Genomic DNA, 57,671 nt, shown 5'->3' with positions numbered 1-57,671 from the left:
GTATGTTTCATCATGATATGGGCCTGCCGTATCATAGACAGTCAATGGTGCATTATGAAACGTTTCCTGTTCAGTTACTGTGTCTGAAAGTGTGATTTGACGAAATGGCACTTGAATATCAGCATCTACACCCTGTTTGTAAATACGTTGACTTGCTGGAAAGTTCTTCTTCAATTCAATATTTGCTTGTTCCATAATTCAATCCTCCTAAAATTTGACTAAGAGGCTTCACTGAAACTGAATAACGGATAGTAGCCCAAATAAAAAACGCATTCAGAAATAGACTGAATACGCATGAAAACAACGATAGTTTTATGTAGAAATAAACGTATATTGACAGAGTGCCACTACACGTTATAAATATAAATGTCGGTCGTCGTTTGCTTCCCTACGCTAGTATTATCTAGATCAGGTACAAAGGGTTGAGGCCAAGACCTCTTTCAGCTCAATAAAGCACCCCTAGCAAGTCATATTATTTTATTGTTGCAACATCATCATAACATTAAAAATAAGAACTGCCAAATGCACGTAAATTAAAAACTATAGTAAACAATTGGCAGACTGTGCTAAGTATTTTTGTTGGAATCCATCACTGTTTGAATATGTGGTTTAAGTGCTTCTGGTGCAACATCTTCTAACTGATTGCATAAGATATGCATTCACTTTGTCTATCGAGCGCATTAAATGCAGTTGCAATATTTAGATACCACACGATCTCATCATTGTATATGAAATGATAATAAAAATAAAACTAGGTACTTTTAATAATCTATCCACCATAAAAGATGGACAGCCAAAAAAACCAAGACGTATCGTTCACGCCTTGGTCTGTTATCTATTATTGAATGTTTGTAATTTTAACGTTCATTTCGCCGCCGTTTGGTAGTGGTACGCGCACTTCATCATCCAAGTGCTTACCGATAAGCGCTTGTGCCATTGGTGATTCGTTTGAAATTTTACCGTTAAACGCATCAGATTCTGCTGAACCTACGATTTGATAGCTTTCTTCGTCGTCACCTGGAAGTTCTACAAATGTTACAGTTTTACCAATTTGTACGACGTTGTTATCGCCTGTGTCTTCGATGATTAACGCATGACGTAACATTGTTTCGATACGTTGAATGTCTTGTTCGATAAAACCTTGCTCATCTTTCGCAGCATCATACTCAGAGTTCTCAGATAAGTCCCCAAAGCTACGCGCAACCTTAATTTTTTCTACTACTTCAGGTCGCTTAACGGTTTTTAACTCTTCTAATTCTTTTTCAAGTTTTTCAAATCCTTCTTGTGTCATTGGATATTGCTTTTGATTTTCCATATGTTCATCTTCCTTTTACTGTTTTAATCTTTTTTCTGAACGAGTGCTTGAATTTTCGTCGTCATAATGTCGATTGCCACTTTATTGCTACCACCTTCTGGAATGATGATGTCGGCAAATTTTTTCGTTGGCTCAATAAATTGGTTGTGCATTGGACGTACGACGCTTAAATATTGATCAATGACAGAATCCATCGTACGGCCACGTTCTCGCGTATCTCTTAATAAACGACGAAGGATGCGCAAGTCTGCATCTGTATCGACATATATTTTAACATCCATCATATTGCGGAGTTCTTCGTTTTCAAGCGCAAATATACCTTCTACGATAATAACATCTTTAGGTTGAAATGCAATGGTTTTCTCACTACGCGTGTGGTTTGTGTAGTCATACGTCGGCACTTCGACTTCTTGACCTGCACACAAATCTCGCAAATTTTGAATTAATAGATCGTTATCAAATGCAAATGGGTGATCATAATTCGTTTTAAGTCTTTCTTCAAATGTCAGATGCGATTGATCTTTGTAATAGTAATCTTGCTCAATCAGTGCCACACTATGGCCTTCTAAATTATTCATAATCTTATTCGTGACTGAAGTTTTACCTGACCCTGAGCCACCAGCTATACCAATAATTGTTGTAGGCGCCATAGCGTTATACCTCTTTTCTCATCATATTATTTACGTAAATAGGACGGTCAACTTTAATTTGGACAATTTGTAATGGATGACGTGCGGCATCTAATTCGTTGCCTTCTTCATCATAAATTGCTTCAACTACTTGCGTGAACGTTTCAATTTCCGGACCAAAAAATTCAACTTCTTGCCCTGGCTTGAAGTGGTTACGTTGTTGAATTGTCGCAATTTGTGTTTCTTCATCATATGCTAACACAAGACCGATAAAGTCATACGGTGATTTCTTCGCTGATTCGTTACCGAACATTTGCTCTTCGTAACCCGGTGTCCCTTTGAAGAATGCAGGCGCTGTATCACGATTTGCACATTTATCAAGTTCGATTAACCATTCAGGTTTGATTTTGAAGTTTTCAGGATCAGCTGCATACGCATCAATGACTTTTCGATACACGGATACGACTGTCGCAATATAATGAATTGACTTCATACGACCTTCAATTTTTAAAGAATCAATGCCTAAATCCATCATATTTGGAATGGATTCGATTAATTTCAAATCACGTGGACTCATCGCAAATGGAACGGCTTGACCGTCTTCATAATAAACGTCTAATTCGCCGTCTTCATCAACTGTTAGTAAGTCGTAATCCCAACGACAACTTTGACAGCATCCCCCACGGTTTGAGTCACGTGCCGTCATATGGTTACTAAGTGTACAGCGTCCAGAGTATGCGATACACATTGCACCATGAATAAACGCTTCAATCTCAATATCGACTTTGTCTTTCATTTCTTTCATTTCCATTGCGCCTGTTTCACGGGCTAAAACAACACGGTCTAAACCTTCTTCTTTCCAATACTCGACCGCTTTGTAATTACTTAGCGATTGTTGCGTTGATAAATGAATTTCAAGTTTTGGTGCGACACGTTTACATGTTTCAATAATTAACGGGTCAGCAACGATAATACCCGTTGCCCCTGTACTTTCTAGCTGCATTAAGTACGCGTCTAAGCCATCTATATTTTCATCATGTGCAATAATATTCGTTGTAATATACACCTTTGCACCGTAACGATTCGCAAATTCAACCCCTTCACGAATTTCCTCAATCGTAAAGTTGTCGGCATTTGAACGTAAACCGTACTCTTGTCCACCGATAAACACAGCATCTGCACCATAATGGATGGCGATTTTTAATTTTTCAAGATTCCCCGCTGGTGCAAGCAATTCTGGTTTTTTCACTTTTGGTTTTGTGTCAGCTTTTACTGCTTCTAGTACCGTCATATGCGATCTCTCCTTCCATTAATATACCGTTTGTTTATAGTAGAAGCCTTCATCAAATGGACGATGTTCCGGTTGAATCGCTTCAATTGGATCTACTAACATAAATTTCTCATCTTCATAAATGTCAGGATCTTCATGATACAAATCAATCGCCTCACGATATTGTTGCGTTACGGTATTAATATATTCTTCACTATGCAATAGACCATCAATTTTAAAGCTATCAATACCCGCCTCAAATAATGGCGCTAATTCTTCAATTAAGCAAATATCATTCGGCGACATAATATGCGTACCATTGTAATCTTCATACACTGGATATTTATTATCACGTTCTTCGTCGTATAATAATAATTGCGTTGTATCGTCCACGTCTTCACGTTTAATTTTCATTTGGCGTTCTTGGAATGTGTAATAATTGCCAAGTAGCATACGTTTTGATTGGAACATACATGTCATACCGTGCACTTGAACTTCAATTTCTACATCGGCATTTGCTTTAATATTTAAAATTTCGTCTAAGCTTAACTCACGTGCTAGAACTGCACGACTTGCGCCACGTTGCCCCCAGTAGTTACATTGGAAGTAGTTCGTTACAAGTGTTTCCGCATTCCAATGAAGTGGAATTGGATTTTCTTGTTGTTTCACAATCATTACCACTGCTGGATCGCCAAAAATAATGCGATCGACACGTATCTCATGTAAAAAGTTAATGTAATCTTCAACAGCCGGTATATGATAGTTATGAAAAATACCATTGACTGCTGCGTATGCTTTTTTCCCCGCAGCGTGTATCATTGTTACAGCTTCTTTCATCTGCTCTCTATTAAATTCGCCCGCTAAACGTAAGCCAAATTTTTCCTCACCAATTACAAAGGCATCTGCACCTTTTTCGTTTAACGTTTCAATATGGCTGAGAGATTTCGGGGTCACTAATAATTCAGTCATTTTTGCGCTCCTTTATAGAAATAGCTAAACCATCATCCATATTTATAAAATTCGTTTTAAAATCAGATTGTTCACTTAGCCATTGATTAAATTTCTGTACTTTGCGTACCATTTGTTTCACATTACGACTACGTACAATATCAATATTTGCAACAAAGCCATGATAAAGTAAATTATCTGTAATAATCACACCACCGTCTTTTAATAACGGACTATATAACTCAAAAAACTTTCGTGATTGGGCTTTTGCTGCATCGATAAAAATCATATCATATGTGCGGTCATTTACCTTTGAAAATGCTTGTGCTGCGTCTGCTTCAATCAATCTAATTTGATTTGTATATTGAAACTGTTCGAAATGTTTTTTAGCATGGGCAATCATATCTTCGTTACGTTCAATTGTCGTGACATGAATATCAGAAGATACTGATGCAAATTGCATGCTGCTATAGCCAATCGCTGTGCCAAGTTCTAAAATTTCTGTCGGCTGATGTATGCGTATGATTTGTTTAATTAAATCGAGTGACAGTTGATCAACAATCGGTACTTGATGTGTCTCAGCAAATGCTCTCAATTGATCTAGTTCACTATCATACGATTGCAAACTTAAAAAATAAGATTGATTTAAATTTTCCATCTTTCAAACTTCCTTTAGTCAAATTTCGATAATTTTTATCAAAAAATAGGGAGTGGGATAGAAATCATGATTGTCGTGATTTCGTTATCCCACCCCGGCAAAACTGAAGTCATGCAGCAAGTAGCTTACGTATTTCAGTCCATATTTGCCATGTTTCATATTTATAGACACTTGAGCGATACGCTTTGCACACGTAGCTATTGGTTTCTTTCGTTCGAGGTTGGGACACCGATTATCGGTTTTCCATAGTTGCTTTAAGTCCCAGCCCCTTCATAACAGTCAAAAAGCATCTCAGTAAAATTACTTCATATTATTTTATCATAAATTGTACGGAAAAATAACCGTATGATACAGAAATATGTTGATTTATTGATTCTATGTTAATTGAACGTATAAATAAGAAAAGAAGGCTACCAAAGTCATACTCTGGAAACCTTCTTACTCTAACTTAGTACAGTGCATAAGTTATTTCATATTTTTAATCTCTTTTAGCCTCTTGGTTTTGCTGAAATTTTCCCCATAAATTCACCAGTTTTGGCATCGATAAACGTTGTGACGTTACCCTCTTCAATTTTAAGTAAAGATGGATTACCTTCCACCGGTACGGCATTTGCCGGAATGTTATATGCAGCCGTAGTCGTTGCTTCTGCAGCATGTACGTTATGTGCAGGACCAAATAAAACGGCAGGCGACACGATTGCTAAACCGATGCCTAATACTACTTTACTTAATTTTGAACGCAACTTCATTTTCTTACACTTTCCTTTCAATTGTTGATGTGATGACCATCATTTAGAATTGCATAACTCTATTAAAGCGCATCGACACGCATATATGTATAACATTTTTATAATTTAAATATTGTATTTAATAATTGGAAGTAATTTGATAACAATATTCCCGAATATAATCTCGTTTATCGCTAAAAATATCAAAAAACTGATGAGTCGCATATGTACTCACCAGTTTGTATCGATTATTTATTCTTCTGTTTCATTGAAGTTCGTGTTAACGACTTCTTCAATCATATCCCACTCTTCTTCAGTTTCGATGCCGATAAAACGACCGCCTTCACCGTTCTCGTCAGGTTCATTAATCATTGGAATTAACTCAATTAAATCATCATCGTCAGCTTGTGCACCTTCTTCTGCAAGAATCACATAGTCTTTATCGAATCCTGGATGATAGAATTCTAGCATTTTACGATATAACACTTCATTACCTTCTTCATCAAAAAGTGTTAATAACGCTTCATCGTCGTTAATTTCTAGTGCTTTAATATTATGGTTTTCGTTTGTCATATTTGCTCTCTCCTTAATTTAGTGAATCTAAATAGCCTTGTAAAATAAATACTGCCGCCATTTTATCTATTACTTTTTTGCGTTTTGATCTTGATACGTCCGCTTCGAGTAATGAACGTTCTGCTGCCATCGTGCTCATACGTTCATCCCACATAACAATCTCTAATTGGGGCATACGTTCAGCAAGTGCTTCTTTGTAATGTAATGATGCCTCTCCACGAAATCCTATCGAATTGTTCATATTTTTTGGCAACCCAATAACGACTGTACCTACTCGCTCTCGGTTAATAATGTCAATTAAGGTCTCTAATCCGAGCTCATTTTCTGCTTCGTTGATACGGAGTGTGTCTAACCCTTGTGCAGTCCAACCCATCATGTCACTAATTGCAATACCAACAGTCTTGCTTCCGACATCTAAGCCAATGATTTTATGTTTAAGCATTGTGATCTGTATCGTTGTTATGTTTCAAGTAGAATGATACAAGTTCTTCCATAATATCATCACGGTCAATATGTCTGATTTGGTTTCTTGCTTCATTATGACGTGGAATATATGCTGGATCACCAGATAGAAGATAACCTACAATTTGATTGACCGCATTGTAGCCTCTCTCTTCCAAAGTATGATAGACATTATTAAGAACTGTTTCAACGTTTGCTTTAGGGATTTCATCATAGTTAAACTTCATCGTTTTATCAAAATTTGCCATTGTCATAACACTCCTTAAACCATAAATAGATTACTTCTTCCATTCTACACGAAAGCGATCCATTTTTATAATGATTTAATGTAAGTTTCAACAAATTGTAATGCTGCTGTTATCTGACTAGGGTCTGTTCCGCCACCTTGTGCCATATCCGGACGACCGCCACCTTTACCGCCAACGATTGGTGCCATCTCTTTAATGATGTCGCCTGCTTTAATGCGATCGACATATTGTTTCGGTACCGTTGCAACTAATGATACTTTACCACCGACGTCACTCGCTAAAACAATGATTGTGTCTTGTAACTTAGATTTGAAATCATCCATTGTTGTGCGCATTGCTTTCGCGTTATCTACTTCTACTTCAGTAATTAACACTGGCAAATCATTGATGTACGTGACTTGTTCTTCGATATTGCCCATTTTCAATGCGTTGATTTCTTTGTTTTTCGCTTCAATCGTTTGTTGCAATGCTTTTTCTTGTACTTGTAAGTTTTCAACTTTATCAAGTACTTGGTCATCTGCTTTCGCTTTCACTTGTGCTTTGATTGCGTTAAAGCGCTCAAGGTAACGCTCTAAGTATACAAATGCTGCTTGACCTGTTACTGCTTCGATACGGCGAACACCAGCACCTGTTCCTGATTCACTCGTAATTTTGAACAGTCCGATTTCAGATGTGTTGTTCACGTGTGTCCCACCACATAATTCGATAGAGAATGGTTGCATATCGACAACACGTACAACATCGCCATATTTTTCACCGAATAATGCCATTGCGCCTTTTGCTTTTGCGTCTTCAATCGGCATTTCACTAATAAAAACGTCAATACTGTTCCAAATCTCTTCATTGACACGTTGTTCTACAAGTTGCAATTCTTCTTGTGTCATCGCTGCAATATGTGAGAAGTCGAAACGTAAACGCTCGCTGTCTACTAATGAACCTGCTTGGTTAACGTGGCTACCTAATACTTCTTTTAACGCTGCATGTAATAAGTGAGTCGCACTATGGTTTTTCATAATCGCTTTACGTGACTTGCTATCTACCGTCGCAACAACTTCCGCGCCTTCTGTAACTGTTCCGAACGTTACATAACCTGTGTGTAAGTTTTGACCGTTTGGTGCTTTAATGACTTCACGTACTTCAATTTCAAAGTCATCGCTCGCTACGATACCTTTATCGGCAACTTGTCCACCGCTCACTGCATAGAAAGGTGTTTCCTCTAAAATAAAGTAAACGATTTGATCTGCATCTACTTCTGTTACACGCGCACCATCTACAATCATATCAGTAACACGAGTTTTTGCTTCCAATTGATTATAGCCAACAAATGTACTTTCAGTATCAATTTGTTTCAACACTTCACTCTGTACTTGCATTGATTGACTGTTTTGACGGGCTTCACGTGCACGACTACGCTGTGCTTCCATATGTGTTTCAAAGCCAGCCATATCAATGGCTAAACCTTCATTTTCAGCAATTTCTTGTGTCAATTCGATTGGGAAACCATACGTATCATAAAGTTTGAACGCATCTTCTCCTGCAATTGTACCGTCTTGTTCTTTAGATTGCGCGATTAAGCCGTTTAAAATGGCTAAACCTTCTTCTAGCGTCTCGTGGAAACGTGATTCTTCTGACTTAATAACACGTGCAATAAAGTCTTGTTTCTCTTTCACATTTGGATAGTACGGTTCCATAATTTCTGCAACAATTTCAACTAAACGATACATAAATGGTTCGTTAATATCCAATGTTTGACTGAATCGAACAGCACGACGTAACAATCTACGCAATACATAGCCACGACCTTCGTTTGCAGGTAATGCGCCGTCAGAAATCGCAAAAGCAATCGTACGAATATGGTCTGCAATCACTTTAAATGCCACATCATCTTGTATATTATCTAAATATTTTTTACCTGAAATTTTTTCAATTTCGTGCATGATTGGCATAAATAAGTCTGTTTCATAGTTTGTGCGCACATTTTGTGAAATTGAGGCCATACGTTCTAGCCCCATGCCGGTATCAATATTTTTACTTGGCAGCGGCGTATAGCTGTGATCTTTATTATGGTTGAACTCACTAAATACTAAGTTCCACACTTCTAAGTAGCGTTCGTTTTCGCCACCCGGATACATTTCTTCGGCTGGATCATCAACGCCATATGCCTCGCCACGATCATAGAAAATTTCAGTGTTCGGTCCAGATGGGCCTTCACCAATATCCCAGAAGTTCCCTTCAATACGAATAATGCGGTCTTCTGATAGTCCAATCAGGTCGTGCCATAAGTCATACGCTTCTGTGTCTTCAGGATGAATGGTTACGTATAATTTTTCAGGTTCCATCGCCATCCATTTGTCGCTCGTTAAAAATTCCCACGCAAATTCGATAGCTTCACGTTTAAAGTAATCACCAATTGAAAAGTTCCCAAGCATTTCAAAAAATGTATGGTGACGTGCTGTAAATCCTACGTTCTCAATATCGTTCGTACGAATTGATTTTTGCGCATTAACGATACGTGGTTTTTTCGGTACTTCACGACCATCAAAGTATTTTTTTAATGTTGCTACACCTGAGTTAATCCAAAGTAATGTATCATCATCAATCGGTACTAATGGTGCAGAAGGCTCTACCATATGCCCTTTTTCAACAAAATAATCTAAATACATTTGGCGTATTTCACTTGCTTTTAAATTCTTCATTATGTCAACTCCCTGTCATTTTCGTCAAACAAAAAGACACTCGTCTCATCAAAGGGACGAATGTCTCGCGGTACCACCCTAGTTATAGTCGTCGGTGACTATCACTCTCTTGTCTGCTATTCAACTATGCGCATAGTAGCGTTCAATGGAAGGACTCGTATCTCTCAGCACCGATACGTCTCTGTGAAGTCACCTAATCATTTACTCGGTTATCCGCTTTACTTTAATGTGATTATATAAAAATAACTTAGCTTTTGTCAATTTCTAGAAAATCGTATGGCGTGATATCGCCCATATTAATCATTGGATTCACTTGATACATCGTTGTTTCAGTTAATACGAATGTTGCGTCGGATGTTTCATTCATATCCTCATCTGACGTATCGCCTTTAAAGTACATCGTTAGAAAAGCATGCAATTGTGTTAAACGTGTTTGTCCGTGTGTATGCAAACCAATGTTAAATGCTTCTGCATCGCCAAGAAAGACAAGTGATTGTTTTGCACGTGTCAGACCGGTATATAAAATGGGCTTTTGCAACATGCGATAATATTGCTTGACGATTGGCATAATCACGATTGGAAACTCAGACCCTTGCGCTTTATGAATCGACGTACAATACGCATGTGTCAACTCTGTTAAATCAGATCGCATATAGGTGATTTCATTGCCTTCGTAATCAACAATGACGACATCTTTATTCAACGCATTTTCTTTCGCCCAAAATATGCCGACAATTTCGCCAATATCGCCGTTAAATACATTATCGTTCGGTCGATTGACGAGTTGTAACACTTTATCGCCTTGACGGAAAATTACATCACCAAATGGTATTTCTCGATGATCGTCATCTTCTTTCGGATTTAAAATATTTTGCAACACTTGATTCAGTTTTTGAATACCTGCACTGCCGCGATACATCGGTGCTAATACTTGAATATCTGCCATCGTATATCCTTTTCCTACCGCATTCGAAATAATTTTATCGACGATTTCTGGAATTTGTTGCGTTTGGCACGGAATAAAAGAACGGTCATGGAATCGTTGCGTAATATCGACTTCTTCGCCCAACTTCATACGGTGCGCCAAATCAATAATACTCGAGCCATCTTGTTGACGATATACTTCCGTCAAATTGATACGTGGTAACACATCTGCGTCAATTAAGTCTTTAAACACTTGACCCGGTCCAACTGATGGTAATTGGTCTTCATCGCCAACTAAGACGATTTGCGCATCGACTGGCACAGCATTCATAAACTGATGAAACAGCCATGTGTCCACCATCGACATTTCATCAATAATAATGAGTCGTGCATCAATCTCATGTTCTAACAATTCATCAGGCTTTGTTTCTTGATTCCAACCAATCAATCGATGAATCGTCATCGCTTCCAAACCTGTTGACTCATGTAGGCGTTTCGATGCACGACCTGTAGGTGCGGCGAGCACAACTGGGAACGGCTCATCTTCATCGTAATCATCATAATCAAGTGACAAACCGTGCATTTCCGCGTACAGTTGGACGATTCCTTTAATCACTGTTGTTTTGCCTGTACCCGGTCCACCCGTCAACAGCATCGCTTTATTTTGAATCGCACATTCCAACGCCTCTTTTTGTGATTCAGCATAACTAACGTCGTTCATTTCTTCAATTTCACCAATATGTAATTGAATATCGGATAAATCAAACTTCGTCAGTGCGTGTGTGTGGTTTGCGACTTTATATAAGTTTTGCGTACTTTTAAGCTCTGAATAGTAAAGGCTTGGCATTGCGACAACATCATCAACTGCAATCAGCTTTTGTTCTTCGACTAACTGTGTCATACATTCTTGCATAGGTGCCGCTTCAATCGGTTCAGTCATATTTTTAGAAAGCAGTTCAATCGCCGCATTTAACAGTGCTTCTACAGGCAAATACGTATGCCCATTTTTAATACATGTTTCTTCCACGACATAGAGAATACCAGCTCTTAAACGATCTTGATGTGTCGGATGAATGCCGAGTTGCTGTGCCAATTGGTCCGCTTTTTGGAAACCGACTCCTTTAATATCATGGACAAGCTGATACGGGTTGCTATCTAACACTTTTAACGTATCTGACTGATAAAATTTATAGATGTCCATGGCAAGTTTTGAACCGAAGCCTAATTCATTTAAGCGAATCATAATTTGTTCGCTTTCTTGGTTCTGATACACTTGTTCGGCTATTTGTTTTTGTTTGTCTTTTGAAAGTTTTGGCACACGTGATAAACAAGAGGCATCATTCAATATTTGATGAATCGCATCTTCCCCGAGTGTCTCCACGATTGCTTCTGCTGTTTTTACACCGATTCCTTTGAATAGCGCACTGGAAAGATATGCAATAACCGCATCTTTCGTTTGAGGGATTTCTTTTTGAAACGTCTCAGCTTTTAGTTGCTTCCCATATCGTGCATGCTCAACTTCATAGCCTTTAAACGTATATGTTTCATCCTCAACGATGTCTGGAAAATACCCAACGACTGTTGCTTCATCATTAAAATCGCCATTTGTATCAGCTACGTCCACTTTTAAAACGGTATAAAAATTGTCACTGTTTTGAAAAAGTATAAGTGCGACCTCACCTTTAATATAGGTGCTATCTAAAAGCGTTGGGTTTTCCACGTTTATCCCTCCTCTTCACGTTGAATCATTGTAAATGTTTTAATCGCATGATGGCTCAACATGTGTGTATCATCCATCTCAACTGCACGTTGAAAGCCTTGAATTGCGGCTTCAATATCTTCATTCATCATATAACGTGCAAGTGTTAAGTTATATTGCGCATCTGCATGCGTCGGTGCTTTCTCTAAAATACGTTCTAATAGTGGAACGGCTTGTTCAAACATTTCGTGTTCACATAACAATAACGCATATTGAAATTGTGCTTCAATATCTTCAAATTGGACGTCCATTTCAGATGCACGCATTAAAAATGGCAGTGCTTTATCTTTCGCATCTAATTGTACAAACGACATACCCAACATAAAGTAAACATCTTTTGTTTCGAGTTGTTTGCTGATTGCCAATTGATAAAGCTTAATCGCCTCTTGAAAACGCCCTTCATTAAAATAAACATTTGCTAAATTATAATAGATGACGCCATTTTCGGGTTGTAGTGTGATTGCACGTTGGAAAAATCGTTCTGCTTTTTCAATTTCTCCCGCTTCTGCCAGCAAAATACCTGAATTAATATAGTTTTCCACTTCTTCAGGTGCCGCTTCAATATTATCAAAACATGCTTGAAGTGCTTGTTCAAACTGTCCTTGTTTAATCAGTTTATGTATCTGTTCTTGTTCCATGATTGTATCACCTTTACATATTTTATAAACTTAACTTCAATTGTACATCAAAAGTAGCAATAACTAAAATAGGGCGTCGCACAAAAAATCTTTAGTTTTTTAAAGATTTTACTGTACTCGCCCATTGCTTACCTCTTACGATTTAACTTAAATGACGTAGCTGAGTTGACCACTGTTTTTATACACATCATCAATTGTTGCACCACCGAGACAAACATCGCCGTCATAAAAGACCACGGCTTGACCTGGTGTAATCGCACGCACAGGTTCATCAAATGTTACACGAATAGCATCGTCGCCTTCTTTCGTTACAGTAACACCTGTATCTTGTTGACGGTATCGGAACTTCGCCGTACATTTTAATGGTTCTGATAAATCCATGTTATTCACAAATGACACATCTGATGCCACTAAATAATCACTGTACAGTGCATCGTGATGGAAGCCTTGTTCAACATATAAAACATTATCTTCTAAGTTTTTACCAACGACAAACCATGGATCTCCGTCGCCACCGATGCCGAGACCGTGACGTTGTCCGATTGTATAATACATCAATCCGTTATGTTGTCCTTTTAATTCACCATCAAGCGTACGCATTTCACCTGATTGCGCTGGTAAATATTGTGATAAGAATTCTTTGAAGTTACGTTCTCCGATAAAACAAATACCTGTTGAATCCTTTTTCTTCGCAGTTGCTAAGTCTTGTTCAAGCGCAATCGCACGCACTTCTTTTTTATCAATATCACCGATTGGGAACATCACTTTTTGTAGTTGTTCATCAGTCAGTTGATTTAAGAAATAGGTTTGGTCTTTATTTTGGTCAACACCACGCAACATTTCGACACGTCCGTCTTCGCTACGACGCACACGTGCATAATGACCTGTCGCAACGTAATCTGCACCTAGTTTTAAAGCATGTTCTAAAAACGCTTTAAACTTAATTTCTTTATTACACATAACATCCGGGTTCGGCGTACGCCCTTTTTTATATTCATCTAAGAAATAGGTAAAAACTTTGTCCCAATATTCTTGTTCAAAATTGACCGCATAGTATGGAATCCCAATTTGGTTACATACGGCAATCACGTCATTATAATCTTCTGTTGCGGTACATACGCCATTTTCATCCGTATCATCCCAGTTTTTCATAAAAATACCGATAACGTCATAACCTTGTTGTTTTAATAAATAGGCTGTAACGGAACTGTCGACACCTCCTGACATTCCGACTACAACACGTGTATTTTCATTTGTCACGCATGTTCCTCCTCTTTAAATTTCAAATATATTTTTTGAATTTCGATAATCATACGATTGACGTCTTCTTTCGTCATCAACTCGTTCAAACTAATACGCACTGAGCGTGTAACACGTTCATCATCACCGTACATTGCTGATAGGACGTGTGATGGAATCGTTGATCCTGCCGTACATGCTGAGCCGGATGAGACATAAATGCCTGCGAGGTCCAATAATGTTAGCAGTGTTTCAACATCTATAAATGGAAAATATAAATTCACAATGTGATTCGTTGTTTCAACCATTGAACCGTTCAATTCAAAAGGAATTGCTCTACCTTGTAAGCCGACTAACAATTGTTCTTTTAGTAACGCAATATGAATATTGTGCGCATCACGTTCTGAATCAGCAAGCTTAAGCGCCTCGGCTAAACCAACGATTTGCGGCACATTTTCAGTTCCTGCGCGTCGCTTCGTCTCCTGTTCGCCACCTTGTTGTTGATAGCGAATCGTCGTTCCTTTTTTGACATACAGTACACCGACACCTTTTGGGCCACCAAATTTGTGTGCCGTCAAGCTGAGTGCATCTACATCTAAATCTTTCACATCAATAGGTAAGTGACCGACTGCTTGAACAGCATCTGTATGAAAATGAGCGTTAGATGCGGCAACAATTTCTTGAATTTCATCAATTGGCTGCATCGTACCCACTTCGTTATTTACAAACATAATCGACACAAGGGTTGTATCTTCACGCAAAGCATCCTTCAGCTGTTGCAAATCAACACGTCCCGTTGCATCAACATCTAAATACGTCACTTCAAAACCTTGTTTTTCCAGTGATTCAAACACATGTAACACGGAATGATGTTCAATTTTTGATGTAATTAAATGCTTCCCTTGATCACGTTGTGCTTGTGCAATCCCTTTTATAACCGTATTGTTTGCTTCTGTCGCACCACTTGTAAAGATGATCTCACTCGGTTCCGCATTTAAAATACGTGCAACCTCTCGTCTTGATGTATCTAAAAAATGGCGTGCATCTCTTCCTTGTGTGTGAATGGAAGATGGGTTGCCAAAATGATGTTGGTAGATCGACATCATCGCTTCTATCACTTGTGGTTTAACCGGTGTGGTTGCAGCATAATCCGCATAAATACCCATTTACGACAGTCCTTTCTTCTAATTCAATGTTCCTATTTTAGCATTGGCATTTTTATTTTGCTAGTAGTCTGTTCGGAACTACTTTTTATGAATACTTCCATTGTATGATGAAAGCGCAGTATCTGCAATGAAACAGTCACGAGCAATTTAGACGCTTATAGATAGAACAAGTGCTATACTAACCTCAGAAAAGGAGTGTAGGTACATCATGAAACAGATTCGTTATTCCGCTTTGAACCTCGTTCCAATTAGAGAAGGTTCAAATGACCGTGAAGCCATTGATGAAATGATTCAACTCGCACAAACACTAGAAAAGCTATCCTATGAACGCTATTGGATTGCAGAACATCACAATGCACCGAACTTAGTCAGTTCGGCAACAGCCATTTTAATTCAACATGCGCTTTCAAATACAAACCATATGCGTATCGGCTCAGGTGGTATTATGTTGCCTAACCATGCACCACTCGTTGTTGCAGAACAGTTTGGTACGCTTAAAACAATCTATGGTGATCGCCTTGATTTAGGTCTCGGACGTGCACCCAGCACTGATATGGCAACAGCCAATGCATTACGCCGTGACAAGCACGATGGTGTGTATCAATTTCCTGATGAAGTGTCACAGCTGATTCAATATTTTGGTCCCGACACAAAACAAGGTTACGTAAAAGCCATTCCTGCAGTCGGTACAGAAGTTCCACTTTATATATTAGGCTCATCAACAGATTCGGCACATCTCGCTGCACGTAAAGGCTTACCTTATGTATTTGCAGGGCATTTTGCGCCACAACAAATGAAAGAAGCACTTAGTATTTATCGAGAGTTATTCAAGCCATCAGAATTTTTGGACGAACCATATGTAATGGTATGTTTAAACGTTGTCATGGCAAATACAAGCGACGAAGCGATGCATTTAGCAACCACACAATCACAAATGTTTGCAGGCATTTTAAGAGGGCGTATGCAAAAAATGCAACCGCCTGTTCGCGATATTCATTCTGTCTTATCGCCTCAAGAAGCAACGATGGCAGATACCCGTATTCAACAATCACTCGTCGGCGACAAAGCTGCCGTGAAACAACAAATTCGCGACTTTATGCGATATTACGGAGATGTTGATGAAATTATGGGCGTGAGCTATATTTATGACACAGAAAAACAAGCACAGTCATATCAATATTTCAAAGAAGCAATCGATAAACTGAATGCTGAATAACCGAATGATTTACACAGACGTCCGTAAAACTGTTAATCCAGTTGTGGGCGTTTTGTTGTTTGTCTGTTCAAATAAAAAACAGTAGGAACCCTACATAGAGTGCCTACTGTTTGCATCATTTAATGATGACGGATGATTATTTATCACCTTTTAATTTGTCGATTGCTTCTGTAGCTTTGTCTTTAACGTTCTCAACAACTTCTTTCACTTTACCAGCTGCTTTGTCTTGCTTACCTTCAGCTTCTAATTGTTTATCGTCAGTTACGTTACCTACAGTTTCTTTTAAGTTACCTTTTGCTTGGTCGAACTTGCTTTCAGCGTTTGTCATAATTATTACCTCCAAATTTTACTTACATATTCATTATACCCTATTTGAAACAAGGTTAAACATCATTCGTAAAAGTTTTTTGAAATACTTTTCGAGATGTGCACGTATCATTAAATATAGAACATGTAACCTTCTAAATCCGCAGTATCTTTATATGCCGCAAGCGAATGTAATGTCGTTTGATCTAATACATCTTTTACCGCATCGCGCATACGCAACCATAACTGTTGTTGTGCAGGTGGTTCTGATTCTATGCGTTCCACAATTGTTAGTGGCCCTTCGAGTAAGCGGATGATGTCGCCTGCTGTTATTTCTTCGGATGGCATGTTCAATTCATAGCCACCTTTGGCACCACGCATACTTCTAATGAGCCCTGCATTACGCAACGGTCCTACGAGTTGTTCAAGGTATAAGTCACTAAGATCATTTTCTTCAGCGATTGTTTTTAGAGAAACACACCCTGTTCCCTCTCTTTTCGCTAAAGCAATCATCAATGTTAAACCATATCTGCCTTTAGTCGATATTTTCATTCGATTACCTCACCTATCCATCCTATTTGCTTACAATTTTTCACTATTTATATTATTATAATACCATTGCGAAAAGAGTACAAATATTACTCAATGAAGACTAGTTAAAAATCATGTAAGGAGGTCATCACATGACAACGGAACCACTCGCTTCTCGCATGCGACCACGTACGATTGATGAAGTGATTGCCCAACAACATCTCGTTGGCGAAACAGGCATTATCCGCCGAATGGTCCAAGCGCAACGCTTATCATCTATGATTTTTTACGGACCACCCGGTATTGGTAAGACGAGTATTGCACAAGCGATTGCAGGAAGCACCGCTTATAAGTTTCGTCAGCTCAACGCTGTAACGAACACGAAAAAAGATATGCAGCTGATCGTGGAAGAAGCCAAAATGTCCGGCCAAGTCATTTTATTATTAGATGAAATACATCGTCTTGACAAAGCAAAACAAGATTTTTTACTGCCACATCTTGAAAACGGCAAAATTGTTTTGATTGGTGCAACGACATCAAATCCTTATCATGCAATTAACCCTGCAATTCGTTCTCGTGCGCAAATCTTTGAACTTTATCCACTTGAAGCGGCTGATATTAAGCAAGCATTGCAACACGCTTTAGATGACGAAGAACGCGGCTTGAAACAATATGATGTGACGATTGATGATGATGCGTTCGAATACTTTGCGACTCAAAGCCAAGGTGATGTTAGAAGTGCTTTAAACGCATTAGAATTAGCCGTATTAAGTGCAAATACAAAGCCCGCACATATTACGCTAAAGGATGCTGAAGACTGTTTACAACGTGGTGCATTTCTAAGCGATAAAGACGGCGATATGCATTACGATGTTATGAGTGCATTTCAAAAGTCAATTCGAGGCAGTGACGTGGACGCCGCATTACACTATCTTGCGCGACTAATCCAAGCAGGAGACCTACCAACAATTGCACGTCGCTTGTTAGTGATTAGTTATGAAGATGTCGGACTTGCCTCACCTGGTGCGGGCCAACGTACATTAGCAGCAATTGAAGCGGCGGAACGTTTAGGTTTTCCAGAAGCACGCATTCCTTTGAGTCAGGCAGTGATAGAACTTTGTCTGTCCCCTAAATCGAACTCAGCAATCACATCCATTGATAGTGCCTTATCTGATATTCGCCAAGGGCATGTTGGACAAATTCCAGATCATTTAAAAGACGGCCATTATAGCGGCGCAAAAGAACTTGGTCGTGCGATTGGCTACAAATATCCACATAATTATGACAATGGCTTTGTTGCCCAACAGTATTTGCCAAATAAACTAAAAAACAAACAGTATTATCAACCGAAAACAACTTCAAAAGCAGAACAACAATTCAAGCAAATATATGATAATATTACGAAACAACAGAAATAATATATAAAGCTAGGGAGCAGGACAGAACGCATAAAGTATCTGTCCTGCTCCCCATTTTTCATAGCTTTAATGGACTGTCCCACTTAGCACTGTTACTGATATTTTATATTGAGAAAGGATGATTTCTATTGGACACTGTAAAAACGTATAAGCATGGACATAACATTGCTATTACAGTAGATAGCAAGTTCACCATCCCGCCTGGTAAAATTTACTATATTTATGTAGAAGACAACGGCACAATTTCTTTAATCCCAAAAGTTGACGACTATTTTGCAAATGCGAAAGAAAATGAATTTATTGATGACGAAGATGATTTGGTATGAAACGTATAAAAGCATGAAGCGCCCATACAATATAGATGGCACTTCATGCTTTTTGTTATTGTTTATCTTTAATGCGTGTCACTGGAATATCTTCTACTATTTTATTACATACATAGCTTGCTAATATTAAGCCAACAACACTCGGCACGAAAGCGTTAGAAGATGGTGGCATTTGCGCTTTGCGGTTTTTACCTTGTGCATCGCCAACGACAGCTTTGACATCTTCACGAATAACAATTGGACTTTCATCAGAAAAAACAACTGGAATCCCACGATAAATCTTCTTCTGTTTTAATTTCTGACGAATAATGCGCGCAATTGGATCAGTATGCGTTTTTGAAATATCAGCAATTTCAAAACGTGTTGGGTCTGTTTTATTTGCGGCACCCATACTTGAAATAATTTTAATGCCACGTTGTAAACATTGCTCCATTAAATGCACTTTATAAATGATTGTATCGCTCGCATCAATGACATAATCAATATCATAGTCATTGAATAATTGCTCATATGTTTCTTCTGTGTAGAACATATGCAATGGCGTGACTTTACAATCTGGGTTAATCAGCTTAATACGTTCTTCCATCAATGTCACTTTACTTTGTCCAACCGTTGTTGTTAAAGCATGTAATTGACGATTGACGTTCGTAATATCTACGTCATCTTTATCAATCAAAATGATATGTCCGATGTTTGTACGTGCTAACGCTTCAGCTGCAAATGAGCCAACGCCTCCGACACCTAAAACGGCAACAGTTGTATTTTTAAGGCGATCAAGCCCTTCTTTACCGATCGCAAGTTCATTTCTTGAAAATTGGTGTTTCATTGTTATCTCCTTTTACGTCGTATCTATGTCCTCTACATACAATAGACGTGTCGTCATTTATCTTAGTATGTTTATCATAATTGCATCATACCATAGATGAAAATGATTTTGAAACAGACATTAATGACGTGATTTCGGATTTAATGCGTCTTTTAACCCTTCACCAATAAAGTTAATACATAAAATCGTTACTGTAATGGCGATGGCAGGTGGCATCCAAATCCAAGGTTTACCACGTAAAATATCGCCTTCTTGTGCGTCGCTCAGCATGTTCCCCCATGTTGGTACAGATTTATCAATCCCAAAGCCCAAGAAACTTAATCCTGCTTCAGCGACGATTTGAACTGCAAAAATAAGTGTTCCTTGCACAATGACAACACTTAAAATATTCGGCAATAAGTGTTTAAACAATATTTTATACACAGGTGTCCCGATAGATTGGGCAGCAAGAAAGTATTCGTTTTCTTTCTCTTGCATGACCTTACCTCGAACGATACGTGCGACACCGACCCATGATAATGCGATTAACACGAGTGCGAGAACAATTGCTGAGCCATACTGATTTTCAATTTTCCCACTAAATGTTGCATTTAATACGACTGCAAATGGAATAAATGGGAACAGCATCACAAATTCTGTAAAACGCATGAGTAGAGTATCAACCCAACCACCATAGTAACCGGAAATCATTCCAATCAGTATACCGATAACCATTAGACCAATTGTCGTAATAAGACCGAATATGAGTGAAACGCGCCCAGAATATAATAAGCGACTTAAAATATCACGACCACCGGAATCAGTGCCTAGCCAATGTTGTGCCGTCATTTCCCCTTTAATTAATACAAGGTTTTGGACGTTCGGATCATAAGGTGCGAGAAGCGGTGCCAAAAGTGAAATGACAAAAATCAGACCTAAAATAACACTCGCTGCCATCGCTGGTTTATTTTTCAAAAACTTTTGTTTTGCGATTTCATAAGGTGAACGATTTTTTACTTTGACTTGTTTTGACATGGTTTCCGCCTCCTAATTACTCTTGATTCTCGGATCTACAACACTATATGCGATATCCGAAATCAGATTTGCTAATAAACCTAAAAATGAGAAAAAGAGGAGTAAAGCCATCATTAGTGGATAGTCTTTCCCACTAATTGCGTCAATCAGTAACTTCCCAATCCCCGGATAAGAGAAGATTGTTTCAGTAATAACCGCACCACCAAAAACTGACACGACATCCGCACCGAAAAATGTAACAATCGGAATAATTGAATTTCGTAAAATGTGCTTATTATAAATTTTAGATTCTGATAACCCTTTTGCACGTGCCGTTCTAACGTAATCTCTACGTGAATTTTCAATAATGTCATTACGTAAAAATTGTACATAACTTGCCGTAGATAACAAGCCGAGTACGGTACCCGGTAAAATCGTATGATACAGCTTACTGATGTAATATTCGAATGTGCCACTTTCTAAGCCAATTGCCACCGAACCTGAGAACGGGAATAAGCCTAGTTGAAACGCAAAAATGTAAATGGCGAAAACACCCGCAACGAAAGACGGAATGGCAAGCATTAAATAGTTGATAAATTGTATGCCGTAGTCGATAGGACTATATGGTTTTCTACCGGACAGAATACCTAAAGGAAACGCAATAAGATACGTAATAACCAAGCTGACGACACCTAACAGAATCGTATTGGGCATACGCTCTTGAATTAAATCCATAACAGGACGTTTGTAGCGGATTGAATCGCCGAGTTCTCCTTGCAGTACATTTCCTCCCCACTTCATGTATTGCACGGGAATAGAGTCATTGAGCCCTAGCTTTTCCCGTTGTTCTTCATAATAGCTCGCATCTACACTCGGGTCCATTTGGCCGGTAAATGCATCACCCGGCTGTAACTTCGCAAGTAGAAATATAACGATAGACATCGCAAACAATAATGGAATCATCAATAAAAAACGTCGAATAATTAAAGTTGTCATAGTGGAAACACCTCATCTTCCAAAAGAATACAAGCAGCGTAATGATCCTGTTCAACTTGACGATATGCCGGTTTTTCCAAGCGACATTCTGGCTTTGCTACCGGACATCTTGTATGAAATGGACAGCCTTGTGGCGGGTCACTTGGAGAGGGTAAATCTCCTTGTAACAAAATACGCGCTTTTTTCTCTCCCGGTCGAATTTCAGGAATCGCTGAAATAAGCGATTGCGTGTATGGATGTTGCGGATGATTATAAATTGCTTCGGCAGGTCCTTGCTCGACAATATGGCCTAAGTACATCACGCAAATATAATCACTCACATGTTTCACGACACTTAAATCATGTGCGATAAATAAATAACTCAATCCAAATTCTTCTTGCAATTCATCCATAATGTTCAACACTTGCGATTGAACAGATACATCTAACGCACTAACTGGTTCGTCCGCTATAATCAACTTCGGCTTTAACGCAAGCGCACGTGCAATGCCGACACGTTGACGTTGCCCGCCAGAAAATTCATGGGCATATTTATAATACGCTTGCTCACTTAAACCAACACGTTGTAATAAATCTTTCACTTCTTGTTCAATCTCTTTTTGCGACTTGTGATAGTAGTTACGAATCGGTTCGCCAACAATATCGCCAACCATTTGCATTGGATTTAATGACGCATAAGGATCTTGAAAAACCATTTGAAATCCTTTGCGTGCTTCTCGCAACGCTTTTCCTTTTAATTTTGTAATATCTTGGTCGCAAAAACGAATCTCGCCAGATGTCACATCTTGTAATCTTAAAATCGTACGTCCTGCTGAAGATTTGCCACAGCCAGATTCACCTACTAATCCAACAGTTTGTCCTTTATTTACAGTGAATGAAATACCATCAACTGCTTTGACTTCTCCGATTTTCCTTTGAAAGATGCCCCCTTTAATTGGGTAATATTGTTTTAAGTTTTTTACTTCAAGAATCGGCTCATTCGACATGTTGTACGCCCCCTTCGTTCATAACACCATCATTCATGACACTTTCATCGAACAGATGACAAGCTACGCGATGTGTATCACTCACGTGAATGGTATTTAAATTTTTCTGTGTACAAACTGGCATCGCGTTCGGACAACGATTGGCGAATTTACAACCGACTTCTGGTAATTCATTAAGTCCGGGTACCGTGCCTTCAATTGTTTCTAACCTATCTTGTTGTATATCAAGTCTTGGAATTGCTTTTATCAGCAATTTCGTGTAAGGATGTTTTGGGTCACTAAAAATGTCTTTTACAGACGCACGTTCAACGATTTCTCCCGCATACATAACCGCAACGTTATCGCACACTTCAGAAATAACACCGAGGTCGTGTGAAATAAAAATAATGCCCATGTCCGTTTCTTGTTGAATACTTTTTAACAGCTCTAATATTTGTGCTTGTACCGTCACATCAAGTGCCGTCGTAGGCTCATCTGCAATCAGTAACTCGGGTGAACATGAGATCGCCATCGCAATCATGACACGTTGACGCATTCCTCCTGAAAGTTGATGTGGATAGGAATCAACGACTTGTTCCGCGCGTGGAATCCCTACTTGTTTCAACAAAGAAATCGCACGTGACTTTGCTTCACTTTTGTTGATATTCAGATGATTGACCATCATTTCAATCAATTGATTCCCTATTGTAAAAACAGGGTTCAATGATGTCATCGGTTCTTGGAAAATCATCGCTAACGCATTGCCACGAATTTGATTAAATTGAGCCATGTCCATCGTGTCAATACGTTGTTGTTTAAAGTAAACTTCGCCACTATGAATCTCGCCAATTTTATCGGGTAATAATTGTAAAATCGACATGCTTAACACCGACTTACCGGAGCCAGATTCACCGACAATCCCCATGACTTCTCCTTTGTTTACTGTGAGGTTAATGTTTGAAATCGCATTGTATCTTTGCCCGTTAATTTCAAAACCTGCACATAAATCTTTTACTTTCAATAATTCTCGTTCTTCCATACTATCTCCCCCAATCCCCTTTAGTTATGTATTTTTGAAGTATGATAAATGAAAGGATTGAGCAGTTCAATCGCCCAATCCTTCACATTTAAATGCTTTATTCTTCTTCAACCGTCCATTCATAAATTGGGTTCGTACCTTTTAATGACACTTCAAAGTTTTTCACTTTATTGTTAACCGCTGTAACATCTTTCAGTTCAGCAATCGGAATCACCGGCACATCTTCTGCCATAATCTTTTGCCATTCTAAATACTTTTCTTTACGTTTTTCTTTGTCATCTCCTACAACATCGCCGTCAACTGCTTCTTTTAATAACGCATCGGCTTTTTCATTATTGTAACGAGATTCATTCCATAATGCTGTCGACTTGTACAAACCTGATGGATCCGGATCTGCACCTTGCACCCATGTTCTCACATAAGCTTCCATGCTCTTGTCAGCTTTTTCTAAGTCATCGCCGAATTTACCAAACTCAACCATTTCCGTCTTGGTTTTTAAACCGACTTTTTCCCAGTAGCCTTTAAGTGCTGCCGTACGTGGTTCAAATGTTGGGTTTGAGCCCGCATAATGCTTCAAGTTCACAACGAACGGTTTGCCGTTTTTATCTTCTCTCCAACCGTCGCCATCTTTGTCTTTATAGCCCGCTTCGTCTAATAATTTTTTCGCTTTTTTCACATCGTAGTCGTATGATGGTACATCGCCTTCTTTAGCGCCACTCCAATGTGCTGATGGAATAAGTCCGTTTAATGGCTTACCATAACCGTAATAGAATGCGTCAATCCATTCTTGACGATTAATCGCATGTGCCATCGCTTGACGTAACTTTTTATCTTGATACTTCGGACGTTCTTTGCCAATTGTTTGTGTTTTCTTATCATAGTCATTTAACACAAATCCCACAATCGCATATGACGTTGAAGGTGACTCTAGTATTGAAAGGTTTTCTGAACCGTTATCACTCAACTCTTTCGCAATTGGCGGTGTAATTGTAGCCATATCAATGTCGCCACTTTCTAACGCTTGTGCCATCGATGTTTGTTCGACAACACGTAAATTTACTTTGTCGAGTTTTGGTTCCCCTTGCCAATAATCATCGAATTTTTCAAGTGTCACTGATTCACCATCAACAATATTTTTCACTTTATATGGCCCAATACCAACTGGATTTTTTCTCACTTCTGGTGATTTCGCCATATCTTTGACCGGAATATCTTTAAAAATCTTTTCGCTAATCAATGACCCTGTCCAAAGATCTAATAAGTTATTCGCTTTGTTCTCTTTGAAAGTAATATCTACCGTGTAGTCATCAATTTTCTTAATACCTGAAATACTATCAGCTTGACCTTTGCGCTTTTCTTCTGCACCTTGGACACCTTCAACGTTGTTATAACGTGGCCCATCATAATCCGGGTCCGCCAATGTTTCTAACGTGAAAATCCAGTCATTGATTGTTAACGGATTCCCGTCTTGCCACTTAACATCTTTTTTTAGTTTAAAAGTGTATGTAAGCTTGTCGTCTTTCTTTTGTTCCCATGATAAAAGTTTTGGTTTCATATTCAGTTCATCATCAAACTTGACAAGACTATCATTGAAGTAATCAATGACTTCACTGTCACCTGAAGAACCTGCAAAGATTCCTTGAAAATTGCCCTCTGGTGCTGCCGCAAGACCCACATTTAACGTGCCGCCCTTCGCATCACTTTTTTCAGTTTTACTTTTACTACCGCCTGAGCCAGAATCCCCTTTACCACATGCCCCTAATACAAGTACAACTGCAACCAATAAAATAGAAAAATACTTCAATCGATTGTTCATACAATTCCCCCTTATTTAATTGTGTCTATTTATTTACAATTATTATATTAGTCTGATAATTTTGTCAATAATTTATTTTAAAAATGTAATATTAGTCTTTCGAATTGTAAAGTATATAAAACATTTATTGTTATTATAAAATACAAAAACAGATAACAAATGTGTGAAATAATTCATACACTGTTATCTGTTTTATGATGGTTTTATTTGTGTGCTGCAACCGCTTCGTGTGCTGAAGTGTCGCCATTAACCACTTGGAATTCTTTACCGTGAATCGCTGGTTGTGTCACGACTTCATAAAGGACACGTGCAACGTCTTCACGTGGAATGGATAAATCACTTGGGTTGTCAAATTGTGCTTGGATTTGCACTTTGTCATTGCCTGCTTCATTCGTTAAAATACCAGGATGAACAATTGTCGCTATCAATCCACTATGTCGTAAATAATCATCTGCATAGTGTTTCGCGATAGTATATGGTTTAAGACTGCCACCTTGTTCAATCGCCTCACGACGTGAATCCCAAGTGGACACCATAATGAAGTGGTTCACTTTCGCTGCTTCTGCGGCACGAATCGCTTTCACCGCACCATCTAAATCGACTGCAATGGTTTTATCTGCGCCTGTTTTACCACCTGATCCGACTGAAAAAACAATTTGATCATAACCACTTAATTTTGATGTTAAAGTTTCAATGCTATCTTGTTCAACATCAATTAAAACGGCATGAATGCCCTGTGCTTCTAGCGCTTCTTTCTGTTCTGACTTACGTACACCTGCTGTAAAATCAACGTTCTGTGCTTTTAACTGTTGTACAAGAAAGCGACCTACGCCACCGTTTGCACCAAGTACGAATGTTTTTGTCATCATGAATCCCTCCAAGAAGTATTAAATTCATACTAGTACATTCGGGATTGAAATGCATGTAAACTGCTCAAAAAATCAAAGCGTATTCTTATAAGTTAGATGTATCCGTTCGGTATTAAGAATGGACATGTCATTTGCAGATGACACATCCTTTTTATAGATTAATTTACTTTATATAATTTACGGTTCAAATGAACAATATCTTCATGCGTCATCCCAGGTTCAAAATACTTCCCTACCTCGTCTCTTTGTATAGGGGCTGCTGCTTTGTCTGCACGTTCTAATGCTTTTGTCATATCATCGCTATTGAGTTCTGTGCAATATGCCGGTGTCCCCGGTTGTTGACGCCATGAATTCTGCAATGTCCCATTATCTACAGCATCAAAACCAACTTCATCAGCGATATTCATAATGATTTCTTTTTGCAAATCATCATTTCCTGCAACTGCCATTGCAATACGGTTGTCGCTTTTTTGACTGCTACCTTTTTGCGATAATGTATAGGCTAATTGATTATTAAATGCTTTAATCACATCTCTACCAAGTTGCTCTGACACCCATACACTTTCTGGCATTCCCTCTTCAATTTTAGTGATTTGTGCATCTCTAAATGGATAATAATTTGTTGTATCCACAATAATAACATTATTCTTAAGTTGTGATACCATTTCTTTTATTTGAGGAACAACAGCTAATGGTAATGAAATAATCAAAATATCAATATCTTGTCCCAATTGTTCTAATGCCACAGCTTCCCCTGCAATCTCCTTATCTTTTAAATGTGAGAGCCCACGTGCATCAGCTACCTTTACATGATGACCTTTTGCGTGTAATTTATGTGAAAGTGTTGCACCGATTGGACCAGCGCCGATAATACCAATTTTCATTGTAACATCTCCTTGATTTCTCTATATCCACCTATGTTACAACAGCATTTGATACTTTTAAATAGGGCAAAATTTATTGCCATAGTCTTATTTTTAGTACTTTTGCCGTTCAAACAATTTGTTGATTACAATGCCATTGTTTCGTTTTATGATTGCGTATAGTCACTGCCAAATTTTTCCATCATCTCTATAATATTGACGAGTTTTTGTCCTTTATCAGTCAAATGATAAACAACTTTTGGTGGGACTTCGGGATAAACGGTTCTATGAATCACGCCATCTTTCTCTAATTCTCTTAGTTGTTTGGTTAAAGAGCCTTGAGAAATACCATGTAAAAGCTGTTGAATCTCAGTAAATCTTTTGCTATCCTCTTTTAAAAACCAAATGATTAAATGTTTATAACGGCCTGATAAAATATTTTGGGTAATCATAATATGATGTATATCTTTATGTTCCTTCGTTGCACAGTCTGTGAATCCATCATTACAAATCTTGACCATTTGTATAGCCTCCAATACATGTTGTTAAATGATAGTCAAAAAACGGCATAAAAAATACGCAAGACATAACGCCTTGCGTACCGATAGAATCCATGAGTGCCGTAGTTTGAAAATGCTTGATCATTTTGGCCTGCTATATACAGGTGGGTGTCCTGTTTCTTGTTTAGCACGTCCTCCTATAGAGGCGTGTGCGCTGCAAGAAAACCAATTGGACTCCCTGATCAATGAGTGTTAGGTCAAAATATAAAAAGCGAACTTACGAACACCCTAGACGACTATCTTATAAACTCATATTACCATATTATTTGAAATACGCAAGTAAAACACCTGCCAACAAAATTGGAAAACAGTAGCGGCGTAAATGAAATCTCACTACATCACTACTGTTTTTATAATTAATGTTTGATACGTAATGATAATTCGTCTAATTGACGTTCTGATACTGCACCCGGTGCATCTGTTAATAAATCAGTTGCTGATGCTGTTTTCGGGAACGCAATTGTATCACGTAAGTTCGTACGACCTGCAAGTAACATTACTAAGCGGTCTAAACCTAATGCGATACCACCATGTGGCGGTGCACCGAACTTGAATGCATCAAGTAAGAAGCCGAATTGTTCTTGCGCTGCTTCTTCAGTAAAGCCAAGTGCTTTAAACATTTTTTCTTGTAATTCGCCATCGTGAATACGGATAGATCCGCCACCTAATTCGTAACCGTTTAAGACAATGTCATACGCTTGTGCTTGTGCCGTTTCAGGTGCTGTTTCTAATTTTTCAACATCTTCTGGTTTTGGTGATGTAAATGGGTGATGTGCTGCCACATAGCGATGTGCTTCTTCATCATATTCCAATAATGGCCAGTCTGTTACCCATAAGAAGTTCATTGCTTCTGGGTCAATTAAACCACGTTCTTTACCAAGTTTATTACGCAATGCACCTAAACTTTGCGCAACAACGTCTTTTGTGTCTGCAACGAATAATACAAGGTCGCCAGCTTTTGCATTTGTTAATGCTTGTAACTGTTCAACATGTGCTTCTTCAAAGAAACGTGCGATAGGTCCTGTTAAGCCTTCTTCAACAACTTTTACCCATGCCAACCCTTTTGCACCGTAAATATTAACGAATTCTGTTAAGCCATCAATATCTTTACGTGTGTAATCATCAGCTGCATTTTCTACAACAAGCGCTTTAACTTGTCCACCGTTTTCTACGGCACCTTTGAAGACTTTAAAGTCCATTGAATGACCAAGTTCAGATACATCAATTAATTCCATACCGAAACGTGTATCTGGTTTATCGCTACCATAACGTTCCATCGCTTCTGCATATGTCATGCGAGGGAAAGCATCTGTTAAAGTGATGCCTTTTACTTCAGACACAACTTCTTTCAACATCGCTTCACCTAACGCCATAACATCTTCTTGTTCAACGAAACTCATCTCAATGTCGACTTGTGTAAATTCAGGTTGACGGTCTGCACGTAAGTCTTCATCACGGAAACATTTTGCGATTTGGTAATATTTATCGAAACCACTAATCATTAATAATTGTTTAAACAACTGTGGTGATTGAGGTAATGCATAAAATTCACCATCGTGAACACGTGAAGGAACAAGATAGTCACGTGCGCCTTCTGGTGTTGATTTTGTTAATACAGGTGTTTCAATATCATAGAAACCTGCTTTGTCTAAGTAGCGACGAATCGCTTGTGTCGTTTGATGACGCATTTTGAATGTTTCAGCAAATTTTTCACGACGTAAATCTAAATAACGGTATTTTAAACGAATATTTTCATCTACTGTTAAGTTCTCTTCGTTCAATGCAAACGGTGGTGTTTCTGATTTGTTAATAATCGTTAAAGTTTTCGCTTGTACTTCAACTTGACCTGTTTTGATTTTGGAGTTCACAGTTTCAGCATCACGCTTTGTCACAGTTCCTGTCACTTCAACGACATACTCAGAACGTACGCGCTCAGCGACTGCTAATGCTTCTGCTGAAAAATCTGGGTTGAATACAACTTGTACGTAGCCTTCACGGTCACGTACGTCAACGAAAATTAAGCCACCGAGGTCACGTCTGTTGTGTACCCATCCTTTTAAAGTTATTTCTTCTCCTAATAAAGATTCTGTCACTAATCCACAATATGTTGTACGTTGTGTCATTTTATTACGCTCCTTTTTTTATATAACTTGCTATTTCGTCAAATGCGATTGTTTCTGAATCGCCTGTTTCCATGTTTTTAATCGCTACTTGTTGTTGTTCTAACTCTTGATCTCCAATAACAATCGTATATTTCGCTTGTAAACGATCGGCTTGTTTCATTTGGCCTTTTAATTTACGTGATAAGTAGTCTTTATCTACTTTAACGCCTGCATGACGTAAATCATTTAACAATTTGACTGCAAAATCATCAGCCGCTTCACCCATCGTTGCCACGAATAAATCAAGGTGTTGATGTACGGGTAATTCAATACCTTCTGCTCCAAGTGCTAGCAACAATCTCTCAATACTTAAAGCAAAACCGATACCTGTTTGTTTCGGTCCATCTAATAGTTCTAATAAACCATTATAGCGTCCGCCACCACATAATGTCGTAATCGCACCGTCATAATCTTCATTGTCCATCATTAATTCAAATGCGGTATGCGTGTAGTAATCTAAACCACGCACAAGATTTGGATCAACAACATATGGAATACCTAAACGATCTAAATGTGCTTTGACCGCTTCAAAGTATGATTTTGAAGTATCATTCAAATAGTCCGTAATGGATGGTGCTGTTTGCATTTCTGGTTGATTGCGATCGACTTTACAATCTAAAATACGCATTGGATTCGTTTCAATACGTTTTTGACAATCCGCACAGTAATTATGAATAACTGGTTGGAAGTGTTCACGCAATGCTTGTTGATATTCAACACGTGATTCTGCGTCGCCAATACTATTGATGACAAGTTTTAAGTTTTTTAAACCAAACGATTGATAAATATGCATAACCATCGCAAGTACTTCTGCATCAATGCTTGGATTTTCTGCCCCAATCGCCTCAACGCCAAACTGGTTGAACTGACGGTAACGCCCTTTTTGTTTACGTTCATAACGAAACATTGGCCCATTGTAATACAATTTAACCGGCTGATTTGGCAAGCCTTGCATTTTATTCTCGATGTAACTACGAACGACTGCCGCTGTGCCTTCAGGTCGCAATGTAAGGCTGCGATCCCCTTTATCTTTAAACGTATACATTTCTTTTTGAACGACGTCAGTGGAATCACCAACACCTCTCGCAAAAAGTTCCGTGCTTTCAAAAATAGGCGTGCGAATCTCTTCGTAATTGTAGCGTGCCATCAATTCATGTAACCGTGATTCGATGTAGCGCCACTGTGCTGATGTTTCGGGTAAAATATCTTGTGTTCCACGCGGGATATTGATCATCTTTACACATCTCCTAGCTCATTAAATTAGTTCAATTTATGATTCACATCAATTTTTAGAGGTTGCGACAAATATAAAACGTCCCTTATATGCTCACACATATAAGGGACGTTCTACTGCCGTGTTGCCACCCTAATTAAGATGTACACATGTGTGTATCATCTCCACTCTATAGCTGATAACGTTCGCAACACGACTTTATTTTCATAAAGTACCTCTTCTTGTGTTCAGTCGTATAGCTGAATGGTTTGTCTTACAGCCGAGGACAAACTCTCTTTGGCTTATAGGCCACATCTCACTATACACCTTCAAGAATACATACGGTGATTCATATAAAATTCATATACCATCATAACTGTTTTTTGTTGTCTTTTCAAGCTATTGATTAAGGAAATAATTTTTCAGACCATCCACTACTGCAGATTCTACAATATAGCGGTGATTTTTATCATTAATCAATATTTCATCTGTTGGATTACTAATATAGCCTAATTCCAACAATACTGCTGGTTTTTTCGTTTGGCGCAACACTTGATAATTCTCTTGTCTTGGACCACGATCAGATAGCAACGCTTTTTTCTGAATACTTGCATTCAACGTGTTCGCCAATGCTTCTTGCTTGTCGTGATACCAATAAACTGTTGCACCATTCGCATCTGGGGATTCCAGTGCATCGTTATGAATACTAATAAAGACATCACCCGTCGCTTTACGGTCTTTCAACTTCACATACGTGTCATCTTTACGTATCATTTTAACTTTTGCACCTTCATGCTCAAGTTGTTTCTTCAGCTCGAGCGCTGTTTTTAACGTCATATCTTTTTCAAGCGTTTTCTTACCTGTACGACTCGACGCCCCTTGGTCGCCACCACCGTGGCCAGGATCTAACACAATGACTTTATTTTTCAGTGGACGTGCATTCGGATTAACATCTTCTTTTATATCGAGATTCGTATGCCAACCTGCAATCCAGCCTTTTTGTTTATGATCCCTAGATCTGACTTCTATCCATTTACCTGAACGAGAAATCACATTAAACGTATCCCCTTTTTCTACATCATATAACACGGGATAAGCAGCATTCGGGCCTGTACGTATCTCGGCATTCTCTATTAAATGGATTCGGTCATCTCGTTGCGTGAACGCGATGATTAACGCCACAATGATTAATAGCACGACCAAAACAGCTAAGCATGCGAGATAGACCCTTTTAGGATTTAACTTTTTCTGTCTAAGCCATTGATCCAATCTTCTCATAGCACTTTGCCATTTTCACTTTCATAAATAATCGTAACAGGGCCATCATTTTGTATATCTATCAGCATATCAGTGCCAAACTCCCCTGTTTCTACTGTAAGCCCATATGAACGTAATGCGTCATTAAATTGCTCATATAACGCATTCGCTTCATCTGGTGCCATTGCGTTTGAAAATCCCGGGCGGTTGCCTTTTTTCACGTCTGCATACAGTGTGAATTGTGAAATAGACAACACCGCGCCTTCAATTTGTTGAATATTTAAATTTAGTTTACCTGCTTCATCTTCAAAAATACGTGCATTTGCTATTTTTTTTGCAAGTGCTTCTGTATCAGCAAGCGTATCGCCATTACCGACACCAACGAGTAAACAGAATCCTTGTGAAATTTCACGATGAATCGTCTCATTCGTTACGGCAGCAGATTTGACACGTTGAACGACAATTTTCATAGTCAGACACTCCTAATTCCATACTCGAGTTACTGTATAAATATCTCCAAGTTGCTTGATTTTATCTGCAACTTTAAATACTTCATGTACATTTTTTACCATAATACTAAGATTAATAACAGCATTTTTATCAATATCTGACTTACCAGATACTTTAATCAGATGACTTGATGTGCTATTAACAGCTTGCAAAACTTCATTGAGCAAGCCATTACGGTCGTATGCCGTCACTTCAAGGTCCACTTGATATTTTTGTGACGCATCTTTCGACTTAACCCATTCAACATCAATCAAGCGTTCGTCTTCATTTTGAATGTTTGGACAGTCGGTACGATGAACTTTAATACCATGTCCTTTCGTAATATAGCCAAGTATTTTATCCCCGGGAATTGGGTTACAGCACTTCGATAGTTTAATAAGTACATTATCTAAGCCTTCAACATATACACCTGAATCTGTCGTAATATGGTCTTTAATTGGTACAGATTTCGTCACTTCTTGTGCTTGGTTCAACGCACGTTGTTTTTGTTCGATGCGAATACGTTCTGTCAATTTGTTAACGATTTGTTGTGAAGTCACACCACCAAATCCTACAGACGCATACAAATCAGATTCATTCGCAAAATTATATTTTTCGTTGACGATTTTAATATTGGCTTCTGTTAAAACTTCATCCACTTTAAAACCTTGTTCTTTCAACTCAGCTTCAACCATAAACTTTCCTTTTTCAATATTGGAAGAACGGTCTTGTTTTTTGAAGAAACTTTTAATTTTACTCTTTGCACTTGATGAACGTACAATTTTCAGCCAGTCACGACTTGGGCCGTAAGAATGCTTACTTGTACGAATCTCTACGATGTCGCCTGTTTGTAAAACATAATCAATCGGTACAATTTTGCCATTTACTTTCGCACCAATCATTTTATTACCGACTTCACTATGAATTGCATAGGCAAAATCGATTGGCACCGCACCATACGGCAACTCAATCACATCACTCGCTGGTGTAAATGCGTACACTTTGTCACTTTGCAAATCGAACTTCAACGACTCGATAAACTCTTGTGCATCTGTAGAAGTGTGATCCGTTTCCGCAATATCTTTCAACCAATCTAACTTTTTGTGATATGTTTCACTGTCTTGTGTAACTTGCTTACCTTCTTTATATGCCCAGTGTGCAGCAACCCCATGTTCTGCAATTTCGTGCATTTCAAACGTACGAATTTGAATTTCTAACGGGTCGCCATTCGGTCCAACAACTGTCGTATGCAACGACTGGTACATGTTCTGTTTTGGCATCGCAATATAGTCTTTAAAACGACCTGGCATCGGCTTCCATAATGTGTGTACAAGTCCGAGTACTGCATAACAATCTTTAATAGAATGCACGATAACACGCACAGCTAATAAATCAAATATTTGGTCAAATTGTTTTTTCTGCTTCATCATTTTGCGATAAATACTATAAATATGTTTCGGACGGCCGTTAATCTCACCATCAATATTCATAATATCCATCTCTTTGCGAATATTATGAATCGCATTTTCAATATATGCTTCGCGTTCACTACGCTTTTTCTTCATCAAGTTAACGATTCTGAAATACTGTACATTGTCGATGTAACGCAACGCGATGTCTTCAAGTTCCCACTTGATTGTATTAATCCCTAAACGATGTGCAAGTGGTGCATAAATTTCTAATGTCTCTTTAGAAATGCGTATTTGTTTTTCACGTGGCATCGCACGCAACGTTCTCATATTATGTAGTCTATCAGCGAGTTTGACTAAAATAACACGCACATCTTTTGCAATCGCAATAAATAACTTGCGGTGATTCTCTGCTTGTTGCTCTTCTTGTGAGCGATATTTTACTTTTTTCAGTTTTGTCACACCATCTACAATTGTTGCAATCTCAACATTAAACATTTCAGCAACATCATTAAATGTATAGTGTGTATCTTCAATAACATCATGTAGAAAGCCCGCTACAATTGTCGGTCCGTCTAAGCGTATTTCAGTTAAAATTCCAGCAACTTGAATGGGATGCATAATATATGGTAAGCCATTTTTACGGAATTGCCCCTCATGTGCCTTATATGCGAGATGATAACTCTTCAGTACATACGCATACTGTTCTTCACTGAGGTATGTTTTCGCTTTGTGTAGCACCTCATCAGCACTATATGGATATTCGTTATTCAAGTGGACACCCCCAACAAAATCAATATTAATTCTATCATACTACAAGCATTGCAATAATTGAACTATATGCCGTATCTTTTTATCTTATCACTTTTTAACGCTGTGACACAGTTGTACACACTATAAAATGATTAGATTTGCAAACTTTTTAGTGTCTCTTTTGTGACAAAATAATAAAAAGCAGAACAGCTTTAGCCATTCCGCTTCCAAGTTGATACTTTCAACGTAACATACATATTTTATTCATCGTATGATGTTAAGCACATCACGTCGTAATCTTTTATTCTATCCATACCGTTTAAGTATGCTAATTCAATAATAAATGCAATACCCGCAACAATACCACCTTGTTGTTCTACAAGATTGATCGCCGCTTCAATCGTACCACCTGTTGCTAACAAGTCATCTGTAATTAATACACGTTGACCTGGTTTAATCGCATCTGCATGCATTGTTAAAACATTGCTACCATATTCTAAGTCGTATTCATAACGAATGACCTCTCTCGGTAGTTTGCCTTCTTTACGAACAGGTGCAAATCCAATACCCATCGCATACGCAACAGGACACCCAATGATAAAACCTCTTGCTTCTGGTCCGACTACTATATCGACATTTTTTTCTTTCGCATATTTTACAATTTGGTCCGTTGCATAGCCATATGCTTCACCGTTATCCATAATTGTTGTTATATCTTTAAAGCTCACGCCTTTTTGAGGCCAATCTTGTACCTCTGATACGTATTGTTTTAAATCCATCGATATCCTCCTACTTCGTGCGTGCCAATGATGTCTCAATCCATGCTTTAACCGCACTAAATTCGTCATAAAGTAATTGTTTTTCAACTTCTAATCGCTGAACGCGTGCTTGATAGACACGACTCGACTCAATCGGTCGCTTATCACTTTGTTGCACCGTTTCAATTATACCATCTTTTTGCGCTATAAGACCTAGGTCGAGAAAAACTTTCAACATAAATTTCAAGTCGTTCGGCTTCACATTTAAATGCTGACACAACGCCATGCCATCTTGTGCAAGATTCGTTTGCCCTTTTTGCATTAACGCTTTATAACATTGTTTAAACAGTGCTTGCTGTGGAATGCCTTCAAAATAAACAGAACGCTCATGTGCAAATACTAAATATATTTGTGACACGTCCAGTTGTTGTAAAGTCGCTTCAATATCTTCCATCGTTAATGGTAAATCACGAAAGACACATTTTTCATAATGCGCTGGAATTGCTTCACCATAATAAAACTCATTGTCGTGCGTTTTATCACGACTCGGATGAATAAAATAGCTCACATTGTCATCCGTTTCAAACGTCGGCAGCTTTTTATTTTTACTGCGGTAATCTAAAATTTGTCGTTCATTACTTGCCATATCCATTAAAATAAACTGCGCACTACGATTGCCATTCCACTCGTTGATTTGTAACTCGCCAATCATATCCAAAGCTTGCCCACTCATCAATTCAGCTGCACGGGGGCCATTATTCCAATAAATGGCTTGCATCGAAGTATTTTCAAATGACACTTTCAGATGTTTTTGCTGCTGCCCCATTGCTTTCGCTTGTTGGACTTGCATACCAGCCAATTGAAGAAGTGGTTTACTAAATCCCATACCAAATGGTCTTAAGCGATGCATCGCTTGAATGTTATCTATCGTAATATCTTCAAGACACACAACCGCATCAACCGTTTTTGTTGGCTGTAATGACACATCTGCATATGCTTCGTGCATCCAATGATTGAGGCCTTCACGGAGTGCATCGACATCATTCAAGTCTAATGTAAGGCCTGCTGCCATATGGTGCCCACCAAACTTTTGAATCAGCTGCGATTGCTGTGATAACGCATCAAACATAGAGACTTGTTCAATGCTTCGTGCCGATCCTTTAGCATGTTCTTTTTCCACATCTAAGTTCAATACCATCGTCGGCAAATGATATGTGTCGACAATACGCGATGCTACAATACCTAGTACACCTTCATGCCAACTTTCTTGAGCAAGCACTAAAAATTGATGTCCACGTTCTACAAAAGTTGCTGCCATCGCAAGCGCCTCATCAGCAATGGTACTCACAATATCTTTACGCTCTTGATTAAAGTGCTCGACTTGTTCTGCTAAAAATAATGCTTCTTCTTCATCTTCAGCCATTAATAACTCAGCAGCTAAACTGGCATCGTCTAAACGTCCAACGGCATTCAATCGTGGTGCTATTAAAAAGCCAATCGTCTCTTCTGTAATGGCATCGTCATAACCCGCCTGTTCTAAAATCGCTGAAACGGATACGGGTTTATCATCATTCAACTGCTTAAGCCCTTTTTTAACAATCGCTCTGTTTTCATCCGTAAGTGGCACTAGGTCTGCTACTGTTCCAATCGCTGCAAGCCCCCAATACGTCGTTGGCAGTTGATCTCCTAACAATGCACTTGCTACTTTTAACGCCACACCCGCACCGCATAAATAACGACATGGATAGTCATAGTCGGGATGCATCGGATGAACAATCGCATATGCACTAGGCATCGTTGGACCAATTTCATGGTGATCCGTCACAATTACATCGACACCTTGCTGTTGGACCATTTCAATCTCATCATGTCCTTGTATCCCATTGTCAACTGTGATAATTAGCGAGACGCCTTCATCCACTGCATTTTGAAACGCTGCTTCACTCGGTCCGTAGCCTTCTGTAAATCGGTTTGGAATGTACCATCCTACGACAGCACCAAGTCGACGCAGTGCATCTACCATAATCGTCGTAGAAGTCACACCATCCGCGTCATAGTCACCATAGACAAGAATCGGTTCTTGGTTTGTAATCGCTTGTTGAATACGTGTTACTGCTTTTGTCATATCACTTAACAATTCTGTATCATGAAAGATAGGTTGATCTTCTAAAACAGCCTTCAATTCAGTTTCACGAACAATACCTTTGCCTTCTAAAATACGCTGCATAATCGGCGTAATATTAAATTGTCGAATCAATGTATCATCAATTTTAGGATTATCTTCACGAGTTATCCACTGATATTTCGGTTTTATCATCGTTATATACCTCTTTCCACAAACCGTATTATATCGAAAAGTACGCCAAATAAAAAGTAGCATGCAAAAAGCCATGTGCTATTTCCTTACAATAACACATGACTTTTTTGTTTGCTTATACTAATACTTTTTCTTCGTTTGTACGTTTACGTTTGTATACGACTAATTTATGATTGTCAGATTTACGTAACTCGCGTTTTTTCAACATGCCCCATAATGGTACAGCAATGAAAATAGATGAGTATACACCAGATACTAAACCGATTAATAATGCTAAGGAGAAGTTGAAAATACTTGATGCACCAAAAATTAATAATGCAACAACGACTACAATAACGGTTAACACAGTATTAATCGAACGTGTTAATGTTTGACGAATAGAACTATTAACAATGTAGTCAATTTGTTCTTCTTTCGTAATCACTTTGACGTTTGCCAACATTTCACGCACACGGTCAAATGTAACGATTGTATCATTGATCGAATAACCAATAATCGTTAATACCGCAGCAATAAATGTAATATCTACTTCTAGACGTAATAAACTAAATACGGCAATAATCATAAACGCATCGTGTAATAGCGAGATGATAGATGAAATACCCATGCGCCACTCGAAACGTAGCGTGATGTAGATAATCATACCAATTGACGCAAGCACAACAGCTAACATCGCATTTTTCGCTAACTCTTGACCAATGGTTGGTGACACTGTATTGACAGATGGATCTGCATTGTATGCGTCATTTAACGTTGATTTCAATTTAGAAATTTCTTCTTTCGTTAAATCACGTTTGTATTGCATTGATGCATTTTGTTCTTTGTCGCCACCGATAGACATTTGATTTGGTTTTAAGTCGATATCTTCCATTTTCTTTTCGATTTCCGTTTGTTTTAAACGTTGTTCAGCTTGGAAATCAACACGTGTACCAGATGTGAAATCAATACCTAAATTCAATTTGAAAATAGAGATAATCACAACACCTGCGATAATGACAATACCACTTAATGCAAATAATGGTTTCGCCAACTTCATAAAGTCGATTTTATCGTACGGTGTATGAAGGTCAGGTACATCATAGCCTTCATTAATATCATGAATATCTTTCTTTCTCACACCAAACAACCACATTTTTTTCTTGAAGAAGTTTGAATGTACGAGTAACGATAACAGAATACGTGTTAAGAATACAGCTGTTACGAAACTCATAAGAATAGCTAGCAAGAGCATTGTCGCGAAACCTTTAACAGAGCTTTCCCCGAAGAAGAACAATACAGTTGCCGCTAAAACAGTCGTTAAGTTGGCATCTAAAATGGTAATAAACGAACTTTTATTCGCTTTGCTATATGCTTGTTTAAGCGTTCGACCGATGCGTATTTCATCTTTAATACGCTCGTACATAATGATGTTCGCATCGACAGCCATCCCAACACCTAACACGAGGGCTGCCAAACCTGGAAGTGTTAACACACCACCGATAAAGTTAAACGCCACCATTGTTAAGTAAATATATGTTGTTAACGTGATAACCGCAATTGCACCCGGAATATGGTAGAACACCAACATAAATGCAAAGATAATACCGACACCTAAAATTGAGGCGAAAATCGTTTTATCCAATGCATCTTGACCGAATTGTGCCCCGACAGAAGTTGAATAGATTTCTTTCAAGTTAACTGGTAATGAACCTGAATTTAACAGGTCAGCAATTTGTTTCGCTTCAGCAATACCATCTTCACCTTGGAAACCACCTGAAATTTCTACACTTTCAGAGTCAATCGCTTGTTCTACAGATGCAGCCGAAATATATTTTGGATCTTCTTTGACTTTTTCATCTTCGTAGCTATCACCTTTTTTGAAGTCTAGCCATACGACCATGACATTCTCATCTTTTTTAGAAATTTCTTCTGTCACTTTCGCAAATTTTTTGCTGTCTTTTAATTTAAACGTAACAGCGGGCGCATTCGTATTTTGCTTGAATTCTTGTTTCGCTGAGCCTTGAACTAAGTCTTTCCCCGTAAGTAATACTTTATCATCTGCATCACGAATCGTTAAATTCGCTTGTGATGATAAGATTTTACGTGCTTGACTTTGATCTTTAACACCCGCTAATTGCACACGAATACGGTTCTTATCTTCTACTTGAATTTTAGGTTCTGAAACTCCTAATACATTGACACGTCTTTCCAACGTCTTAGCAGTGGACTCAACTGCTGTACTGTCAATCTTATCTCCTTTTTCAAGAGGATCTACTTGGTAAAGGACTTCAAACCCACCTTGTAAATCGAGCCCTAGGCTAACATCTTTGATTACATTTTTATACGTCGACGCCATCATACCGAATAGCAATGCGACGAGCACGAAAAATGCAACCAACCTACTTGCTTTTTTCACAAAAACACCTCATTTATCTATACTTCTTATTGAAATTCATGTCTGCGGATGTTATCACTTAAAAAATATGTCTGACATGCCTCTCAATCAACATGTACTATCATATCAAATTCAAGTTGATTCGTAAAAATATTGCAGTATCTTACCTTTTATTGCCGTAAAAACGATAGAAGCTGGGACAACGTCATATTGTCCCAGCCGTTATTTATACATGGCATTGCATGTATATGATTTTATGATGGGTCAACTTGCTTAATTGCTTGTTTTTCAAATGAAAGCTCAGTGCCTTTACCATTCACTGTAATAACAGCTGTTGTTTCATCTACAGCACGAACAGTTCCTTTGATACCGCCGATAGTTGTAACACGTTGACCTGCTTGTAATTGTTCTACCATTTCACGATGCTCTTTCGCACGTTTTTGTTGTGGACGAATCATAAAGAACCACATTACAACAAATAATAGTATAAGTGGCAATAAACTAATAACCGAAGACATAAATCAAACTCCTATCTAGAAATTTTTTGGATTTTCGACATTAAGACCATATTGTTCAAAAAATTCTTCTTTAAAATCTAAAAGACGATCTTCTCGAATAGCTTGTCTAATGTTCTCCATTAATTTTAACAGAAAATGTAAGTTGTGATAAGTAGTAAGGCGTATACCAAACGTTTCATCCGCTTTTATTAAATGACGTAAATAGGCACGCGTATAATTTTTACATGTATAACAATCACAGTTTTCATCTAACGGTCTAAAATCATCTTTAAATTGCGCATTTTTTACGACGAGACGACCGTGTGACGTCATACATGTTCCGTTACGTGCAATACGTGTTGGTAATACACAGTCAAACATATCCATACCACGGATACTACATTCAATTAATGCATCTGGTGAACCAACACCCATTAGATAGCGTGGCTTATCTTCCGGCATAAATTGAACAGTATGTGACACCATGTCATACATCACTGGTTTTGGTTCTCCAACTGACAAACCACCAATCGCATAACCCGGAAAGTCGAGTGCTACAAGTGCTTCTGCAGATTGTTGACGAAGATCTTTATATTCGCCACCTTGGATAATTCCAAAAAGTGCTTGGTCTTCAGGACGTTGATGCGCTTTTTTACAACGCTCAGCCCATCTTGTTGTACGCTCTAAAGAGTCTTTAACGTACTTGTATTCAGCTGGCATAGGTGGACATTCGTCAAATGCCATAATAATATCTGAACCTAAGTCATTTTGAATTTTAATCGAATCTTCAGGTGATAAGAATAACTTAGAACCATTCGTATGGTGTCGGAATTCTACACCTTCTTCTGTAATTTTACGCAAGTTGCTCAAACTAAATACTTGGAAACCGCCTGAGTCAGTCAAAATTGGACCGTCCCAGTTCATAAACTTATGTAGTCCCCCTGCTTGCTTGACAATATCATTGCCCGGTTGTAGCCATAGGTGGTACGTGTTACCAAGTAATATTTTCGTATTCATCTGTTTTAATTCTTCTGGGCTCATCGTTTTAACCGTTGCTTTCGTTCCAACTGGCATAAACATCGGCGTTTCAAATGAACCGTGTGGTGTGTGAACAATACCGAGACGCGCACCTGATTGCTTACACGTTTTGATATGTTCGTATGTCACTGCTGGCATCCTGTTCTCTCCTATCATTAAATAATAATCATTGCATCGCCAAAGCTAAAGAAACGATAAGATGCTTTTACAGCATGTTCATACGCATTTAATACAAATTGGCGTGAACTAAATGCCGACACAAGCATAACGAGTGTTGATTTTGGCAAATGGAAGTTTGTAATGAGACCGTCCACTGCTTTAAATTCAAATCCCGGATAAATAAAAATATCTGTCCAACCACTCGTTGCAACAAATGCATCGTGATCGCGACGAATCGTTTCTAATGTACGTGTTGATGTCGTACCGACTGAAATAATACGATGCCCTTCAGCTTTTGTTTGATTTAATAAATCCGCTGTTTCTTGTGACATCATATAATATTCACTGTGCATTTCATGATCATCAATATTATCTACACTTACAGGACGAAACGTGCCTAATCCTACGTGTAATGTCACAAATGCAATGCGTACACCCATTTTTTGAACCTCTTCTAGTAGCGCATCGGTGAAATGTAGCCCGGCAGTCGGTGCCGCAGCAGAACCTGTTTCTTTTGCGTACACTGTTTGGTAACGATCTCTATCCTCTAAACGCTCTTTAATATACGGTGGTAACGGCATTTCTCCAAGTTCGTCCAAACGTTCTTGTAAAATCCCTTCATATTGCAAACGCATAATTCTACCACCTTGTTCACGTGTCTCAATGCATGTCGCAATAATTTTACCATCGCCAAAGCTTAAAGACTGTCCTTCTTTAATGCGCTTCGCAGGCTTCAAAAGTACTTCCCAATCGTTACCTTCCACTTGATTCAACATCAACATTTCAACTTGGGCATTTGTTTCAGTTTTTAAACCAATCAAGCGCGCCGGCATTACTTTCGTATCATTCAGCACAAGTGTATCGCCCGGCTGGAAGAAACGTAAAATATCTTTAAAATGTAAATCTTCAACAGCACCCGTTTGCTTATCAAGATGTAACAAACGACTCGTATCACGATCTTTTAACGGTGTTTGCGCAATTAAAGACTCCGGTAAATCATAATCAAATTGTTCTATATTCAACGTGCAAACTCCTCACTTTTGTGGATAATTGAAGTGCTCATAAGCAAATGGGGTCGCCTTTCGACCACGTGGTGTACGTTCAAGAAAACCTTTCTGAATAAGAAACGGTTCATACACATCCTCAATCGTCACACGTTCTTCCCCAATCGACACAGCAATTGTATCAAGACCAACTGGCCCACCACGATATTGTTCGATAATACATGCCATCATTTTATGGTCGATATAATCTAATCCTTGATCATCAACTTGCAATAGATGTAAAGCATGTTTCGTCGTTTCGATATAAATCATATCGTCTTGGTTTACCTGTTGGAAATCACGAATACGTTTCAATAAACGATTGGCAATCCTTGGCGTCCCACGACTACGCTTTGCAATTTCTCGAGCACTTTCTTTATCAATCGCAGTGCCTAGTACTTCTGCAGTACGCATAATAATATGCTGCAAATCATCTTCACTGTAATACTCCAACCGTAAATGTACACCGAAACGATCACGTAACGGGCCAGTCAAACTACCTGCACGTGTTGTCGCACCGACGAGTGTAAATGGTGGTAAGTCAATGCGAATACTCCGTGCTTCTTCTCCTTTACCTACAACAATATCTAAGAAGAAATCTTCCATAGCAGGATAAAGTACTTCTTCAACGACACTGCTGAGGCGATGAATTTCATCGATAAATAAAACATCGCCTGGTTGCAAGTTTGTAAGAATTGCAGCTAAATCACCCGGTCGCTCGATAGAAGGGCCGGATACCGTCCGCATATTGACACCCATTTCATTGGCAATAATATGGGATAACGTTGTTTTACCAAGTCCTGGCGGGCCAAACAATAAGACATGGTCTAAAGGTTCTTCACGTAACTTGGCAGCTTGAATAAACACCTCTAAATTCGACTTGATAGCAGATTGTCCAATGTATTGGCGTAAATATTCAGGGCGTAAAGATAATTCAAACGCATCATCAAATGTATTTTCATGTCCGTCCATCATACGGTCTTGATCCATAAGGCACCTCCTATCCTATCAATTGTTTCAATCCAAACTTCACAGCTTCGTCTACAGAATCAAACGTCTGTTTCTGCATCGCTTTCTCAACTTTTTGTAATTCACGTTTAGAATAACCTAACGCATCCAAAGCAAGCAACGCATCTTTATAAATAGGTTCACCTTGATTCATCTCAATCGTTAATTGGCCTTCATCAACCGTCGATTCAACGACCACTTTCCCTTTAAGGTCTAAAATGATTTGACGTGCTGTCTTTTTACCAATGCCAGGAAACTGTGTTAAATAGGTGTCGTCTTCTTGTTCAATCGCACGTTTAACTTGTGCCGGTGTGCTCGCAGCTAAAATAGCAAGCGCCGATTTCGGCCCAATGCCAGTTACCTTAATCAAGCTTAAAAACATCGACTTTTCTTCTTGATTGATAAACCCATACAACAATTGTGCATCTTCTCGTACGATTAATGACGTATACACGATGACTTGTTGTTGCAATTGGTTTTGAAAACGATATGAATTAGGTGTTTGTATTTCATAGCCGATGCCTGAAGAAGTTTCCACTACGATATGTGAAGGTTGAAGTTCCGTCACAGTACCACGTATATATGCATACATTTCACTCTACTCCTTACATGTTCATACCTATAATATCTACATTATAAACATAATCCATTTTGCGTAATTCATTAATAATCTCATACGCATTTAACGTTGCTTTACTTGCATTTAGCGATAACGTAATGGATGCTTTTTCATCAATAGGTACACTTTGATGAATCGTTAGCACAGAAAAGTTCAATGCTGATAGCTTTTCAAGTATGTGCGCTAAAATCCCAACCTTATCATTCACAAATAAAATAATCGTAAAAGCTTCTAAATCTTGTTTCATATCTTCGAGCGGAAAAATCGTATCTCGATATTTATAAAACGCACTTCGAGAACAATCGTGTAGTACAACCGCCTCTTGCACGGTCATCGCTGGATTCTCTTTCAATGAAGCTTTCACTTTTAAAACTTTCTCAACTACATATGGCAAAACATCTTCACGAATTAAATAAAATTTCGGTTTCATCCTGTCGTCCCCTTATCCGATTCTTATTCAATAAATTCAAATTCTCCGCCAAGAATTCGGACAATATCGCCATTTTCCGCACCACGCTCACGCAATGCATCATCAATACCCATCGAACGCATTTGACGTGCAAAACGACGTACCGCTGGATCACTGTTGAAATCAGTCATCTTGAACATACGCTCAATTGCGTTACCGCTCACAACATATGCACCATCGTCATCGCGTGTAATTTCAAACTTATCTTGAGACGGTGTATGTTTGTATAGAACACGGTTTGTTTCATCCGCTTTTTCCTCTTCATTAAAGTCGATGTCTTTGACTTCTTCTAACGTATTCGCAATCGTATATAACAACTGGTCAATATTTTCTCTCGTATATGAAGAAATTGGCACAACAGGTACATCAGAACCTAATTGTTCTTTAAAAAGTTCCAGTTGTTCAGCAGCTTCTGGAATATCCATCTTGTTCGCAACGACAATTTGTGGACGCTCTTCTAAACGGTGTTGATACGCTTTCAACTCATGATTAATCGTTTGGTAATCTTCAAAAGGATCTCGCCCCTCCATACCACTCATATCAATCACATGCACAATAACTTTCGTACGTTCAACGTGACGTAAAAATTGATGACCTAAACCAACACCTTCAGACGCACCTTCAATAAGACCTGGTAAGTCCGCTAGTACGAAACTGCGTTGATCCGGTGTAACAACCACACCGAGGTTGGGTTGAATCGTTGTAAAATGATAAGCACCAATTTTCGGTTTTGCTTTAGAAACAATCGATAACAATGTTGACTTACCAACACTTGGAAACCCAACTAAACCAACATCCGCTAAAAGTTTCAATTCAAGCACAACTTCTAACTCCTCACCCGGTTCACCATTTTCACTAAAGTCTGGTGCAGGGTTTTTAGGCGTCGCAAAACGAGAGTTACCACGACCACCACGGCCACCTTTCGCAATCACTGCGCGTTGACCATGTTCTACTAAGTCGGCTAACGTTTGCTCCGTTTCCACGTCTTTAACAATCGTACCGGGCGGCACTTTCAACACAAGGTCCTCAGCATTTTTACCATGCATATTACTACTTTGACCGTTTTCGCCTTTTTTCGCCTTAAATTGGCGTTGATATCTAAAGTCCATTAAAGTTCTTAATCCTTCATCTACTTCAAACACAACTGACGCACCACGACCGCCATCGCCACCTGCTGGACCACCAAACGGTACATATTTTTCACGACGATACGCCGTAATACCATTACCACCGTCACCGGCCTTTAAAAATATTTTGACTTGATCGACAAACATCCAGTTCACCTCTTTTACATTTCTATTTAATACGTGTAGGCATGGATAAAATTTTCATGATAAGCAAAAGCTCATGATATTTGACACTATTAATGATGTCATACTTCTGTTTATAACCTACACAATGCCATTTATTATCATAAGATATATTAGCGGGATAGTGAACTAAAAAGCTAAAAAATCCCCACCTAATAAATAAACACCAGAAGTTACCTTCTGGTGTTAAATGACGACAAATTATTCAGCAACTGCGTATACAGATACTTGTTTTTTGTCGCGACCTTTACGTTCAAATTTAACAACGCCATCGATTTTAGCGAATAATGTATCATCGCCACCGCGACCTACGTTTTCACCTGGGTAAATCTTAGTTCCACGTTGACGGAATAAGATTGAACCACCTGTAACGAATTGTCCATCAGCACGTTTAGCACCAAGGCGTTTTGATTCAGAGTCACGTCCGTTCTTTGTAGAACTTACCCCTTTTTTAGATGCGAAAAATTGTAAGTTTAATTTTAGCATGAGTTACACCTCACTTTAGATTTAATTTAATAAAATCACTATATTCGTCTTCAATTGTTTGTAGAGATATGAGCATCGCTTGCATAATGAGCTGCGCTTGTTCATTGTTTGTATCAACACTTCTTACATGAAAGTAGCCACCATCGTCATCGTAATCAATATCCGGTCTTTCAGATGTCAAACCGAGGATTGCATTCACGCTTCCAAAAAGTACCGCAGATGCACCTGCACATACGATATCAGAGCCGTGTTCAGCAAAATCAGCGTGTCCATCCATCACAATATCAGTGACGCGACCTTCTTCGTTTAACGTGATATCAACATTAATCATATATTAAGCGTTAATTTTTTCAATCGTAAGCTTTGTATAAGGCTGACGATGACCTTTTTTGCGTTTAGAGTCTTTACGACGACGGTATGTGAATACTGTAATTTTTTTACCGCGACCTTGTTTGTTAACAGTCGCTGTAACTGTTGCACCTTCAACTGTTGGCGCACCAACTTTAACAGCATCTCCACCTACAAAAAGGACTTTATCAAAAGTGAAAGTGTCACCTTCGTTTACGTCTAATTTCTCAACGTAAATCTCTTGACCTTCTTCAACTTTGATTTGTTTTCCACCTGTTTCGATAATAGCAAACATACTTTGCACCTCCTAAATTTTAAGTCACGCCATATATAGGTGACATTACGTTCTTAAACCCATATTTGAGCGGTTGTATGTAGCTATAAACTACTCAACTATTGAATCATAACACTCTGATTATTTGATGTCAATACTTGTCTTCACTTTTGTTTTTCTTTCAAGAATGGCATATGCAAAAATAAGTAGCAGTCCATTTAGTAACAGTGTCGGCAGTAATCTTAACGTTAAAAATGGTAGAATATGAAAATCAATCAAACCTAATACATGGTACAGCACAACAACGAAAATTTCTAAAAAGACAATGCCAAGTAGAATCATCCAGTAAACCATCACATGGTCTCTAAAAAATACTTTCAAAAACTTATCCGCAATTAAAATAGAGAGTAAGTAGCCGAATAAGTAGAGACCATAAATTTGACCGAAGTATAAATCTTGTACGATACCAAGTAATGTTCCGAGCACAAGTGCAGTACTTGTATTTCTATACACTGTTATCAAAATAAGAAACAAAAATACAAGATGTGGTACAAGAATAAACTTAACATGACCGACTGCAATGGGTGACAGAAAAGTAAGCAACGTATCTAGGTAAAAACAAAGCAATACACCGAGCACATAATAAATAGCTTTTTTCATTACTTGTCTTCCCCTTCATCATCAGCAAGTGTTTTAGGATCTCTTTTAGCAACATAGACATGCAAAATTTGATTTAAGTTCGCCCCTGTTTTAATAGAGACTTGCTTAGACAATCCATATTGGTCATTTTGAACTTTTTCTACCTCGCCGACATAAAGTCCTTTTGGCAATTGATTAACCAACCCACTTGTGACAACTTTGTCGCCTTTTTTAACGTCATCATTGTTATCAATATCACTAATAATCAAACGGTCATTCTTTTCATCAAAATGGTCGATCAAACCGAAAACTTCATTTGAATCATGTAGTACATTTACTGACAAGCGATTCAAACGACCTTTCGTTGATATAATGTTCACTTGTGATGAAAACTGGTTCACTTTACTCACTTGTCCGACTAAACCTTCCGTCGTCATAACAGCCATATTCGGCTTAATGCCATCTTTTGCCCCTTTATCAATCACGAGCGTATTAATCCATTGATCTGGTTGACGTGCAATGACAGCTGCAGAAACAGGCTCATATTTTGATATATCACCCATATCAAGTTCTTTCTTAAGCTTTTCATTTTCTGCTTTTAAACGCTGATTATCCGCCTCAAGTTGTTTCGTTTGATTCGTGGCAGGTTGTCTATCCTCGAAGAAGTTCGCAATGGATCCTGTGACGATATGCATCGGATATGAAAACGCACGCTGTCCGAACGAAGCCGTATCACTGACATATTGTTCAGGCACTGATTGAACATTTGATCTTATCGACAAACCAATCAAGCCAATAAATAAAATTAATGCACAAAACAACACTACTAATTTGTTGTTTCTAAAAAAATTGGACAACCTCAACACCTCAAGTTACATGTATTTGTTTGTATCTCTATATTTTATATCACTCCAATTATTAAATAAAGTAGCAAAGTCGTATTTTCGAAAAGCATATGACAGAAATCTCTATTTTTTTAAGATTTAGTCGCCCTAAACGCCTAAGAAAAACTTTATTAATTGCATGAATACATGCTTATAATATCTTTATTCATTCGTACGATCTTCTGCTGCTTGGAATGATTCAGCTGGCAGCAAATTCATGGGGTGCCCCAATTGATACAGGTCATACTGCATATCATGTTCAGTCGTATAAACACGCATCGTATCATCACCAAAACGATATAAAATAAATTGTGTGTTTTGTTCAGCAACTAAGTATGTATCATCATATGCCATACGCTGCAGTTGATTGACTTGTGCGAACTCATATTTATCAATCCAATCGAACACATGACGACTTTGACTCTTCGGAATATTACGGAATATATCATTTTCTTCAAGCACATAACTTTGACCTTCCATTGGCACAGCAAAGCCAGATTCATCGACTTCTTGAACAACTTCTTGCTCATTTAATGGATTCCATGCTTGGTCTTTAACACCCGGCAAAAATTTTAATGAAACGAAAATAAGGATTGCTAACAAAACTAAGACAATCAAAGCTTTTATGATACGTTTGATATGCACCAATTCAATCCCTCCAAAATTTATCGTGCAATTGGGAGCGAGACAAAAACTTTCGTAATCACCACCCTCAATACATACTCTTTCATTATACAGAATTCAAGATTTCGATTCATCATACTAAGGTACGATAGTCTATTATGCTTAAGTATGATGAAAGTTCTATGTATTTTCTGTAAAATATGAAATAAGGGAGGCATCTATATGAGCTGGATTACTTTATTTTTAATTATACTGTTAATCATTTTAATCATACGATTTAGTTTCACGTTATTAAAATGGGTGATAAAAATTGGATTGTTCTTGCTAGTGCTATATTTAGGCTATCAATTATTTTTATGGCTTGTTCAACTCTTGCAATTATAATGGACGATTATATGGCTATCCATTTTTTATAAATTGAATGAATGACTACGGGACGTTGATAGCGTATCAATTCGCCCGTTTTTTTATATTTTCATTCAATATTGTAGTCGCTCATAATTGAGATATACTTATGGTCACCGATGATGATATGATCTAAAACATCAATGCCCATTGCTTCGCCACAAGACACTAAGCGTTGTGTTGTTTGAATATCCGCTTGCGATGGTGTCGGGTCCCCTGATGGGTGATTGTGTACAACAATCATCGCATGTGCAGACCACTTAACCGCTTCTTTAAACACTTCTCGCGGATGAATAATGGCACTATTCAATGTCCCGATAAATATTGTTTTTTGATATATCACTTGATGTTTGGTGTTTAATAATAAGACGACGAAATGCTCCTGCGTATAGCCACTCATTAAATCATACATTTTTTCAGCAACTTGCTGTGGTTCTTTAATCGGATCAGATAAATAAACTTGTCGCTCCTCCTTAACTCTTCCTCCGAGTTCAATTGCGGCCTTTAAAGTCACCGCTTTATTCATACCAATACCTTTGATTGATGTGAGTTCAACCATAGAAAGTGATCTCAGTCGATCGAGTGTTTGATAGGTACTCATCAGTTGTGTTGCTAATTGTAAACTGGAACACCCCAAATGACCTGTATTCAACAAAATCGCAATTAACTCTGTGTTTGATAGAACATGTACCCCTTTCGTAATAAGACGTTCTTTCGGTTTTTCTTGCTCACTTAATTCATAAATACGACTCATATAAACCCTCCTACAATTGTGATAATAACTGGATATGACAGGGAAACGACAATAAAACTTAAACTAATAGCAGGTACGAGTGGGATATAAGGTAACTTCAGTAAACGGCAATAATATAGAAGTGGCAATAAAAGCACGCCAATCGGAAACGTCAACCATATTACAAATACCATAAAAGGCGCTGGTAAAAATAACGCAAGTACAAGAAGCAGTTTAAAATCGCCCATTCCAATTACGCGATAAAGACAAAAACTTGAAATAATAAGCAACGCAATCACATATATTTGACTGTGCGTGATACTAAATGGCATGTGTAACAAGAAGTTTGTAACAAGGCACACAAAGAGGAAACGATGTGGGACGATTAAATATTGAATATCTATCATTGATAAAGCAAGTAATAAAAAGGTAATCATATAAAAAACGGACGTATCAATATAAAGCGGGTATATAAAAGGAATCACTGCAATGAGTCCTCCGAGTATTTCAGCAATTAACAACTTTCTAGGAATCAACGCCTGACAATACCGGCACTTTCCTTTTAACATTATGTAACTGCCAATCGGCATTAAATCTCGCCAATTTAAAACGTGGTTACATGATGAACATTTCGAGCGTTCAAGCAGCATACGAAAACATAACTGTCGCACATCCGCAATGTGCATAAGAAAACTCATCACTGCGCTTCCCAGTATAAAAACGATAACAATCATGAAATCCACTCCTCACTACAATCTCCTTTCTATATGGACAAGATTATAAACGGGCACAAATAAAAACGTCAAATCCATAAAAACCAAAATAAAGAGCAATATGCAGAAGTTTTTATAACATTCTAAATATCGCTCTTTCATACAATGAGACGTGATGCATGTTCACACAATTTTTTGCGTCTCAATTCATATTTTAATTGTAACCAAGTTTTGCTTTTACTTCACTGATGAAATACAAGCTACCTGTAATCAATAATGCATCTCCTTGATAATTTTGAATGAAGTTCACATAGTCATCCACCATTGATTTATGGTCACTTTCAATCTCAGCATATAACTTTTCCATCGGTAATGCCTTAGGAAAATTAAAGTGTGTTACATAAATATGTTGTGCGATTTCATCAAAAGCTTGAAGCATATGATGAATTGGTTTGCCGTCTATCGCTGAAAATAAAACATCTACTTTTTCAAGATGATAATATTTTTCGATCGTATCGACTAATGCATCTACACTTTCTTGATTATGGGCACCATCAAGAATAATGAGTGGGTCTGTGGACACACGTTCAATTCTACCTCGCCAATTGACAAGTTCAATGCCGTCAATCATTTTATTAAAGTCGATGCGAATCAAACCTTGTTCGTTTAATTCAATCAACGCAGTAATGGCAAGTGCCGCATTTTCTTTTTGATGTTCCCCTAGCATGTTTAATGCAATGTTTTCAAGTTCATAATCTTTGTAACGATACGTAAACTCGTCTGCTTCTGAAACAATTAAAATATCTCTATCAAATTCTAATGCTTTGGCATCGCGTTTTTCTGCCGTATCACGAATAAGCTTCAAAGCTTCTTCGTTTTTGACTGCATAGACAACAGGTACCCCTTCTTTAATAATGGCACTTTTATCTCTCGCAATATCCAAATACGTATTACCTAAAATGTCCGTATGGTCTAAACCGATACTTGTTAAAATACTTAACACCGGTTTAATGACGTTCGTTGAATCATTTTTAACGCCTAAGCCCGCTTCTACAATGACGAAATCAACCGGATGTATTTCTCCAAAATAGAGATACATCATCGTTGTAATAATCTCAAATTCTGTTGCAACACCTAACTCCGTTTCTTCATCCATTGCTTCACTGACCGGTTTTACGCGTTTAACTAACTCCACAATTTCATCATTAGAGATGGGCGCACCGTTTAAACTGATGCGCTCATTAAATGATTCAATGTAAGGCGATGTGAAAGTACCTACTTCATAGTCGTTTTTCAACAAAGCATCTCGTAAGTATGCGACTGTAGAGCCTTTCCCATTTGTACCACCGACATGAATGGCTTGAATATGCTGTTCCGGATTGCCTAGGCGTTGTAACATCCATTCCATACGTTTGACACCTGGTTTAATACCAAACTTCGTACGCTCATGAATCCAATATAAGCTATCAAGATAATTCATAGTTTAAACTCCTAAGCTTTTAATTGTTCAATACGTGCTTTCACACCATCATATTTTTCTTGGTATTTCGATTGTTTGTCACGCTCTTCTTGAATGACTTTTTCTGGGGCTTTTTGAACAAAGTTTTCGTTCGCTAATTTCTTATTAACGCGATCAAGTTCTTTTTGCCATTTATCTAAGTCTTTTTCCAAACGTGCGATTTCTTTATCCATGTCAATTAAACCTTCAAGCGGTAAAATGACTTCACCCGCTGCAACAACAGATGTCATCGCTTTTTCAGGAATTGTCACTTCCGTATCAATTGTTAATCTGCTTGGATTACAGAAACGTTCTAAATAACCTTTATTATCTAAAAGCAATTGTTGAATTGTTGCATTCTTAGCTTGGATAATAATTGGAATTTCTTTTGATAATGGTGTATTTACTTCTAGACGTGATTGACGTACTGATTTAATAATTTCAACTAATTGTTCCATCACATCTTTACTTTCTGGGAACATCAATTCGTCATTCACTGTTGGCCATTCACTTGTCACGATTGACTCACCTTGATGTGGTAAGTTTTGCCAAATATGTTCAGTGACGAACGGCATAAATGGATGTAACAGACGCATAATGCGATCTAACGTATAGCTTAATACAGAACGTGTCACATTTTTCTGAGCTTCATCGTCCCCATTCATAGGGATTTTACTCATTTCGATATACCAGTCACAGAACTCATCCCAAATGAAATTGTAAAGCGCACGGCCGACTTCACCGAATTCATATTTATCGCTCAAATCTGTTACTGTTTCAATTGTTTCGTTCAAACGTGTTAAAATCCATTGATCTGCAACAGATAAGTTTTGTGATAAATCGATATCTTCAAATTTAAAATCTTCACCAATATTCATTAAGCTGAAACGTGCAGCATTCCAAATTTTGTTAATAAAGTTCCATACAGATTCAACTTTTTCTGTAGAATATCTTAAGTCATGACCTGGTGATGAACCTGTCGCTAAGAAGTAACGTAAGCTGTCTGCACCATATTGATCAATAACGTCCATTGGATCAACACCGTTACCTAGTGATTTACTCATTTTACGGCCATCTTCCGCACGCACTAAACCATGTAGTAGTACATCGTTAAATGGTTTTTGACCTGTAAATTCTAAACCTTGGAAAATCATACGTGCAACCCAGAAGAAAATGATGTCATATCCTGTTACTAAAACATTTGTTGGATAATAACGTTGATAGTCCGCTGCTTCTTCGTCTGGCCAATTTAACGTTGAGAATGGCCATAATGCACTTGAGAACCATGTGTCAAGAACATCTTCGTCTTGTGTCCAGTTTTCACTATCTTCTGGTGCTTCCATACCAACATACAATTCGCCTGTTTCATTATGATACCAAGCAGGAATTTGATGTCCCCACCAAAGTTGACGAGAAATCGTCCAGTCACGAATCTCTTCCATCCAACGATTAAATGTTTTTTCAAAGCGTGGTGGCACAAATTCAATACGGCCGTCTGTTTTTTGATTATCAAGTGCTTGTTGTGCAAGTGGCGCCATTTTTACGAACCATTGTGTTGATAAATACGGTTCAACAACTGCACCACTACGTTCAGAATGACCAACTGAGTGCATATGGTCTTCAATTTTAATAACAAGCCCTTCCGCTTCAAGGTCTTTCACTAATTGTTTACGACATTCAAAGCGATCCATACCTTCATATTTACCCGCTTTGTCATTCATATGACCTGATTCGTCCATTACGACAATGCGTTCTAAATCATGGCGATTTCCAATTTCAAAATCGTTCGGGTCATGCGCAGGTGTTACCTTCATCGCACCACTACCGAATTCTTTATCTACATAATCGTCCGCTAATACTGGTAACGTACGTCCAACAATAGGTAAAATAACTTCTTTCCCGATAATATCTTTGTATCTTTCATCATCTGGGTTAACAACAATCGCTGTATCGCCCAACATCGTTTCTGGACGAGTCGTTGCAATTTCAATATAACCATTGCCGTCCGCATATGGATATTTAAAATGATAAAACTTACCATTTACATCTTCATGAATCACTTCAATATCAGATAAAGCTGTACGCGCTTCTGGATCCCAGTTAATAATACGTTCGCCACGATAGATAAGTCCTTTATTATACATATCAACGAATACTTTACGTACCGCTTTGCTTAAACCATCGTCTAATGTAAAGCGTTCACGTGAATAATCTAAGCCAAGTCCAAGCTTCGCCCATTGTTTACGAATAAATGATGCGTATTCTTCTTTCCAGTCCCATGCTTTTTCAAGAAACTTCTCGCGACCGATGTCATGACGTGAAATCCCTTCTTCACGCATTTTCGCTTCTACTTTCGCTTGTGTTGCAATACCTGCATGGTCCATACCCGGTAAGTACAACGTATCATAACCTTGCATACGTTTCATACGTGTTAAAATATCTTGTAATGTTGTATCCCAAGCATGCCCTAAATGTAATTTACCTGTTACATTCGGCGGTGGAATAACAATTGTATATGTTGGTTTGTCAAGATCGCCGCTTGGTTTGAAACGCTCATGATCTAACCATTCTTGATAGCGTCCTGCTTCTACTTCTTGCGGATTATATTTTGTCTGCATGTCCATTTAAATCCCTCCATAAAAATAAAAAGAACACCTGTCCTGTAATAGGACGGATGTTCCGTGGTACCACCTATATTCAATAGATATTGTTTAACTAACTATTGCACTCATATGATTAACGCTCATGACACGCTCTAACCTACTGATTCAGCTAGAGAACGAGTGGGCTACCTTCAGTTAAAACTTATATGCATTTACACCGACCATGCACTCTCTTTAATAATATTCCAACCTACTCTTCCCAAATACTAATATTCTGTTTAACAATATAGTATAATGAAACATCTATGAAGTCAATACAGGAGTTGATGAAATGAACCCATGTGCCTTTGGAACAACAGATCCACTTTACATTCAATATCACGATAACGTTTGGGGTAAGCCGCTTTATGACTCGCAACAACTTTTTGAATTACTCGCGCTAGAATCTCAACATGCTGGCTTATCTTGGCTAACAATTTTAAAGAAAAAAGACGCTTATAAGGAAGCCTTTTTTCAATTTGATCCATACAATGTCGCGGAAATGACCGAAGCGGATATTGATGCATTACTCGATTTTCCAAACGTCATCCACCACCGTCAAAAGCTTGCAGCTATTGTTGCACAAGCACGTGGTTATATCGAAATCGAACGTGAGCATGGTAGCTTTAGCAAATTTTTATGGTCGTTTGTCGATGGTCAACCGATTGACTTTCAATATCGTACGCCAGACGAACGTATTACAGTTAATGAGACAGCTAAACAACTGTCTAAAGCTTTGAAGCAATACGGCTTTAAATTTATCGGCCCAGTAACCATTTTTTCATTTATGGAAGCAGCTGGCATGTATAATTCACATTTAATTGATTGTCCACATAGAAGTTAAATATTTGCTACTTTGAAACGTGCTTTTTTGAACGATATTTAAAATAAACATCAATGAGTGGTGCGATAAGCATGAGTATAAAGAAAATCCTAAAAATATGGAACGATGATACGATTGCGACGTCGGCACCTGTGTCTAATGCGACGAGCACAATTTGAGCCATTCCGCCGGGTGCTGCACCTAAAAAGATCGTATTCAGCGGAATGTGGTTCAAATATTGTATCCCCCAAACCATAAATAACGTTCCTGCAATTAATAAAATATTTTGGAAAGCAATCGCTAAGGCAATGCGCCCTTTCAATTGATCCGTTAAGTGCGCAATTTGAACACCGACACGCACCATATAAATGACTTGTGCAGCCGCAATAATTGGTGGGTCTAAAGTGAATATGCGTTCTGTTGTTAAATTCCAAATAATTAATACGACGATAGGTGCTAATAGCATTTTTGTAGGAAAATGGATTTGTTTCATCACAGCATAAACGACGATAATCCCTACAATCAGAATTGCAATATGTTCAATACGTAGTGTTTCAGTTAATAATGGCGTCTGAACAACACTTGACTTGGTTTCATGTTCCCCTTGAAATAAAAAGGCAAGCACAGGCACTAAAATAATAAACTGGACCCTATAGATTAGACACTAAAAAAAGAGTGTCGGTCTATAGGGTTATTTTAATGTATAATTTGAGTAACTACTCTAATGACTGAGAGGTGCAAATTGATGAG

The 57,671-nt window shown here is 38.2% G+C and carries 56 protein-coding genes, 1 other RNA gene, 1 riboswitch and 2 other annotated features (1 of these 60 running past the window's edge); of the genes, 4 read left to right on the top strand and 53 right to left on the bottom strand.

Going from position 1 to position 57,671, the window contains the following annotated elements; translation table 11 throughout:
- From thiC to TP70_RS05845, 15 genes are all read right to left on the bottom strand, one after another.
- Positions 1-195, bottom strand: the beginning of a protein-coding gene (thiC, locus tag TP70_RS05915; protein WP_044360286.1) for a phosphomethylpyrimidine synthase ThiC. Its footprint begins 1,542 nt before the window's first position; only the first 195 of its 1,737 coding nucleotides appear in the window; it begins with the start codon at positions 193-195; its stop codon lies beyond the left edge, outside the window.
- Positions 196-368: 173 nt separating this feature from the next.
- Positions 369-471: riboswitch (TPP riboswitch) on the bottom strand.
- 367 nt (positions 472-838) lie between these two features.
- On the bottom strand, positions 839-1,315 hold the full coding sequence (gene greA, locus TP70_RS05910; RefSeq protein ID WP_044360285.1) for a transcription elongation factor GreA: 477 nt from the start codon (positions 1,313-1,315) through the stop codon (positions 839-841).
- A 23-nt stretch (positions 1,316-1,338) separates the two neighbouring features.
- Positions 1,339-1,965, bottom strand: a complete 627-nt coding sequence (udk, locus tag TP70_RS05905; protein ID WP_044360284.1) for a uridine kinase — start codon at positions 1,963-1,965, stop codon at positions 1,339-1,341.
- A 4-nt stretch (positions 1,966-1,969) separates the two neighbouring features.
- Entirely contained in the window at positions 1,970-3,235 is a 1,266-nt protein-coding gene (locus TP70_RS05900; protein ID WP_044360283.1) for a peptidase U32 family protein, read from the bottom strand.
- Positions 3,236-3,253: 18 nt separating this feature from the next.
- The gene (locus TP70_RS05895) at positions 3,254-4,183 is read right to left on the bottom strand and encodes a peptidase U32 family protein (protein ID WP_044360282.1); all 930 of its coding nucleotides are present in this window, start codon (positions 4,181-4,183) and stop codon (positions 3,254-3,256) included.
- Positions 4,176-4,820 (bottom strand): O-methyltransferase, encoded by a 645-nt coding sequence (locus TP70_RS05890; RefSeq protein WP_044360281.1) that lies wholly within the window; start codon positions 4,818-4,820, stop codon positions 4,176-4,178. Before TP70_RS05890 ends, TP70_RS05895 begins: the two co-directional genes overlap by 8 nt.
- Positions 4,821-5,308: 488 nt before the next feature.
- Positions 5,309-5,569 (bottom strand): hypothetical protein, encoded by a 261-nt coding sequence (locus TP70_RS05885; protein ID WP_044360280.1) that lies wholly within the window; start codon positions 5,567-5,569, stop codon positions 5,309-5,311.
- 231 nt (positions 5,570-5,800) lie between these two features.
- Positions 5,801-6,121, bottom strand: a complete 321-nt coding sequence (locus TP70_RS05880) for a DUF1292 domain-containing protein (RefSeq protein WP_044360279.1) — start codon at positions 6,119-6,121, stop codon at positions 5,801-5,803.
- A 13-nt stretch (positions 6,122-6,134) separates the two neighbouring features.
- Positions 6,135-6,563 carry a Holliday junction resolvase RuvX gene (ruvX, locus tag TP70_RS05875; protein ID WP_044360278.1) on the bottom strand — a complete coding sequence of 143 codons (429 nt, stop codon included), beginning with the start codon at positions 6,561-6,563 and terminating at the stop codon, positions 6,135-6,137.
- Positions 6,556-6,831 carry an IreB family regulatory phosphoprotein gene (locus tag TP70_RS05870; protein ID WP_044360277.1) on the bottom strand — a complete coding sequence of 92 codons (276 nt, stop codon included), beginning with the start codon at positions 6,829-6,831 and terminating at the stop codon, positions 6,556-6,558. The genes ruvX and TP70_RS05870 overlap by 8 nt, the downstream gene beginning before the upstream one ends.
- Positions 6,832-6,896: 65 nt before the next feature.
- The gene (alaS, locus tag TP70_RS05865; protein WP_044360276.1) at positions 6,897-9,527 is read right to left on the bottom strand and encodes an alanine--tRNA ligase; all 2,631 of its coding nucleotides are present in this window, start codon (positions 9,525-9,527) and stop codon (positions 6,897-6,899) included.
- Between the two features lie 247 nt (positions 9,528-9,774).
- Entirely contained in the window at positions 9,775-12,171 is a 2,397-nt protein-coding gene (gene recD2, locus TP70_RS05860; RefSeq protein ID WP_044360275.1) for an SF1B family DNA helicase RecD2, read from the bottom strand.
- A gap of 2 nt (positions 12,172-12,173) precedes the next feature.
- Positions 12,174-12,848, bottom strand: coding sequence for a tetratricopeptide repeat protein (locus tag TP70_RS05855; protein ID WP_044360274.1), 675 nt, complete (start codon positions 12,846-12,848; stop codon positions 12,174-12,176).
- Positions 12,849-12,995: 147 nt separating this feature from the next.
- Positions 12,996-14,108: a tRNA 2-thiouridine(34) synthase MnmA gene (mnmA, locus tag TP70_RS05850; protein WP_044360273.1), complete on the bottom strand. Its 1,113-nt coding sequence runs from the start codon at positions 14,106-14,108 to the stop codon at positions 12,996-12,998.
- Positions 14,105-15,253: a cysteine desulfurase family protein gene (locus TP70_RS05845; protein WP_044360272.1), complete on the bottom strand. Its 1,149-nt coding sequence runs from the start codon at positions 15,251-15,253 to the stop codon at positions 14,105-14,107. Before TP70_RS05845 ends, mnmA begins: the two co-directional genes overlap by 4 nt.
- Before the next feature lie 208 nt (positions 15,254-15,461).
- Here TP70_RS05845 and TP70_RS05840 point away from each other — a divergent pair, with 208 nt between their 5' ends.
- Entirely contained in the window at positions 15,462-16,469 is a 1,008-nt protein-coding gene (locus TP70_RS05840; protein WP_044360271.1) for an LLM class flavin-dependent oxidoreductase, read from the top strand.
- A 136-nt stretch (positions 16,470-16,605) separates the two neighbouring features.
- Here TP70_RS05840 and TP70_RS05835 read toward each other — a convergent pair whose 3' ends face one another.
- Both TP70_RS05835 and cymR read right to left on the bottom strand, forming a co-directional pair.
- Positions 16,606-16,797, bottom strand: coding sequence for a CsbD family protein (locus tag TP70_RS05835; protein ID WP_044360269.1), 192 nt, complete (start codon positions 16,795-16,797; stop codon positions 16,606-16,608).
- A 110-nt stretch (positions 16,798-16,907) separates the two neighbouring features.
- Positions 16,908-17,327: a cysteine metabolism transcriptional regulator CymR gene (gene cymR / locus TP70_RS05830; RefSeq protein ID WP_044360267.1), complete on the bottom strand. Its 420-nt coding sequence runs from the start codon at positions 17,325-17,327 to the stop codon at positions 16,908-16,910.
- Positions 17,328-17,458: 131 nt separating this feature from the next.
- Here cymR and TP70_RS05825 point away from each other — a divergent pair, with 131 nt between their 5' ends.
- Both TP70_RS05825 and mazE read left to right on the top strand, forming a co-directional pair.
- A complete protein-coding gene (locus TP70_RS05825; RefSeq protein ID WP_044360265.1) occupies positions 17,459-18,724 on the top strand; it encodes a replication-associated recombination protein A in 1,266 nt (421 codons plus the stop codon).
- A gap of 128 nt (positions 18,725-18,852) precedes the next feature.
- A complete protein-coding gene (mazE, locus tag TP70_RS05820; RefSeq protein ID WP_044360264.1) occupies positions 18,853-19,050 on the top strand; it encodes a type II toxin-antitoxin system PemI/MazE family antitoxin in 198 nt (65 codons plus the stop codon).
- 55 nt (positions 19,051-19,105) lie between these two features.
- Here the strand turns inward: mazE and TP70_RS05815 are convergent, their stop codons facing one another.
- The 35 genes from TP70_RS05815 to TP70_RS05650 all read right to left on the bottom strand — a co-directional run bounded on the left by TP70_RS05815 (position 19,106) and on the right by TP70_RS05650 (position 56,080).
- The gene (locus TP70_RS05815; RefSeq protein WP_044360263.1) at positions 19,106-19,876 is read right to left on the bottom strand and encodes a tRNA threonylcarbamoyladenosine dehydratase; all 771 of its coding nucleotides are present in this window, start codon (positions 19,874-19,876) and stop codon (positions 19,106-19,108) included.
- 120 nt (positions 19,877-19,996) lie between these two features.
- On the bottom strand, positions 19,997-20,890 hold the full coding sequence (opp4C, locus tag TP70_RS05810) for an oligopeptide ABC transporter permease (RefSeq protein ID WP_044360261.1): 894 nt from the start codon (positions 20,888-20,890) through the stop codon (positions 19,997-19,999).
- A 12-nt stretch (positions 20,891-20,902) separates the two neighbouring features.
- Positions 20,903-21,865, bottom strand: coding sequence for an oligopeptide ABC transporter permease (gene opp4B / locus TP70_RS05805; protein WP_044360260.1), 963 nt, complete (start codon positions 21,863-21,865; stop codon positions 20,903-20,905).
- The gene (locus tag TP70_RS05800) at positions 21,862-22,851 is read right to left on the bottom strand and encodes an ABC transporter ATP-binding protein (protein WP_044360258.1); all 990 of its coding nucleotides are present in this window, start codon (positions 22,849-22,851) and stop codon (positions 21,862-21,864) included. The genes opp4B and TP70_RS05800 overlap by 4 nt, the downstream gene beginning before the upstream one ends.
- On the bottom strand, positions 22,841-23,869 hold the full coding sequence (locus TP70_RS05795) for an ABC transporter ATP-binding protein (protein WP_044360257.1): 1,029 nt from the start codon (positions 23,867-23,869) through the stop codon (positions 22,841-22,843). Before TP70_RS05795 ends, TP70_RS05800 begins: the two co-directional genes overlap by 11 nt.
- 97 nt (positions 23,870-23,966) lie before the next feature.
- Complete coding sequence (gene opp4A / locus TP70_RS05790; protein ID WP_044360256.1) at positions 23,967-25,685, bottom strand: oligopeptide ABC transporter substrate-binding protein; 1,719 nt, start codon at positions 25,683-25,685, stop codon at positions 23,967-23,969.
- 203 nt (positions 25,686-25,888) lie between these two features.
- Positions 25,889-26,551: an SDR family oxidoreductase gene (locus tag TP70_RS05785; protein ID WP_044360255.1), complete on the bottom strand. Its 663-nt coding sequence runs from the start codon at positions 26,549-26,551 to the stop codon at positions 25,889-25,891.
- A 161-nt stretch (positions 26,552-26,712) separates the two neighbouring features.
- Positions 26,713-27,438: an NADPH-dependent F420 reductase gene (locus TP70_RS05780; protein ID WP_044360254.1), complete on the bottom strand. Its 726-nt coding sequence runs from the start codon at positions 27,436-27,438 to the stop codon at positions 26,713-26,715.
- Positions 27,439-27,584: 146 nt separating this feature from the next.
- Positions 27,585-27,938 (bottom strand): winged helix-turn-helix transcriptional regulator, encoded by a 354-nt coding sequence (locus TP70_RS05775; protein WP_044360252.1) that lies wholly within the window; start codon positions 27,936-27,938, stop codon positions 27,585-27,587.
- Between the two features lie 83 nt (positions 27,939-28,021).
- A non-coding RNA gene (ssrS, locus tag TP70_RS11975) (6S RNA) lies at positions 28,022-28,215 on the bottom strand.
- 118 nt (positions 28,216-28,333) lie between these two features.
- Positions 28,334-30,100, bottom strand: coding sequence for an aspartate--tRNA ligase (gene aspS, locus TP70_RS05770; protein ID WP_044360251.1), 1,767 nt, complete (start codon positions 30,098-30,100; stop codon positions 28,334-28,336).
- Between the two features lie 4 nt (positions 30,101-30,104).
- On the bottom strand, positions 30,105-31,373 hold the full coding sequence (gene hisS, locus TP70_RS05765) for a histidine--tRNA ligase (protein ID WP_044360249.1): 1,269 nt from the start codon (positions 31,371-31,373) through the stop codon (positions 30,105-30,107).
- Positions 31,374-31,751: 378 nt separating this feature from the next.
- Positions 31,752-32,630: an N-acetylmuramoyl-L-alanine amidase gene (locus TP70_RS05760; RefSeq protein ID WP_044360248.1), complete on the bottom strand. Its 879-nt coding sequence runs from the start codon at positions 32,628-32,630 to the stop codon at positions 31,752-31,754.
- Positions 32,627-33,079 (bottom strand): D-aminoacyl-tRNA deacylase, encoded by a 453-nt coding sequence (gene dtd, locus TP70_RS05755; protein ID WP_044360247.1) that lies wholly within the window; start codon positions 33,077-33,079, stop codon positions 32,627-32,629. Before dtd ends, TP70_RS05760 begins: the two co-directional genes overlap by 4 nt.
- 12 nt (positions 33,080-33,091) lie before the next feature.
- Positions 33,092-35,281: a RelA/SpoT family protein gene (locus TP70_RS05750; RefSeq protein WP_044360245.1), complete on the bottom strand. Its 2,190-nt coding sequence runs from the start codon at positions 35,279-35,281 to the stop codon at positions 33,092-33,094.
- A 239-nt stretch (positions 35,282-35,520) separates the two neighbouring features.
- Positions 35,521-36,039 (bottom strand): adenine phosphoribosyltransferase, encoded by a 519-nt coding sequence (locus tag TP70_RS05745; protein WP_044360243.1) that lies wholly within the window; start codon positions 36,037-36,039, stop codon positions 35,521-35,523.
- 10 nt (positions 36,040-36,049) lie between these two features.
- Positions 36,050-38,335: a single-stranded-DNA-specific exonuclease RecJ gene (recJ, locus tag TP70_RS05740; RefSeq protein WP_044360242.1), complete on the bottom strand. Its 2,286-nt coding sequence runs from the start codon at positions 38,333-38,335 to the stop codon at positions 36,050-36,052.
- A gap of 115 nt (positions 38,336-38,450) precedes the next feature.
- Positions 38,451-40,730, bottom strand: a complete 2,280-nt coding sequence (gene secDF / locus TP70_RS05735; protein ID WP_044360241.1) for a protein translocase subunit SecDF — start codon at positions 40,728-40,730, stop codon at positions 38,451-38,453.
- A gap of 233 nt (positions 40,731-40,963) precedes the next feature.
- Positions 40,964-41,227, bottom strand: coding sequence for a preprotein translocase subunit YajC (gene yajC, locus TP70_RS05730; protein WP_044360240.1), 264 nt, complete (start codon positions 41,225-41,227; stop codon positions 40,964-40,966).
- Positions 41,228-41,242: 15 nt separating this feature from the next.
- Positions 41,243-42,382 carry a tRNA guanosine(34) transglycosylase Tgt gene (tgt, locus tag TP70_RS05725; protein WP_044360239.1) on the bottom strand — a complete coding sequence of 380 codons (1,140 nt, stop codon included), beginning with the start codon at positions 42,380-42,382 and terminating at the stop codon, positions 41,243-41,245.
- A gap of 17 nt (positions 42,383-42,399) precedes the next feature.
- The gene (queA, locus tag TP70_RS05720; RefSeq protein WP_044360238.1) at positions 42,400-43,425 is read right to left on the bottom strand and encodes a tRNA preQ1(34) S-adenosylmethionine ribosyltransferase-isomerase QueA; all 1,026 of its coding nucleotides are present in this window, start codon (positions 43,423-43,425) and stop codon (positions 42,400-42,402) included.
- A gap of 12 nt (positions 43,426-43,437) precedes the next feature.
- On the bottom strand, positions 43,438-44,436 hold the full coding sequence (ruvB, locus tag TP70_RS05715) for a Holliday junction branch migration DNA helicase RuvB (protein WP_044360237.1): 999 nt from the start codon (positions 44,434-44,436) through the stop codon (positions 43,438-43,440).
- A 10-nt stretch (positions 44,437-44,446) separates the two neighbouring features.
- Entirely contained in the window at positions 44,447-45,046 is a 600-nt protein-coding gene (gene ruvA / locus TP70_RS05710) for a Holliday junction branch migration protein RuvA (protein ID WP_044360236.1), read from the bottom strand.
- A gap of 13 nt (positions 45,047-45,059) precedes the next feature.
- A complete protein-coding gene (locus TP70_RS05705) occupies positions 45,060-45,503 on the bottom strand; it encodes an ACT domain-containing protein (protein ID WP_044360235.1) in 444 nt (147 codons plus the stop codon).
- 23 nt (positions 45,504-45,526) lie between these two features.
- The gene (obgE, locus tag TP70_RS05700; RefSeq protein WP_044360234.1) at positions 45,527-46,816 is read right to left on the bottom strand and encodes a GTPase ObgE; all 1,290 of its coding nucleotides are present in this window, start codon (positions 46,814-46,816) and stop codon (positions 45,527-45,529) included.
- Between the two features lie 237 nt (positions 46,817-47,053).
- Positions 47,054-47,338, bottom strand: coding sequence for a 50S ribosomal protein L27 (rpmA, locus tag TP70_RS05695; RefSeq protein WP_014613716.1), 285 nt, complete (start codon positions 47,336-47,338; stop codon positions 47,054-47,056).
- Between the two features lie 10 nt (positions 47,339-47,348).
- On the bottom strand, positions 47,349-47,669 hold the full coding sequence (locus TP70_RS05690) for a ribosomal-processing cysteine protease Prp (protein ID WP_044360230.1): 321 nt from the start codon (positions 47,667-47,669) through the stop codon (positions 47,349-47,351).
- A 3-nt stretch (positions 47,670-47,672) separates the two neighbouring features.
- A complete protein-coding gene (gene rplU / locus TP70_RS05685; protein ID WP_044360228.1) occupies positions 47,673-47,981 on the bottom strand; it encodes a 50S ribosomal protein L21 in 309 nt (102 codons plus the stop codon).
- A gap of 12 nt (positions 47,982-47,993) precedes the next feature.
- Positions 47,994-48,066 (bottom strand) — a sequence feature (ribosomal protein L21 leader region).
- 35 nt (positions 48,067-48,101) lie between these two features.
- Positions 48,102-48,620 carry a rod shape-determining protein MreD gene (gene mreD, locus TP70_RS05680; protein WP_044360227.1) on the bottom strand — a complete coding sequence of 173 codons (519 nt, stop codon included), beginning with the start codon at positions 48,618-48,620 and terminating at the stop codon, positions 48,102-48,104.
- Positions 48,620-49,456, bottom strand: coding sequence for a rod shape-determining protein MreC (gene mreC, locus TP70_RS05675; RefSeq protein ID WP_044360225.1), 837 nt, complete (start codon positions 49,454-49,456; stop codon positions 48,620-48,622). Before mreC ends, mreD begins: the two co-directional genes overlap by 1 nt.
- A gap of 189 nt (positions 49,457-49,645) precedes the next feature.
- Positions 49,646-50,128, bottom strand: coding sequence for a DUF4930 family protein (locus tag TP70_RS05670; protein ID WP_240626983.1), 483 nt, complete (start codon positions 50,126-50,128; stop codon positions 49,646-49,648).
- 454 nt (positions 50,129-50,582) lie between these two features.
- Positions 50,583-51,266, bottom strand: a complete 684-nt coding sequence (radC, locus tag TP70_RS05665) for a RadC family protein (RefSeq protein ID WP_044360221.1) — start codon at positions 51,264-51,266, stop codon at positions 50,583-50,585.
- Positions 51,263-51,979: a prepilin peptidase gene (locus TP70_RS05660; RefSeq protein ID WP_052502881.1), complete on the bottom strand. Its 717-nt coding sequence runs from the start codon at positions 51,977-51,979 to the stop codon at positions 51,263-51,265. The genes radC and TP70_RS05660 overlap by 4 nt, the downstream gene beginning before the upstream one ends.
- A gap of 193 nt (positions 51,980-52,172) precedes the next feature.
- Positions 52,173-53,438 (bottom strand): bifunctional folylpolyglutamate synthase/dihydrofolate synthase, encoded by a 1,266-nt coding sequence (locus tag TP70_RS05655; protein WP_044360219.1) that lies wholly within the window; start codon positions 53,436-53,438, stop codon positions 52,173-52,175.
- 11 nt (positions 53,439-53,449) lie between these two features.
- On the bottom strand, positions 53,450-56,080 hold the full coding sequence (locus TP70_RS05650) for a valine--tRNA ligase (RefSeq protein WP_044360218.1): 2,631 nt from the start codon (positions 56,078-56,080) through the stop codon (positions 53,450-53,452).
- A 39-nt stretch (positions 56,081-56,119) separates the two neighbouring features.
- Positions 56,120-56,335, bottom strand: a binding site (T-box leader).
- Between the two features lie 55 nt (positions 56,336-56,390).
- Between TP70_RS05650 and TP70_RS05645 the strand changes: the two genes are divergently transcribed.
- Positions 56,391-56,942 (top strand): DNA-3-methyladenine glycosylase I, encoded by a 552-nt coding sequence (locus TP70_RS05645; RefSeq protein WP_044360217.1) that lies wholly within the window; start codon positions 56,391-56,393, stop codon positions 56,940-56,942.
- A gap of 7 nt (positions 56,943-56,949) precedes the next feature.
- Here TP70_RS05645 and TP70_RS05640 read toward each other — a convergent pair whose 3' ends face one another.
- Positions 56,950-57,561 (bottom strand): AbrB family transcriptional regulator, encoded by a 612-nt coding sequence (locus TP70_RS05640; RefSeq protein WP_276307501.1) that lies wholly within the window; start codon positions 57,559-57,561, stop codon positions 56,950-56,952.
- Positions 57,562-57,671: the final 110 nt, after the last annotated feature.

It is taken from the genome of Staphylococcus microti (assembly GCF_000934465.1).
GTDB classification, from domain to species: domain Bacteria; phylum Bacillota; class Bacilli; order Staphylococcales; family Staphylococcaceae; genus Staphylococcus; species Staphylococcus microti.
The sequence above is the reverse complement of the archived record's forward strand: the minus strand, read 5'-3'. Positions and strand labels throughout refer to the sequence as shown.

Bases quoted from the DNA above. Each gene is read 5' to 3' on its own strand.
- greA (WP_044360285.1), bottom strand. From the start codon at position 1,315: ATGGAAAATCAAAAGCAATATCCAATGACACAAGAAGGATTTGAAAAA.
- udk (WP_044360284.1), bottom strand. From the start codon at position 1,965: ATGGCGCCTACAACAATTATTGGTATAGCTGGTGGCTCAGGGTCAGGT.
- TP70_RS05900 (WP_044360283.1), bottom strand. From the start codon at position 3,235: ATGACGGTACTAGAAGCAGTAAAAGCTGACACAAAACCAAAAGTGAAA.
- TP70_RS05895 (WP_044360282.1), bottom strand. From the start codon at position 4,183: ATGACTGAATTATTAGTGACCCCGAAATCTCTCAGCCATATTGAAACG.
- TP70_RS05890 (WP_044360281.1), bottom strand. From the start codon at position 4,820: ATGGAAAATTTAAATCAATCTTATTTTTTAAGTTTGCAATCGTATGAT.
- TP70_RS05885 (WP_044360280.1), bottom strand. From the start codon at position 5,569: ATGAAGTTGCGTTCAAAATTAAGTAAAGTAGTATTAGGCATCGGTTTA.
- TP70_RS05880 (WP_044360279.1), bottom strand. From the start codon at position 6,121: ATGACAAACGAAAACCATAATATTAAAGCACTAGAAATTAACGACGAT.
- ruvX (WP_044360278.1), bottom strand. From the start codon at position 6,563: ATGCTTAAACATAAAATCATTGGCTTAGATGTCGGAAGCAAGACTGTT.
- TP70_RS05870 (WP_044360277.1), bottom strand. From the start codon at position 6,831: ATGGCAAATTTTGATAAAACGATGAAGTTTAACTATGATGAAATCCCT.
- alaS (WP_044360276.1), bottom strand. From the start codon at position 9,527: ATGAAGAATTTAAAAGCAAGTGAAATACGCCAAATGTATTTAGATTAT.
- TP70_RS05855 (WP_044360274.1), bottom strand. From the start codon at position 12,848: ATGGAACAAGAACAGATACATAAACTGATTAAACAAGGACAGTTTGAA.
- TP70_RS05845 (WP_044360272.1), bottom strand. From the start codon at position 15,253: ATGGGTATTTATGCGGATTATGCTGCAACCACACCGGTTAAACCACAA.
- TP70_RS05840 (WP_044360271.1), top strand. From the start codon at position 15,462: ATGAAACAGATTCGTTATTCCGCTTTGAACCTCGTTCCAATTAGAGAA.
- TP70_RS05835 (WP_044360269.1), bottom strand. From the start codon at position 16,797: ATGACAAACGCTGAAAGCAAGTTCGACCAAGCAAAAGGTAACTTAAAA.
- cymR (WP_044360267.1), bottom strand. From the start codon at position 17,327: ATGAAAATATCGACTAAAGGCAGATATGGTTTAACATTGATGATTGCT.
- TP70_RS05825 (WP_044360265.1), top strand. From the start codon at position 17,459: ATGACAACGGAACCACTCGCTTCTCGCATGCGACCACGTACGATTGAT.
- TP70_RS05815 (WP_044360263.1), bottom strand. From the start codon at position 19,876: ATGAAACACCAATTTTCAAGAAATGAACTTGCGATCGGTAAAGAAGGG.
- opp4C (WP_044360261.1), bottom strand. From the start codon at position 20,890: ATGTCAAAACAAGTCAAAGTAAAAAATCGTTCACCTTATGAAATCGCA.
- opp4B (WP_044360260.1), bottom strand. From the start codon at position 21,865: ATGACAACTTTAATTATTCGACGTTTTTTATTGATGATTCCATTATTG.
- TP70_RS05800 (WP_044360258.1), bottom strand. From the start codon at position 22,851: ATGTCGAATGAGCCGATTCTTGAAGTAAAAAACTTAAAACAATATTAC.
- TP70_RS05795 (WP_044360257.1), bottom strand. From the start codon at position 23,869: ATGGAAGAACGAGAATTATTGAAAGTAAAAGATTTATGTGCAGGTTTT.
- opp4A (WP_044360256.1), bottom strand. From the start codon at position 25,685: ATGAACAATCGATTGAAGTATTTTTCTATTTTATTGGTTGCAGTTGTA.
- TP70_RS05785 (WP_044360255.1), bottom strand. From the start codon at position 26,551: ATGACAAAAACATTCGTACTTGGTGCAAACGGTGGCGTAGGTCGCTTT.
- TP70_RS05780 (WP_044360254.1), bottom strand. From the start codon at position 27,438: ATGAAAATTGGTATTATCGGCGCTGGTCCAATCGGTGCAACACTTTCA.
- TP70_RS05775 (WP_044360252.1), bottom strand. From the start codon at position 27,938: ATGGTCAAGATTTGTAATGATGGATTCACAGACTGTGCAACGAAGGAA.
- aspS (WP_044360251.1), bottom strand. From the start codon at position 30,100: ATGACACAACGTACAACATATTGTGGATTAGTGACAGAATCTTTATTA.
- hisS (WP_044360249.1), bottom strand. From the start codon at position 31,373: ATGATCAATATCCCGCGTGGAACACAAGATATTTTACCCGAAACATCA.
- TP70_RS05760 (WP_044360248.1), bottom strand. From the start codon at position 32,630: ATGAGAAGATTGGATCAATGGCTTAGACAGAAAAAGTTAAATCCTAAA.
- dtd (WP_044360247.1), bottom strand. From the start codon at position 33,079: ATGAAAATTGTCGTTCAACGTGTCAAATCTGCTGCCGTAACGAATGAG.
- TP70_RS05745 (WP_044360243.1), bottom strand. From the start codon at position 36,039: ATGGATTTAAAACAATACGTATCAGAGGTACAAGATTGGCCTCAAAAA.
- recJ (WP_044360242.1), bottom strand. From the start codon at position 38,335: ATGATAAAACCGAAATATCAGTGGATAACTCGTGAAGATAATCCTAAA.
- yajC (WP_044360240.1), bottom strand. From the start codon at position 41,227: ATGTCTTCGGTTATTAGTTTATTGCCACTTATACTATTATTTGTTGTA.
- tgt (WP_044360239.1), bottom strand. From the start codon at position 42,382: ATGCCAGCAGTGACATACGAACATATCAAAACGTGTAAGCAATCAGGT.
- ruvB (WP_044360237.1), bottom strand. From the start codon at position 44,436: ATGGATCAAGACCGTATGATGGACGGACATGAAAATACATTTGATGAT.
- ruvA (WP_044360236.1), bottom strand. From the start codon at position 45,046: ATGTATGCATATATACGTGGTACTGTGACGGAACTTCAACCTTCACAT.
- TP70_RS05705 (WP_044360235.1), bottom strand. From the start codon at position 45,503: ATGAAACCGAAATTTTATTTAATTCGTGAAGATGTTTTGCCATATGTA.
- obgE (WP_044360234.1), bottom strand. From the start codon at position 46,816: ATGTTTGTCGATCAAGTCAAAATATTTTTAAAGGCCGGTGACGGTGGT.
- rpmA (WP_014613716.1), bottom strand. From the start codon at position 47,338: ATGCTAAAATTAAACTTACAATTTTTCGCATCTAAAAAAGGGGTAAGT.
- TP70_RS05690 (WP_044360230.1), bottom strand. From the start codon at position 47,669: ATGATTAATGTTGATATCACGTTAAACGAAGAAGGTCGCGTCACTGAT.
- rplU (WP_044360228.1), bottom strand. From the start codon at position 47,981: ATGTTTGCTATTATCGAAACAGGTGGAAAACAAATCAAAGTTGAAGAA.
- mreD (WP_044360227.1), bottom strand. From the start codon at position 48,620: ATGAAAAAAGCTATTTATTATGTGCTCGGTGTATTGCTTTGTTTTTAC.
- radC (WP_044360221.1), bottom strand. From the start codon at position 51,266: ATGAGTCGTATTTATGAATTAAGTGAGCAAGAAAAACCGAAAGAACGT.
- TP70_RS05660 (WP_052502881.1), bottom strand. From the start codon at position 51,979: ATGATTGTTATCGTTTTTATACTGGGAAGCGCAGTGATGAGTTTTCTT.
- TP70_RS05655 (WP_044360219.1), bottom strand. From the start codon at position 53,438: ATGAATTATCTTGATAGCTTATATTGGATTCATGAGCGTACGAAGTTT.
- TP70_RS05650 (WP_044360218.1), bottom strand. From the start codon at position 56,080: ATGGACATGCAGACAAAATATAATCCGCAAGAAGTAGAAGCAGGACGC.
- TP70_RS05645 (WP_044360217.1), top strand. From the start codon at position 56,391: ATGAACCCATGTGCCTTTGGAACAACAGATCCACTTTACATTCAATAT.